This window comes from Pseudogemmobacter sp. W21_MBD1_M6, assembly GCF_052119585.1.
Classification (GTDB): domain Bacteria; phylum Pseudomonadota; class Alphaproteobacteria; order Rhodobacterales; family Rhodobacteraceae; genus JBGQOJ01.
Genome location: NZ_JBGQOJ010000019.1, coordinates 1 through 56,438 on the forward strand (window position 1 = coordinate 1; position 56,438 = coordinate 56,438).

At 60.7% G+C, this 56,438-nt stretch carries 52 protein-coding genes, 1 tRNA gene and 1 pseudogene (1 of these 54 running past the window's edge); 27 read left to right on the forward strand and 27 right to left on the reverse strand.

From position 1 onward, the window contains the following. The first annotated feature begins 222 nt into the window (after window positions 1-222). The 5 genes and pseudogenes from ACEN2R_RS15825 (at window position 223) to ACEN2R_RS15845 (ending at window position 4,313) form a co-directional block, all read left to right on the forward strand. Entirely contained in the window at window positions 223-531 is a 309-nt protein-coding gene (locus tag ACEN2R_RS15825) for an H-NS histone family protein (RefSeq protein WP_442043647.1), read from the forward strand. 258 nt (window positions 532-789) lie between these two features. Continuing rightward, window positions 790-3,111: a Tex family protein gene (locus tag ACEN2R_RS15830; protein WP_442043648.1), complete on the forward strand. Its 2,322-nt coding sequence runs from the start codon at window positions 790-792 to the stop codon at window positions 3,109-3,111. A gap of 182 nt (window positions 3,112-3,293) precedes the next feature. Then, a tRNA-Cys gene (locus tag ACEN2R_RS15835) sits at window positions 3,294-3,367 on the forward strand. Window positions 3,368-3,700: 333 nt separating this feature from the next. Beyond that, a pseudogene (locus ACEN2R_RS15840) lies at window positions 3,701-3,832 on the forward strand (IS5/IS1182 family transposase); the annotation flags it as partial. Between the two features lie 253 nt (window positions 3,833-4,085). Next, window positions 4,086-4,313 (forward strand): hypothetical protein, encoded by a 228-nt coding sequence (locus ACEN2R_RS15845; RefSeq protein ID WP_442043649.1) that lies wholly within the window; start codon window positions 4,086-4,088, stop codon window positions 4,311-4,313. A gap of 63 nt (window positions 4,314-4,376) precedes the next feature. Here ACEN2R_RS15845 and ACEN2R_RS15850 read toward each other — a convergent pair whose 3' ends face one another. The 5 genes from ACEN2R_RS15850 to ACEN2R_RS15870 form a co-directional block, all read right to left on the reverse strand. Further along, entirely contained in the window at window positions 4,377-6,527 is a 2,151-nt protein-coding gene (locus ACEN2R_RS15850; protein ID WP_442043650.1) for an esterase-like activity of phytase family protein, read from the reverse strand. A 145-nt stretch (window positions 6,528-6,672) separates the two neighbouring features. Further along, window positions 6,673-7,068 carry a hypothetical protein gene (locus tag ACEN2R_RS15855; RefSeq protein WP_442043651.1) on the reverse strand — a complete coding sequence of 132 codons (396 nt, stop codon included), beginning with the start codon at window positions 7,066-7,068 and terminating at the stop codon, window positions 6,673-6,675. 300 nt (window positions 7,069-7,368) lie between these two features. Then, window positions 7,369-7,605 carry a hypothetical protein gene (locus tag ACEN2R_RS15860; protein ID WP_442043652.1) on the reverse strand — a complete coding sequence of 79 codons (237 nt, stop codon included), beginning with the start codon at window positions 7,603-7,605 and terminating at the stop codon, window positions 7,369-7,371. A gap of 92 nt (window positions 7,606-7,697) precedes the next feature. Beyond that, window positions 7,698-10,799: an efflux RND transporter permease subunit gene (locus ACEN2R_RS15865; RefSeq protein WP_442043653.1), complete on the reverse strand. Its 3,102-nt coding sequence runs from the start codon at window positions 10,797-10,799 to the stop codon at window positions 7,698-7,700. Window positions 10,800-10,820: 21 nt separating this feature from the next. Further along, on the reverse strand, window positions 10,821-11,978 hold the full coding sequence (locus tag ACEN2R_RS15870) for an efflux RND transporter periplasmic adaptor subunit (RefSeq protein WP_442043654.1): 1,158 nt from the start codon (window positions 11,976-11,978) through the stop codon (window positions 10,821-10,823). 207 nt (window positions 11,979-12,185) lie between these two features. Between ACEN2R_RS15870 and ACEN2R_RS15875 the strand changes: the two genes are divergently transcribed. Continuing rightward, window positions 12,186-12,851, forward strand: coding sequence for a TetR/AcrR family transcriptional regulator (locus ACEN2R_RS15875; RefSeq protein ID WP_442043707.1), 666 nt, complete (start codon window positions 12,186-12,188; stop codon window positions 12,849-12,851). Window positions 12,852-12,944: 93 nt separating this feature from the next. Beyond that, complete coding sequence (locus tag ACEN2R_RS15880) at window positions 12,945-13,208, forward strand: hypothetical protein (protein ID WP_442043655.1); 264 nt, start codon at window positions 12,945-12,947, stop codon at window positions 13,206-13,208. Window positions 13,209-13,710: 502 nt separating this feature from the next. Here the strand turns inward: ACEN2R_RS15880 and ACEN2R_RS15885 are convergent. Beyond that, window positions 13,711-14,238 carry a hypothetical protein gene (locus ACEN2R_RS15885; protein WP_442043656.1) on the reverse strand — a complete coding sequence of 176 codons (528 nt, stop codon included), beginning with the start codon at window positions 14,236-14,238 and terminating at the stop codon, window positions 13,711-13,713. A 151-nt stretch (window positions 14,239-14,389) separates the two neighbouring features. Continuing rightward, the gene (locus tag ACEN2R_RS15890) at window positions 14,390-14,809 is read right to left on the reverse strand and encodes a hypothetical protein (RefSeq protein WP_442043657.1); all 420 of its coding nucleotides are present in this window, start codon (window positions 14,807-14,809) and stop codon (window positions 14,390-14,392) included. A gap of 261 nt (window positions 14,810-15,070) precedes the next feature. On the opposite strand from ACEN2R_RS15890, the gene ACEN2R_RS15895 reads away from it, so the two are divergent. The 5 genes from ACEN2R_RS15895 (at window position 15,071) to ACEN2R_RS15915 (ending at window position 22,944) form a co-directional block, all read left to right on the forward strand. Continuing rightward, window positions 15,071-15,652 carry a hypothetical protein gene (locus ACEN2R_RS15895; protein ID WP_442043658.1) on the forward strand — a complete coding sequence of 194 codons (582 nt, stop codon included), beginning with the start codon at window positions 15,071-15,073 and terminating at the stop codon, window positions 15,650-15,652. A gap of 60 nt (window positions 15,653-15,712) precedes the next feature. Then, window positions 15,713-16,414: a hypothetical protein gene (locus tag ACEN2R_RS15900; RefSeq protein ID WP_442043659.1), complete on the forward strand. Its 702-nt coding sequence runs from the start codon at window positions 15,713-15,715 to the stop codon at window positions 16,412-16,414. Window positions 16,415-16,472: 58 nt separating this feature from the next. Further along, window positions 16,473-16,979 carry a hypothetical protein gene (locus tag ACEN2R_RS15905; RefSeq protein ID WP_442043660.1) on the forward strand — a complete coding sequence of 169 codons (507 nt, stop codon included), beginning with the start codon at window positions 16,473-16,475 and terminating at the stop codon, window positions 16,977-16,979. Next, window positions 16,979-17,326 (forward strand): hypothetical protein, encoded by a 348-nt coding sequence (locus ACEN2R_RS15910; protein WP_442043661.1) that lies wholly within the window; start codon window positions 16,979-16,981, stop codon window positions 17,324-17,326. Before ACEN2R_RS15905 ends, ACEN2R_RS15910 begins: the two co-directional genes overlap by 1 nt. 419 nt (window positions 17,327-17,745) lie before the next feature. After that, window positions 17,746-22,944 (forward strand): VWA domain-containing protein, encoded by a 5,199-nt coding sequence (locus ACEN2R_RS15915; protein ID WP_442043662.1) that lies wholly within the window; start codon window positions 17,746-17,748, stop codon window positions 22,942-22,944. A 66-nt stretch (window positions 22,945-23,010) separates the two neighbouring features. Here the strand turns inward: ACEN2R_RS15915 and ACEN2R_RS15920 are convergent, their stop codons facing one another. Together ACEN2R_RS15920 and ACEN2R_RS15925 are read right to left on the reverse strand one after the other, a co-directional pair. Then, a complete protein-coding gene (locus ACEN2R_RS15920; RefSeq protein ID WP_442043663.1) occupies window positions 23,011-24,120 on the reverse strand; it encodes an acetoin utilization protein AcuC in 1,110 nt (369 codons plus the stop codon). Then, window positions 24,117-24,638, reverse strand: coding sequence for a glutathione peroxidase (locus ACEN2R_RS15925; RefSeq protein WP_442043664.1), 522 nt, complete (start codon window positions 24,636-24,638; stop codon window positions 24,117-24,119). The genes ACEN2R_RS15920 and ACEN2R_RS15925 overlap by 4 nt, the downstream gene beginning before the upstream one ends. Before the next feature lie 161 nt (window positions 24,639-24,799). On the opposite strand from ACEN2R_RS15925, the gene ACEN2R_RS15930 reads away from it, so the two are divergent. From ACEN2R_RS15930 to ptsP, 4 genes are all read left to right on the forward strand, one after another. Then, a complete protein-coding gene (locus ACEN2R_RS15930) occupies window positions 24,800-25,270 on the forward strand; it encodes an NUDIX hydrolase (RefSeq protein WP_442043665.1) in 471 nt (156 codons plus the stop codon). Between the two features lie 59 nt (window positions 25,271-25,329). Continuing rightward, on the forward strand, window positions 25,330-25,761 hold the full coding sequence (locus ACEN2R_RS15935; RefSeq protein ID WP_442043666.1) for a DUF1178 family protein: 432 nt from the start codon (window positions 25,330-25,332) through the stop codon (window positions 25,759-25,761). 148 nt (window positions 25,762-25,909) lie between these two features. Then, window positions 25,910-27,148 (forward strand): aspartate kinase, encoded by a 1,239-nt coding sequence (locus ACEN2R_RS15940; RefSeq protein ID WP_442043667.1) that lies wholly within the window; start codon window positions 25,910-25,912, stop codon window positions 27,146-27,148. A 4-nt stretch (window positions 27,149-27,152) separates the two neighbouring features. After that, on the forward strand, window positions 27,153-29,396 hold the full coding sequence (gene ptsP / locus ACEN2R_RS15945) for a phosphoenolpyruvate--protein phosphotransferase (RefSeq protein WP_442043668.1): 2,244 nt from the start codon (window positions 27,153-27,155) through the stop codon (window positions 29,394-29,396). A 3-nt stretch (window positions 29,397-29,399) separates the two neighbouring features. Here ptsP and ACEN2R_RS15950 read toward each other — a convergent pair whose 3' ends face one another. After that, entirely contained in the window at window positions 29,400-29,885 is a 486-nt protein-coding gene (locus ACEN2R_RS15950) for a GNAT family N-acetyltransferase (protein ID WP_442043669.1), read from the reverse strand. Between the two features lie 94 nt (window positions 29,886-29,979). Here ACEN2R_RS15950 and ACEN2R_RS15955 point away from each other — a divergent pair, with 94 nt between their 5' ends. Further along, the gene (locus tag ACEN2R_RS15955; protein WP_442043670.1) at window positions 29,980-30,582 is read left to right on the forward strand and encodes a flavin reductase family protein; all 603 of its coding nucleotides are present in this window, start codon (window positions 29,980-29,982) and stop codon (window positions 30,580-30,582) included. 5 nt (window positions 30,583-30,587) lie between these two features. On the opposite strand, the gene ACEN2R_RS15960 is transcribed toward ACEN2R_RS15955, so the two are convergent. After that, the gene (locus tag ACEN2R_RS15960; protein ID WP_442043671.1) at window positions 30,588-31,208 is read right to left on the reverse strand and encodes a flavodoxin family protein; all 621 of its coding nucleotides are present in this window, start codon (window positions 31,206-31,208) and stop codon (window positions 30,588-30,590) included. A gap of 30 nt (window positions 31,209-31,238) precedes the next feature. Here ACEN2R_RS15960 and ACEN2R_RS15965 point away from each other — a divergent pair, with 30 nt between their 5' ends. Both ACEN2R_RS15965 and ACEN2R_RS15970 read left to right on the forward strand, forming a co-directional pair. Beyond that, window positions 31,239-32,114 (forward strand): S-methyl-5'-thioadenosine phosphorylase, encoded by an 876-nt coding sequence (locus ACEN2R_RS15965; protein ID WP_442043672.1) that lies wholly within the window; start codon window positions 31,239-31,241, stop codon window positions 32,112-32,114. Window positions 32,115-32,118: 4 nt separating this feature from the next. Beyond that, window positions 32,119-32,649, forward strand: coding sequence for an adenine phosphoribosyltransferase (locus tag ACEN2R_RS15970; protein ID WP_442043673.1), 531 nt, complete (start codon window positions 32,119-32,121; stop codon window positions 32,647-32,649). A gap of 153 nt (window positions 32,650-32,802) precedes the next feature. Here ACEN2R_RS15970 and ACEN2R_RS15975 read toward each other — a convergent pair whose 3' ends face one another. The 9 genes from ACEN2R_RS15975 to ACEN2R_RS16015 form a co-directional block, all read right to left on the reverse strand. Next, window positions 32,803-33,924: an NAD(P)/FAD-dependent oxidoreductase gene (locus ACEN2R_RS15975; RefSeq protein WP_442043674.1), complete on the reverse strand. Its 1,122-nt coding sequence runs from the start codon at window positions 33,922-33,924 to the stop codon at window positions 32,803-32,805. Next, a complete protein-coding gene (locus tag ACEN2R_RS15980) occupies window positions 33,921-34,940 on the reverse strand; it encodes a histone deacetylase family protein (protein ID WP_442043675.1) in 1,020 nt (339 codons plus the stop codon). The genes ACEN2R_RS15975 and ACEN2R_RS15980 overlap by 4 nt, the downstream gene beginning before the upstream one ends. Next, a complete protein-coding gene (locus ACEN2R_RS15985; RefSeq protein WP_442043676.1) occupies window positions 34,937-35,419 on the reverse strand; it encodes a GNAT family N-acetyltransferase in 483 nt (160 codons plus the stop codon). The genes ACEN2R_RS15980 and ACEN2R_RS15985 overlap by 4 nt, the downstream gene beginning before the upstream one ends. Then, window positions 35,420-36,346: a 3-keto-5-aminohexanoate cleavage protein gene (locus ACEN2R_RS15990; protein ID WP_442043677.1), complete on the reverse strand. Its 927-nt coding sequence runs from the start codon at window positions 36,344-36,346 to the stop codon at window positions 35,420-35,422. Window positions 36,347-36,356: 10 nt separating this feature from the next. Further along, the gene (locus ACEN2R_RS15995) at window positions 36,357-37,706 is read right to left on the reverse strand and encodes an aminotransferase family protein (protein ID WP_442043678.1); all 1,350 of its coding nucleotides are present in this window, start codon (window positions 37,704-37,706) and stop codon (window positions 36,357-36,359) included. Continuing rightward, window positions 37,703-38,791, reverse strand: coding sequence for an ABC transporter ATP-binding protein (locus ACEN2R_RS16000; RefSeq protein ID WP_442043679.1), 1,089 nt, complete (start codon window positions 38,789-38,791; stop codon window positions 37,703-37,705). The genes ACEN2R_RS15995 and ACEN2R_RS16000 overlap by 4 nt, the downstream gene beginning before the upstream one ends. Window positions 38,792-38,863: 72 nt before the next feature. After that, window positions 38,864-40,006, reverse strand: coding sequence for an extracellular solute-binding protein (locus tag ACEN2R_RS16005; protein ID WP_442043680.1), 1,143 nt, complete (start codon window positions 40,004-40,006; stop codon window positions 38,864-38,866). A gap of 41 nt (window positions 40,007-40,047) precedes the next feature. Next, window positions 40,048-40,854, reverse strand: coding sequence for an ABC transporter permease (locus ACEN2R_RS16010; RefSeq protein WP_442043681.1), 807 nt, complete (start codon window positions 40,852-40,854; stop codon window positions 40,048-40,050). After that, window positions 40,851-41,717, reverse strand: a complete 867-nt coding sequence (locus tag ACEN2R_RS16015) for an ABC transporter permease (protein WP_442043682.1) — start codon at window positions 41,715-41,717, stop codon at window positions 40,851-40,853. Before ACEN2R_RS16015 ends, ACEN2R_RS16010 begins: the two co-directional genes overlap by 4 nt. A gap of 111 nt (window positions 41,718-41,828) precedes the next feature. Between ACEN2R_RS16015 and ACEN2R_RS16020 the strand changes: the two genes are divergently transcribed. The 6 genes from ACEN2R_RS16020 to ACEN2R_RS16045 all read left to right on the forward strand — a co-directional run bounded on the left by ACEN2R_RS16020 (window position 41,829) and on the right by ACEN2R_RS16045 (window position 48,387). Further along, a complete protein-coding gene (locus tag ACEN2R_RS16020) occupies window positions 41,829-42,788 on the forward strand; it encodes a LysR family transcriptional regulator (protein ID WP_442043683.1) in 960 nt (319 codons plus the stop codon). 271 nt (window positions 42,789-43,059) lie between these two features. Continuing rightward, the gene (locus tag ACEN2R_RS16025) at window positions 43,060-45,537 is read left to right on the forward strand and encodes a TonB-dependent receptor (protein ID WP_442043684.1); all 2,478 of its coding nucleotides are present in this window, start codon (window positions 43,060-43,062) and stop codon (window positions 45,535-45,537) included. Between the two features lie 78 nt (window positions 45,538-45,615). Next, window positions 45,616-46,299, forward strand: coding sequence for a Fe2+-dependent dioxygenase (locus tag ACEN2R_RS16030; protein WP_442043685.1), 684 nt, complete (start codon window positions 45,616-45,618; stop codon window positions 46,297-46,299). A gap of 3 nt (window positions 46,300-46,302) precedes the next feature. Further along, window positions 46,303-47,100 carry a tonB-system energizer ExbB gene (exbB, locus tag ACEN2R_RS16035; protein ID WP_442043686.1) on the forward strand — a complete coding sequence of 266 codons (798 nt, stop codon included), beginning with the start codon at window positions 46,303-46,305 and terminating at the stop codon, window positions 47,098-47,100. Between the two features lie 4 nt (window positions 47,101-47,104). Further along, the gene (exbD, locus tag ACEN2R_RS16040; protein WP_442043687.1) at window positions 47,105-47,554 is read left to right on the forward strand and encodes a TonB system transport protein ExbD; all 450 of its coding nucleotides are present in this window, start codon (window positions 47,105-47,107) and stop codon (window positions 47,552-47,554) included. Beyond that, complete coding sequence (locus ACEN2R_RS16045; RefSeq protein ID WP_442043688.1) at window positions 47,551-48,387, forward strand: energy transducer TonB; 837 nt, start codon at window positions 47,551-47,553, stop codon at window positions 48,385-48,387. Before exbD ends, ACEN2R_RS16045 begins: the two co-directional genes overlap by 4 nt. Here the strand turns inward: ACEN2R_RS16045 and ACEN2R_RS16050 are convergent. Beyond that, a complete protein-coding gene (locus tag ACEN2R_RS16050) occupies window positions 48,372-49,454 on the reverse strand; it encodes an alpha-hydroxy acid oxidase (RefSeq protein ID WP_442043689.1) in 1,083 nt (360 codons plus the stop codon). The genes ACEN2R_RS16045 and ACEN2R_RS16050 overlap by 16 nt on opposite strands. 175 nt (window positions 49,455-49,629) lie before the next feature. Here ACEN2R_RS16050 and ACEN2R_RS16055 point away from each other — a divergent pair, with 175 nt between their 5' ends. Next, window positions 49,630-49,797 (forward strand): hypothetical protein, encoded by a 168-nt coding sequence (locus tag ACEN2R_RS16055; RefSeq protein WP_442043690.1) that lies wholly within the window; start codon window positions 49,630-49,632, stop codon window positions 49,795-49,797. Next, complete coding sequence (gene hemP / locus ACEN2R_RS16060) at window positions 49,794-49,961, forward strand: hemin uptake protein HemP (RefSeq protein ID WP_442043691.1); 168 nt, start codon at window positions 49,794-49,796, stop codon at window positions 49,959-49,961. The genes ACEN2R_RS16055 and hemP overlap by 4 nt, the downstream gene beginning before the upstream one ends. 199 nt (window positions 49,962-50,160) lie before the next feature. Here hemP and ACEN2R_RS16065 read toward each other — a convergent pair whose 3' ends face one another. From ACEN2R_RS16065 to ACEN2R_RS16090, 6 genes are all read right to left on the reverse strand, one after another. Continuing rightward, window positions 50,161-51,573 carry an FAD-binding oxidoreductase gene (locus tag ACEN2R_RS16065; protein WP_442043692.1) on the reverse strand — a complete coding sequence of 471 codons (1,413 nt, stop codon included), beginning with the start codon at window positions 51,571-51,573 and terminating at the stop codon, window positions 50,161-50,163. A 70-nt stretch (window positions 51,574-51,643) separates the two neighbouring features. Continuing rightward, window positions 51,644-52,231: a GNAT family N-acetyltransferase gene (locus tag ACEN2R_RS16070; protein WP_442043693.1), complete on the reverse strand. Its 588-nt coding sequence runs from the start codon at window positions 52,229-52,231 to the stop codon at window positions 51,644-51,646. Beyond that, window positions 52,231-53,490, reverse strand: a complete 1,260-nt coding sequence (locus ACEN2R_RS16075; protein WP_442043694.1) for a M16 family metallopeptidase — start codon at window positions 53,488-53,490, stop codon at window positions 52,231-52,233. The genes ACEN2R_RS16070 and ACEN2R_RS16075 overlap by 1 nt, the downstream gene beginning before the upstream one ends. Then, a complete protein-coding gene (gene thrC / locus ACEN2R_RS16080) occupies window positions 53,487-54,875 on the reverse strand; it encodes a threonine synthase (RefSeq protein ID WP_442043695.1) in 1,389 nt (462 codons plus the stop codon). The genes ACEN2R_RS16075 and thrC overlap by 4 nt, the downstream gene beginning before the upstream one ends. Window positions 54,876-54,886: 11 nt before the next feature. Further along, window positions 54,887-55,558 (reverse strand): SURF1 family protein, encoded by a 672-nt coding sequence (locus ACEN2R_RS16085; RefSeq protein ID WP_442043696.1) that lies wholly within the window; start codon window positions 55,556-55,558, stop codon window positions 54,887-54,889. A gap of 94 nt (window positions 55,559-55,652) precedes the next feature. After that, a protein-coding gene (locus ACEN2R_RS16090; RefSeq protein ID WP_442043697.1) for a cytochrome c oxidase subunit 3 crosses the window boundary here: on the reverse strand, window positions 55,653-56,438 show its 3' portion. 15 nt of this gene lie beyond the right edge of the window; only the last 786 of its 801 coding nucleotides appear in the window; the start codon falls outside the window, past its right edge; it ends in the stop codon at window positions 55,653-55,655.

Genomic DNA, 56,438 nt, shown 5'->3' on the forward strand with positions numbered 1-56,438 from the left:
CGCCGGGTGGAGTGATGCGTTTCTTCTCAGCCTTCTCAATAACTTAGCCAACCCTTAGGTCAAACGCGATTGCCCTGACCACAGGCTGACGCACTTACTTCATAATCGCGAAATAAGTCAAAAATCGAGGTGCCCTTAATATGAATCATGTTGCCAAACATCCGTTAAAGTATAAATAATAAGCTCGGAAAAACAGTGCTCATTCACTTGATCGGAAAAAACGTGAATATAAATATCAAGGACCTTTCACTAAAAGAACTCAAGCAGCTTCGCAAAGACGTGGAAACCGCAATCGAGAATTTCGATGCAAACCTGCGGGCAGAAGCCCTTGTCGAACTTGAAGCAAAGGCAAAGGCCATGGGCTTTACTCTGGCTGAACTGACCGGCGGAAAACCCCGGCGGACAAAGGTTGCACCAAAATACCGCAACCCGCAGAACCCCGATGAAACCTGGACCGGACGCGGTCGCAGACCTAAATGGTTCGAGGCCGCATTGGCCAATGGCGCGAACATCGACGACTTTCTGATTTAATCCTCGGAAAACCTGCATTTATCGCCAGTGACATGTAAAACGGGTCCGGCCGGAAGCCATTCCAGCCGGACCCGTTTTATTTCGGATATCAATGCACGGCTTACAAATACAAAAGCGGGCCGGCGGTTTGGTGCGCGAACCCGCCTGCACCATTCCGTTACGCCTTGGATTCTGTCGCCCGCCACCATAAACAGTCATGCCAAGGCCCGTGCGCCCTGCGCAGGGGCCACCAAGACCCAAACAACCGACAGGCCCGACATGCACCCCAATCAAGACCCGATCCGCCGAATTCCCGCCCTGATCGCCTCCGAGATCAGCGCCCGACCCGATCAGGTCATCGCCGCTATTGGCCTGTTGGACGGCGGTTCTACCGTGCCGTTCATCTCTCGCTATCGCAAAGAGGCGACAGGCGGGTTGGACGACACGCAACTGCGGACGCTGGCGGACCGTTTGGGATATCTGCGCGATCTGGAAGCGCGCCGCGCGACGATCCTTGGGTCGATCCGCGAGCAGGGCAAGCTGACGGATATCCTGGAAACCCGCATTGCCGCTGTTGTGACCAAGGCCGAACTGGAAGACATCTATCTGCCGTTCAAGCCAAAGCGGCGCACACGCGCCATGATCGCCCGTGAAAACGGGCTGGATCCTTTGGCACAGGCCATTCTGGCAGACCGCAGCGCCGTTCCGGCAGACCTTGCCACCGGCTATCTGTCAGACACTGTTGCCGATGCCAAAGCCGCCCTTGAAGGCGCCCGCGACATCATTGCCGAAGGGCTGGCTGAAAATGCCGATCTGTTATCGCGCCTTCGGACCTACCTGCGCGACAACGCCCGCGTCAATGCGCGGGTGATCGAGGGGCAAGAGGCGGCAGGGGCCAAGTATTCCGATTATTTCGCCCAGTCAGAGGCATGGGCAAAACTGCCCGGCCACCGTGCACTTGCCATGTTCCGCGGTGCCCGCGAGGGGTTTCTGTCCGTCGATCTGGAGGCAGAGGCAGACCCAGCCGAGGCGATGGTGCGCGCGGTCATCGGGGTGAACAGCCGCGCGGCGGGTGATCTGTGGCTGGCGGATGCCTGCGGCTGGACATGGCGGGTCAAACTGCGCACCACGCTGACAATCGACCTGTTGTCGGACCTGCGCAAGCGGTCCGAGGAAGAGGCGATTCAGGTCTTTGCGCGCAACCTCAAGGACCTATTGCTTGCGGCACCTGCGGGTAGCCGCACAACCATCGGGCTGGACCCGGGTATCCGCACCGGCGTCAAGGTGGCGGTGGTGGATGGCACCGGCAAACTTGTCGAAACGGCGACCGTCTATCCGTTCCAGCCAAAGAACGACCTGCGCGGGGCACAGGCGGTTCTGGCCGCGCTGATCGTCAGGCACAAGGCAGAGCTGATCGCGATCGGCAATGGCACCGCCAGCCGTGAAACCGAACGCCTTGTGGCGGATGTGCTGTCCTCGCTTGATGGCAACAAGCCCACCAAGGTGATCGTGTCCGAGGCGGGCGCATCGGTCTATTCGGCCTCGGCGCTTGCCGCTGCGGAATTTCCCGACCTTGACGTTTCGTTGCGCGGTGCCGCCTCTATCGCGCGGCGATTGCAAGACCCGCTGGCCGAACTGGTCAAGATCGAACCGAAATCCATCGGTGTCGGCCAGTATCAGCATGACGTCGACCAATCGCGCCTGAACCGGTCGCTGGATGCCGTGGTAGAGGATGCGGTGAACGCAGTGGGGGTGGACCTGAACACCGCCTCTGCGCCCCTTCTGGCGCGCGTGGCGGGCATCGGCGATACGCTGGCCGAGGCCATCGTCACCCACCGCGATGAAAACGGTGCCTTCAAGGCCCGAAAGGATCTGTTGAAGGTCGCCCGCCTTGGCCCCCGCGCCTTCGAACAATGCGCAGGTTTCCTGCGGATCGCCGGCGGGACAGAGCCGCTGGATGCGTCCAGTGTCCACCCCGAGGCCTACGCCGTTGCCCGCCGCATTATCGCCGCCTGCGGCACCGATCTGCGCAGCCTGATGGCTGATCCGGCCCGGCTTCAGGGGCTTGATGCCGCCGACTTTGTCGATGGCCAGTTCGGCCTGCCCACCGTGCGCGATATCCTGTCAGAGCTGGAAAAACCCGGCCGCGACCCGCGCCCCGGCTTTCAGACGGCCACCTTCACCGACGGGGTTGAAACCATCACCGATCTGCGCGCCGGTATGCTGCTGGAAGGCACCGTCACCAATGTCGCGGCCTTTGGCGCCTTTGTGGATATCGGCGTGCATCAGGACGGCCTGGTGCATGTCAGCCAGCTTGCCGACCGGTTCGTCAAAGACCCGCACGAGGTGGTCAAGGCGGGCGATGTCGTGAAGGTGCGTGTGGTCGAGGTGGATGTGCCACGCAAACGCATCGGTCTGACGATGCGCAAGGACGGCGGGGCCGATGCGCCGAAAGCAGAAAAAGCGGCGCCGGCAAAGCCTGCCCGGTCCGGTCAGCGCAAAGGCCCTGATACGCCATCCAAACCGGCCCCGAAACCGTCACCCCCGACCGAACCCGGCGGGCTTGGCGCCGCACTGCTGGAGGCGATGAAGCGCAAATAGCCCCCTATCCCGTTTGTCCGCGCGGCCCGTTCCGCAGCCACCGCGAAGTCGGCAAAGCCGCGGTGGCTGCGGAACGCTTTCATCACGGCGGGACTGGAGACCGATAAAAACGGAACTGCGGATATAGTGACCTCTTGCGCGCCCCCCCGGCGTCCTCTATGTCACGTTTACCGCAAGACAATGGCGAGTTGGCGGAGTGGTTACGCAGCGGATTGCAAATCCGTGCACATGAGTTCGATTCTCATACTCGCCTCCAATACCTTCAATGGCGTATTGAATGTTCTGTGGATGTACAAATGTCCATTTTACAGGGCATTTTACAACGACGCTCTTGCGGCGTTCTTCTCGGCCTTCGCAACCAACCCAAAAATATTGTCGATTTTGTCGCCCCCAACCACCGCGTAAATCTCATCCATTTGCGTTGCGTACCGCAAATTCCACCCGAATACGGTTGCAAGTTGCACGGCGTCTGGTCCTGCGTTCAAGAGACTTGCGGTCGCTGTTCCGCGGCAGTCGTGCATGTGCAGGCTTTGGCCCAGCGCCTGTTCAGTAAGACCCGCCTTGGTCTTCCAATGGCTCAGGCGCTGCGAGGAGTGAGGTGGTCAAATATGACATGCGCCGCTACATAAGTCGCAACAGGATCGAGATCATCTTCGGGCGACTGAAGGACTGGCGCAGGATCGCCACGCGCTATGACAGATGCCAAAAGGTCTTCCTCTGAGCCGTCGCCCGCGCAGCCACAGTGATGTTCTGGCTTTCATGAACAATGAGTCTGAAGCCTGAGAACTTCGTCACAATGCACGCCATCGGCTATCGCTACCGCCGGTTTGTCCTTCGACACATCAATCCCGACGTAGATCGTTGGTTGTTCGATGTCATGCCTTTCTCCATCGCAATAGCGCGGCACCTACCGTCATGCGATCAGATTACATGCTGATCAAGGTCGGGCCGCTAAAAGAAAGACATTCGATCTTATGGTTTTCGGCGGGAAGCAGCCAACCTTCGCCTCGCATAATAACCCGTGGGCAACACCCGATGACACGGTTCAGGCCAAGAACCACGACGTCAATCAGGAACAAAGCATCGACACACCCGGCGAGGACGAGATGCTGGGGGACATGATCCAGAACGCCACTCGAGGCCCGAGCAACAGCAGTAAAGGCGGTGGCGAAACGGGTGGCGGACATGGCGGCGGGGGCTGATGCATCCAGCGGCCGATGACGATGCGCGGCCCTGACCGCGCACCCTCTTGCTTGTCTTGCTTGTCAAAAACTGCCGAGCGACCAAAAGAATGTCTCGCCAGAGCTGTCATCGACACCGTCATTGTCGGTGCTTGCCCATGCGGACCCATCGGCAAATATCGCGAGGCCTTCGACCTTGTCCACGACATAGCCGCCATTGGCGCGCAGATCGGGTATCAGGTCGCGGACTTCTTCTTTCGTCACCACAGGCAGTGGGCCGCCCAAGGGTGCGGGCACCAATTGATCGGCCGGGATGCGGAACACTTTCTTGACTTTGGCAGCGGCGCCAATCTGGTTGTCACGCTCGACAACATAGACGCTGTCACCATGCGCAACGATCTCTGACAGGCCGGTCCAGCCGGTGTCTGCGGCAGCCTTGGGGTAGTGAACGGCACCCCATTCTTCGGTGTCGATGTTATAGGATACAAGCTTGACGTGATCTTTTGGATCATCGCCCCACTCGCGCTGCACCGCCATCCAAAGGGTGTTGCCGATCAACGTGATCCCCTCAAATCCGAACCGCGCTTCCACCGCCAGTAATGCAGCGGGCAGGGCAATCTCCTGGCGGATCTGGCCCTTTGCGTTCACGTGGTAGATCGCGTGCGGCACAAGGCGGTCTGTGCGCCCTTCGGACGCAAGCCAAAAGCCGCCCTCGCCATCACGAACGATACCTTCAATATCCAGTTTCTGGGCAGGATAGCCCGCGCGGGTCACGGGCAGGGCATCGACGATCTGCGCCGGTGTCACCTTGGTGTCGATCGTGAAAATTGTGGGCTGGTAGCCGTAGAAGCTGTCATTGACCGCGTAAATCATGCCATTTTCGCCAGCGACCATTCCAGAAATCGCGCCCCAGCCGATCAGGCTGTCCGCCCCTGCAGAGGTCAGTTGCGGATAGGCGGCAGGCGCAGTCTGATACTCGTAAATCATCACGTGACTGCGTGCGCCGCCGTCTTCGATCAGATCCGCCTCATTGGCGGTGACGAACAGGTTGCGAGACGGGATCGCCACGGCCCCCTCTGGTGCAATCCCCGATGGCAGCATTTGCTTAAGGACAGGGGCTGTCGGGTTGCTGACGTCATACACACCCACGACAGAGGCGCGTTCGGCAAGGATAAAGGCATAGGGCGTACCGTCGAAAGTGGCGAACTCCATACCTTCGGGCTCTGCGCCTTTCGCGTCGGACCGTTTGTCCGGATAGTGACCGACCTGAACTATCGCGTGCTCGAAACTGCTGCCCGCCTCGAAGACCACTGTGCCGTCCTTCTTGAAAATCGACCAACCGCGCGCGCCGCCGTCCATGTCGCCTTCGTTGGCGATGGCAAAATGGGTCTCGTCAAGCCATTGAACCCCGTCCGGTTCGCGCAAGCGACCTGTCTGGCTTTCGGTAAACAGAAGCGCCCCGCGTTCATCGACGGTATCGATCCGGTCAAGGTCAACAGCGCCTGCCGAGAAGTGGTGCAGGATCGTCCCTGACTTTGACATGACGACGATGTGGTTGTTTTCCTGCATGGTCACCACAATTTCGTTGGCCGTATTCACGTCGACAAACTCTGGCTCCGGATCTTCGGGCGACACTTCTGCCAATCCGGTCATGTCGATCTTGACCATGCTGTCGCACACAGGTGCGCCGTTCAGGATGTCGAATGTAACGACATAGCCGCCCGGCAATTGCCCGGTGCGTCCGTCACCGGCATTCTCGTCGCGCTCGTTTTCTACTGCAATGACGACAAAGCTGCCATCCGGGGCAATCGCCGTACTATCGGGCTGGCCACCCAGATCACAGGATGCCAGCTCGTCCATCGTGTTGATGTCGAAGACTTTCAATCGGCCAGAGGGGGCGGCGTAACTTTCCGACGTGTTCACGCCGACCATTACGCTGGTGCCGACAATCGAAACGGCTGTCGGCTCTCCGCCGACGTCGATATTGCCTTTGGCAAGCGGCGCGGTGGGATCAGTTATGTCGATCAGGCCGACGACACCAAGGGGGCTGTCGGAATATGCCAATGTCATCCCGTCGCCCGATGCGCTGATGATCTCTGCCGAAGACTCAGCTGTCGGATCAGTATTGTTCGCATGTGTGGCAAAGCTGCTGACACGGTTGAAATTCATGTCTGCCGCCGCCGAGGTTGCCATCAGCGCGATTGTGGATGTCATACTAAGAAGTCTGAACGACATAAGCGTAGTTCCCCAAATGTTTATTATTTGGGAACTCTATGCCGCAGATGATAATCAGATCATGACAGTTTGGAAACAGTTCGATGACAGTCTGTGACCGACCCAGTGCGGCCCGTCACCGAATGCGGACGACGCGGTGCGGGGCTTAGGGTCGACCCCCATGGCAAAGCCATCGGTCGCCATCATGGAGACGAGCGCGGCGGTCGATACGTTGCCCTTCGCCCCCGGTGCGTAAGGGCACCCCGACTGCGCTGTCAAATGTGCATGGCCCCAACGCCAGGGCGGCCCTGGGGTTGTTCCTCGCGGCCCCTGTCGTGTCGTGAATGTGACCGGAAAGGTGCGCGGCGGGAAGGTTGCCGATCGTGCGTTTCGGGGCAGGCTTGGTTGCCGTCTTGTCACCTGTTTTGGCAGCCAGATGTTCCTTCTGCACCTCGACCTCGGAAAGTGCGATGGACAAGTCCTCGAACGCCAGTTGCCGCTCGTCCTCGGACAGCTTTTCCGACCGCTTGCCATGCCCCCCGTGCCAATAAGCGTGAGACAATTGATTGGCTAAAGTTTGCATTTGAGGGCGTAGGAGAACGAACCGATGGTTATGCATCCACAGCCACCACTTTCGCCGGATGCCGGATCTGACGCTGCTTCGCCCACGACATCGCCCGCCCGGCGCGAACGGAACACAAATACGGTGCCCCTTTCGGTGAATGCGATGCATTCACCTGTCGGCAATGGGGGAACGGAACCTTGCGCAGCACCGATGACACCAGCGCCGCCGGGCCATCGTGCCCCTTCCTGAAGTCCACAGGCCGGGGAGACCAGAACCCGAACGCGGTCGATGGAAACATCATGTCGTGGCCGCCAAGGCACACACGATCCCGGCAATGCGCAGGGCTGGAGTGGTCGGGGGCAAGCGCAGGGTGATTTGACCGACACCAAACTCAATGCGTGCATCGGATGAGGTAACAGGCGGTTGCTTGGACTGAACAATATCCGGCACGGTCATCGGCACAAAGTTAAAACCGTCATTCTCGGCTGGCAAAACCAGCCGCCATCGCGACACTCCTTCACAAACGTCAGCCATCGCTGACATCGCAGGTCATGAAAAAGCCTGGAAGGTGGTGGGCGCAATAGAGCAGTGACATCAGCCGCTTGAATGGCCCTTGCGGGTGGCGGTCATTCCGGCTGTCGGCGTCGCAGGGCCTTGCGCACCAGAACGAAGAACAAGGGTACGAAGACAATACCAAGAATTGTCCCCGTGGCTGTCCCGCCCAGCACAGCGGCCCCGACAGCGCGACGCCCCCCCGAGCCGGCACCGGAGGAAAGTACCAGCGGCACAACCCCGAGTGTGAAGGCCAGAGATGTCATGATGATCGGGCGAAAGCGCTGCCGTGCCGCGGCCAGAACGGCGTCGTAAATGTCTTTTCCGTCCTCAACCTGCTCTCGCGCAAATTCCACGATCAGAATGGCGTTTTTGCCCGTCAAACCGATGACGGTCAGCAGACCCACCTGAAAGAACACCCCGTTCTGAAAGCCGAAGTTCCAGGCCGTAAAGAGTGTGCCCAATATCCCGACGGGCATGGCCAGCATGACCGAAAACGGGATTGCCCAGCTTTCATAAAGGGCCGCAAGACAGAAGAAAATCGCTGCGAGCGACAGCGCATAAAGCAACGGGGCCTGAGACCCGGACTCGCGTTCCTCGAGCGACAAACCAGTCCACGCAACGGCGAAACCGGGCATCTGGTCAACAAAACCCTCGATTTCCGCCATGGCTTCGCCTGTGGTCACACCGGCAGCCGGAGCCCCTTGAATCTGCATCGCGGGCATGCCGTTATAGCGGGTGAGGCCTTGTGGGCCATAGACCCAACGTTCGCTGGAAAAGTTGGAAAACGGCACCAGATCACCTGATGCGTTCCGGACACGCCATCTTTGCAGATCCGAGGGCGTCGCACGGGAATTGGCCGCGCCTTGGACATAGACGCGTTTGGTGCGCCCATTGTCGTTGAAGTCGTTCACGTAAGTCCCGGCCATTGCAATGGCAAGTGTGTTGCCCACAGCAGAGGGCGACACACCCATCGCGCCAGCGGCACGCCAATCAATGTCCAGTTTGAACTGGGTCGCATCCTCGAGACCGGAGGGGCGCACGGAAGCGATCAGCGGGCTTTGCGTTGCCATGCCCAGAACCATGTTGCGGGCTTCGAGTAGCTGTTCGTGTGACTGGCCGCTTTGGGCTTGCAGGTAGAAGTCAAAGCCGGAAACGTTGCCAAGTTCGGTCACCGCAGGCGGCACGATCGGAAAGGCCATGGCCTCCTTTATGCCCATCATTGCGGGAAATGCGCGACCGGCAAGGGCCTGAACGGATTGCGCCGGGCTGGGACGGTCTTTCCAGTCCTTCAGTCGGATAAAGGCCAGTCCATTGTTCTGGCCGGCGCCGCTAAAGGAAAATCCCGCAACTGAAAACACAGAGTCAACACTGTCGCTTTCGGTGTTGAGAAAGTGATCCTGAATCTGTTGGGTTGCTTTGAGCGTATTCTCAACGGTGGTGCCAGACGGTCCCTGCACAAGCGCCAGCATGATCCCCTGATCCTCATCAGGCAAAAAGCCCGTGGGCGTTTGCATGAAAAGCCAGACAATGCCGGCACCCATCATCGCATAGACCAACAGCATCCGCAGCGGGCGACGGATCACATAGTTCACGGTCCAGCCGTAACCGCCGGCAAGTTTTTCGAACGCACTGTTGAACAGACCAAAAGGCCCGCGTTTGGTGTGATGGGCATCCTTGCCTTTCAACAACGTCGCACAAAGCGCGGGCGTAAGCGTAAGAGCCACCAGAACGGATAGCATCATGGCAGAGATGATCGTCACCGAGAACTGGCGATAGATCACGCCGGTGGAGCCGCCGAAAAAGGCCATGGGAATAAACACCGCAGACAGCACGAGGGCGATGCCGACCAGCGCGCTGGTGATCTGGTCCATGGATTTGCGGGTCGCTTCGCGTGGCGACAGCCCCTCTTCTTCCATGATCCGCTCGACGTTTTCCACCACAACGATCGCGTCATCGACCAGCAGGCCGATGGCAAGCACCATCGCCAGCATGGTCAACACGTTGATGGTATATCCGAAGGCTCCGAGCACAGCGAATGTCCCAAGAATGACCACGGGCACGGCAAGCGTCGGGATAAGCGTGGCGCGCAGGTTTTGCAGGAACAAAAGCATCACGAAGAACACCAGAACGATCGCCTCGATCAGGGTTTTCTGCACCTCGTTGATAGAGATTTCGATGAACGGCGTGGTGTCATACGGGATAACATAGGTCATGCCCGTTGGAAAAAATTCGGCATAGTCCGCGATCATTTCGCGCACACGCCTTGACGTGTCCAGCGCGTTGGCACCTGGCGCAAGCTGGATCGCCATACCCGAGGCGGGATTACCGTTGAATTTCGCAACGGTCGCATAGTTTTCCGCACCGATCTCTACGCGGGCGACGTCCTCCAGAAGCACCAGACCGCCACCGGTTTCAGATCGCAGGATGATATTGCGGAAATCCTCTGGCGTCTCCAATAGGGATTGCGCCGTGATCGTCGCGGTGAACGCCTGCCCCTCGGGAGAAGGAAGCGAGCCAAAGGAACCTGCCGAGATCTGCGCATTCTGCGCGGCGACGGCTGACACGACGTCAGACGGCGTCATATCGAATGCAGCAAGCTTTGACGGATCAAGCCAGATCCGCATCGCATATTTCGCACCGAACACCTGCGTGCCGCCCACACCTTCGATCCGGCTGAAAGCATCCACGAGGTTGGAGCTGAGATAATCCGACAGGTCGGCCTGATCCATGCTGCCATCTTCGGAGATCACGCCGATGACCATCAGGAAACCCGCCGATGCCTTTTGCACCGTCACACCCTGACGCTGCACTGCCTCGGGCAAAAGCGCGGTCGCCTGTGACAGTTTGTTCTGCACCTGCACCTGTGCGATGTCTGGATCAGTGCCCGTTTCGAACGTCAGTGTGATCGTGGCTGATCCAGACGCGGTCGAGGACGACGACACATAGCGCATTCCGTCCAGACCGGTCATCTGTTGCTCGATGATCTGGGTGACCGTATTGGCCACCGTATCGGCGGACGCGCCCGGATAGGTCGCGCGGATCGCCACGGACGGCGGGGCGATCTGTGGGTATTGCGCCACCGGAAGCGAGTAGATCGACAACAGGCCAATGCCCATGATGAGGATCGAAATCACCCAGGCGAAAACCGGGCGGTCAATAAAAAAGCGGGCCATGGGGTCCTCTCGGAGCTATGCTCAGTTGTTCTCTGCCGAGGCCTTTGCGGCCTCTTGTTCCTGCGGGGTCACTGTCGCACCGGGAGCAGTTTTTTGCAGACCGGCGACAATGACGCGATCCCCGGCGGCGACACCGGCGGTCACGACCCAGTCCGTGCCATGATCGCGCAGGACTGTCAGGGGCCGCTGCTCGACGATATTTGCGGCAGTGACGACCAGCGCCATAGGTTCCCCCCGGCGGTCATGGGTCACGGCCTGTTGTGGCACCAGAATTGCGTTTTCCACAACGCCTTGCGGCATGTCGACTTGAACATACATGCCGGGCAAGAGGAACCCGTCCGGATTGGGAAAGGACAGCCGTAGCACAATGGTGCCCGTATCTTCCTTCACATATGGTTCTGCGGCGGAAAGTTCCCCCTGATATTCATAGATCGTCCCATCGGCGAGCTTGAGTTCAACGATCTGGCCGCGCTTCTCGGCAAAATCGGCGCCCCTGCCAGCCCTGCGCCAGCGCAGCATGTCCGCGGCCGCTTGCGTCACATCAACATGGACCGGGTCCAGCGCACGGATCGTGGTCAATGCGGTGGCCTGCCCCGAGGTCACCAGCGCCCCCTGACTGACGTCGCTCAACCCGGTGACCCCTGCAATCGGCGCACGGATCGTGGTGCGGTCCAGATCAATCTCGGTCGCCAACAATTGGGCTTCTGCAACTTTTACAGTGGCAATCGCAGTGTCCCGGGCAGAGATGGCGTTATCGAAGTTTTGTTGCGACACAACGTTGCGGGCTTTCAATTCCTGTTGCCGGTCGTATTCCCGCTGTGCAGAATTGAGCGCGGCATTCGCCTGCGCAAGCTGCGCCTGTGCCGCTGCTTTTTGCGCCTCGTACGAGGCGGCATCGATCTGGTAAAGGGGATCACCCTTGGCAACCGGACGGCCTTCGGCAAAAAGGCGTTCGCGGATGATGCCGTTCACCTGCGGGCGGACCTCTGCCTCGGACGAGGCAGCAACACGGCCGGGAAGCGGGGCGGTCAACGTGACATCGGCAGCCTTGAGGGTCACAACCGTGACGGCCACGGGCGGGCGGGCATCCTGAGCCGCAGCAGTCAGCGGCGTCAGGCTTGCAGCAAGGACAAGGACGGCTGACAGCCGCGTCAGGGGCGCGAAAAAATAACGGGGCATCGAGGATTGCTCCAATAGATGGGCCGACCCTGCGGATCGGTGGTGAAAAAGTGGGAACTGAGCGATTTTCCGTCCATACAGGAGGCGTACCAAGTATTCTATTGATCCATGATTAAGGAAACAGGATAGTTTTGTAAAGTGCGATTGGCTTGCAAAACATGATGCCCACCGTCAAAAATGGTGGCAGGAGACGATGTTGTGAAAAATATGGAAAACCCCGAGGAAGAGAAGGCGGATTGCTGTGGGAAAGCGCGGCGCGGGCGCCCGCAGCAAATGGACCCGTCTGCCCGAGAGGCTGCAATTCTCGAGGTGGCGGCTCAACTGCTTATGGAGGTGCCGTTCGACGATGTGACCATGGTTGCGATCGCGTGCCGTGCGGGCATGTCGAAACGCACGGTTTATGAACATTTCAAAAGCCGGGAGGAGCTGCTGGTGCGGTCCATCGTGGACATCTCACGCACTATTTTCCTGCCCCTCAACAGCGAGGATACGCAGCGTTCCTTGCGTGACAGGCTGTCACTATTGCTACGGATCAACGCTCCGCCGGGGTGCGAGGCGCATAAGCTGGAGTTTTTGCGGTCGATCATCGCCAAGGCACAGGCCTATCCGGTTCTGGCGCAGCAACTACATGCGAACGGGCGCGGGGTCTTGATTGGCTTCGTCCGCACCGAAATCGAACGGGCAATGGAAAGCGGGGAAATTGTTCTGGCCCCGGCAAACCTGGAAATGGCGGCGGAAATGCTTTTGGACATGGCTTTCGAAAACACACTGACGCGCCTGCTGCACCCCGGATTCCAGCGGCAAGACGATGCCGAAGTCGAACGTCGCCGCGAGTTTGCCATTACCGTATTCCTGCGGGGGTGTGCGCCTTGATGTGGCAGCTTTTCGGGATAGTCTCCGGTACCGCTCAATGATCGTCTCTCTGTTGTCGTGCGAACGGCACCGCGGGGCTTTTGCGCAAGCATTGTGCTTGTTCTGACCTACAGCACCTATAGCAGCGAAAACGACACCGACGACGAGGCAGACCGGCCTGCGTTTGTCGATCTGTTCGAGGACGCAGATTTTCGTGTGCTCGGGGCGCAGGACCTTTCCACAGGTGCATTGCGCGAGGCCCCTGTCACGCTTAAGGACGCGGTCAAAGGCGGCGAGGTCGATCGTGTTGTAATCGTTTTGTCGGGGTATTTCATGGCTGATGCGCGCGATAGCCGGCTATTGGGGCGCGATGCATAGGGCCTGTCGGCCATCACCACAGGGGCCGCTGGGCTTTCGGGCGCATATCCCGGACAGGCGTTTTAGTTCTCATACCCGCCAGCAGCGACGACTTGGCTGCCGGTTACGGGCTGACGCCAGGGATCGGTGCGTTCGAAATACCATGGGGGGTCACTGTTGCGCACCCACAGACAAACGCCTGCCGCATCTGCGGTGCGCCGAAGTACTTCGTAACCCCATTCAGGGTGGGCAGGTTTGTATAGGACAGGGTATCCTCGCATTTTCAGGACATCGGCGAACCGCCAAAAATGCGCACTTTGCCCCTGCTATACGATAAAAAGTGTCCGCATTTAAACCGTCGGCATCGGGTTCGGGCCCACATCCCAGGGTCAGTGCCACGGTGGGCGTTTGATCATGAAAATGGGCACACGCCAATCACCGCCAGAAGGAACGATCCGCATTCCAACACGCTGTCCGGTTTTGGCCGATCACCTCTATTCCGTCAGGTGCAGGGTGGGGCGTTCTATCTGGCGGGGTAAAAGATCGAAAAGTGACCGGTCATCGTCCGGATCTCCTCCGGTTCTTTCGGGGTTTTGTAAAGTGTCACCCTATAATCCGTGGTGCCCGAAAACGTGCCTTCGACCAGCATGCCCGCATCGGACTTTTCATAGGTGGTCAGGGTGATGACCGGGGCTTCTTCGCGGCCATCCGCCATCCAACCGCCTTCGGTGCCACGCTCTGTCAACATTATGCCCGTATCGGTGATCAACTGCTGGCCATTGATGGCCAACACTCCGAAACTGACATCGACCCTCATGTCGATCGCATTATCTTTCAACAAAAACCCGGTGACGTTAAGCTGGTCGAAACCTTTGGCGCCGCTATCTCCACGCCATTCCGACTTTGCCCGGTCATAGGTCGCTGACACAGGAAGCACAATTTCGGCACCATCAATGGTGATTGACATTGTGTCGGTTGCAGTCTGGGCGGCACACCCTGTGGCGATCAGAATGGCCAGCGCGGCGACGGATGCAGAAAATTCAAACGACATTGAAAGCCTCTCAATAAAACTGATTTTTCCTGACGGCGGGGCATTTTGGCAAATACTTGTCGCAGAAAACTATCCCGCAATGGGTTTTGGCGCGTTGTTTTCGTGTATTCGTCTGCGCCCGCCATCGGGCAACGGAATCCTTGTATTAAAGCTAGGTCTTGTTGCATTCCCTGACGGACATGGCGTTGGCATCTTCCGGCGCCATTCCGCCCATCAAGTTGAATGTCATCTCGATTCTCATCGGCAGCATATCGCGGCGCGGAACAGTCTCATAGGCGGGGTCGGCCTCGATCACAGCCTGCACAGCCTCCAATGTCTCGCCGTTTTTCTTGCGGGTTACGATGTCCTGCACCATTTCGCCCAGAAGGGTGCAGCCAGCCAAACGTTCTTCTTTTCTCTTTTGCGCGGCAGACGGTGCTGCCGCCTCCTCTGCTGCTGTGGCCGCAATATCTGCGTTGATTGCGTCAATGACAGTTTGCGCGTTTACCTTTGGTTCGGTGGAGACATCTTGCGCCGCTGCAATTTCGGCGACCGGAAACAGGAAAAATGCGGCCATAAGAATGCGCTTCATCGAAAGGTCTCCAATGTGAAGTCAAATTATCAATATGCAATATTTACCGGGCAAAGCCCTGATCTGGCCAAAGTGTAGTAGGCCGAACCGCAGCTTGGCAACCATTTCTTTGCGCAGGAACCAAGGGAGGGCCACCGGGAACCGGGGCGGCGGACTGGGGCCGTGTCCCTGCCAATCGTTAAACGATAGGGGAAAGTTTCAATTTCATGCTATGCCAACCCTATATTGATTCCGTTTTCCCCGACAAAAAGGGCTTTTTTGATGATTGCATTCCTTAAACCGCGTCTGGTTTTATTGATGGTTCTGATGTCGGCGACACCCGCTTTTTCCGCGCCGGACGCTGCGTGCAGATATGGCACACCCGAGGCATGGGCGCAGGTGGACGCGACGTTCGTCGGCCCCTGGAAAATCGCGCATCATTCCGGATTTGTCATCGCGGGCCCGATGACCATGCCATTTCCCGCGAGTGCCGGGGTCGAAACAATGGCGATCGAGATGCTACCGACAGGTCAGCTGATCGGCACCCACCCAGAGGCACAAGAACCCATTCCCTTTGTTTGGGCGGATGAGCCGCCGTGGAAATTCGAGGCAGATGCCACCAAGGACGGCGCACCGGCGCCACTTTTGTCTTCGTCGGATGTCGAAATGCTGATGGGATGCGGGGTGGAAAATCTTGCCCGCCTCATCGGTCATACCAAGGCCACGGTCGATGGCATTGCCATGGACATGACATTGCGTCTGATGGTCGTCGGACCAGAGCAAATGTACGGGGTTTTCCACACCTCGGCTGTCGTCAATGGCACTCCGGTAAAAAGCTGGCGCACAGTGACGTTGACCCGTTGACCCGTTGACCACAGCTTACCCGCTGATCCAGCTCAACCGATTGATACAAAGGAATTTTTTATGGCTTTTGCAAAGCGCTCCGCTATGGGTTACTTCATGCTCCGGCAGGGCTGGGTTTTCGCGCTGCTTGTCGCTGTCGGTCTTGGCCTCGGGGCCTACGAGATATCGGCACACCAGACGGTCTCACGCTTTGCCTCCGAAGGTGTCGATGCCGTGGGCCAGGTGACACAAAAATCGGACTACTCCGGCCGCAAAGGCTCGAACAGGACCTATAGGCTGTCCTATTCATTTCCCACGCCCGCAGACCCTTATACCCATGGCCTTCAATCTGTCAGCGAAGCGTTCTATGACGCTCAGTCCGAAGGCGCCGATATTGTGGTGCGTTACCTGCCGTCCGACCCGGCAATCAGCGCCGTCGAACCCGACAAGATCGCAAAGGGGTTTTGGCTGGGTATGGCGGCCTCGATCGGGCTGGTGTTGGGCGGCATTGGAGGCGGCGCATACGCCATGTCGCGTGCACGCGCCTGTGTCACTTTGCGCGAGACGGGCGAGGTTCGCAGCGCCACCGTGACGGGCCACCAAACCGAGGGCAAAAAGAAAGCAAAGGGTCACATGTTGTGGAGTGACGCCTCTGGAACCGTTGGCCGAACCTTGACCGCGCCGCTGTCCGATCTGCTGCCGATTGGTGCGTCCATCACCATTTTCGCCGATCCTGAACGTCGCCTGAAGGGGGTCTGGGAGGGGGATATCGGAAGCCGCTAGCGACGCCTTTGAACATACGTCGCCCAAGATATTTCAATCCCGTGCAGGAGATTTACATATGACAGGTTCCATTCCAAAATCATGGGGAAAGCTTTGCCTTGCCTTGTTCATTGCCGTCGTGTCGCCCGCGATTGCGCAGGACCAGACAACGCCGATGTCCGAGGCGGACATGCGGTCGATGTTGCCCTTTGGTACTGACGACACCCTGAAATACGCAGTGTGCGAAACGAAATCATACCCCACCTGCACCTATGTTTGGGGGGTTGCCGACAGCTATGACGCGGTCCTGATAAAGGCCGGAAGCAAGCCGGACGGTAACCGGCTGACGACCGTCTTTGCAAAAGCCAGTACCCTGCAAGACTTTGACCGGGTGCTTGCCACATATACCGATGCAGAGCCGCTTGCGGATCTGGGCGTCAAGGCGGTCTGGTCAGAAAAGCGTCACCAGTTGTCGTTGCTGACATCGGACTATCTGGTCGTTCATGTGAATGTCGACGCGCAAGGGGTGGACGACCGCAAGGCAACCGCAGCCCGGATCGCAACCTTTTTGTTGGGCGCAAAGTGATGCAGAAATTTGCGCTTTTGCTGCTTTGCCTCACCTGTTTACCGGTGGTGGCCAAGGCCCAGCCCAAGGGCCTGAACGACGGGACTTATGATGCCTATGATTGCAAGGTCCCTGTCAGCGACCAGCGGATCGTGCTGAAAGGCAATCACATCTCGTTCTACGAATCCGCCTGCCAGATGTCCAATCCACAAACCTTGCGCGGTCTGGATGGCCCGATCTTGTTCGATGCCGCCTGCAAGGGCGAGGGAGAGACCTGGGCGACCCGCTTCATCTTTGTGCAAAGCTTCGATGGCGGACTTGTGATGATGGGCGAAAACTGGGGCGACCGTTACCAACGATGCAATTGAAGGATTTCGCCGTGTTCTTGCGCCTGCGATCTACCTTTTCCCGTTGCCAGGATCAGCCATGATGCGGGCACACTATGTGGCCCTTTTGCTGTGCGAATATTGATATGTGGGTCAAACCTATGAAAGGGGCAGATCCCGCGACGGCAGCAGTCAACCCTGCCACAGCGTCGATCGGACAGAGTGCCTGACCGGAAAGCAGACTGGCCATTACCTGGCCGACAAGAAGTTGAAACCGCCCTAGACATGGTTGCCCGTCCGAAAGAGGGCGGTTGTTTTTGCCCTGTTTGGTTTCGATGTCACCTATCGAAAGCCGGGAGGCTATTATGACTATCCGATTTCCAAAGCTATTTCTGATACTTGTTTTAGTCCAATTATCCCACGTCAGGCATGCTGCCGCAGACATCCAATCCAATTTGACGATGGAGGATATTCCTTCGATTTCATCCGGTGCAGCGGACATCGTCGGGGATCTGTCGGATGGGGCGCAGGATCTTTGGCTGTTCACGGTTCTGGAAAACGAGACTCCGACGCTCTATTCGGCCCGGATCGAGGGGCTTGGGGATACAGGTGGCGCGGTTACATTCATCCGCCTCGAAAGGAACGATAAACGCGAAGTAACGCGTCGGGAAGACATCACAACCCGCGGTCTTTTCCCCTCCAGCCGCCCTGGCGGCAGCGTGGCGCAGATCGGTCCGCTTATGCTTACTCCGGGCGAGTATGTTCTTGGCGTCGCCCCCCTGATCGCGGGAAACGGGGCCTACCGGCTGCGCTTTTCGCCAGAGGCTACAACACCGCTTTCCGTCGGTGCAGGCGATCTGCCCATAGGCCGGTGGTCGGCCAAGGGTCCAGACATTGAACGATGCCTGGCGTTGCCACAAACCCGTATCGACCTTGCGGTTTTCACACCGCCAAAAAGCGATATCACCGTCTGGCTGCTTGACAAGAACAGCAAACAGCATTTGCGCAGCGGGGTGGCCCCGGTCTGGCGCGTCAACAATCTGGATGGAACGGGCCAGCAGCTTTGCATGACCAGCCGCGCGGCAATGCCCTGGTCGGCACTTCTTCGCCTCGCCGATACGCAACGCCTTGCCCCCGAAACCGAGCCGAACGACGTTTCGGACAGTGCCGTGCCTGTACAGGCCGGATCAATGGTGTCCGGCATTCTGGATGCACGCGGCACGGACAGCGACAAGGACGCGTTCGTCCTCGAGGGCAGCGCAAGCGCCCGTATCGTGCAGATCACGTCGCCCGAGCAAGGCGGTTTGCGCTATAATCTGACGACAACAGGGGGGCAATCGGTCAAAAGCGGCGCGGGAAACGGCACCATCACCATTTCACCCTATGTCCCGGAACCAGATATGATCCTGATCGTGTCCGGTGATCCGGGAACGTCGTATCAACTGTCATACCTGCCATTTCCCACCCCCGAAAGCGGCGAGGACGCAGAGCCTAACGAGACGATCGCAACCGCCACCCTCTGGCCAATCGGGCAACCGGCGCGCGGTGTGCTTCAGGACGATGACACAGATTTTTTCGCCATCGATCTGGCCGCCGATCCATCTACCCGGGCACAGCTTTGGCGGTTGCAGGCTGATGGCGACAACGTGACCCGGCTTGAGGTTTTCGACGCGGCAGGTGAGCGCGTTATCCAACGCCGCTTCGACGCGGGCGGGCTTTTGCGAATATCCAACCTTTATCTGATTCCCGGGCGTTACAGTGTCGGCGTGCAGGGGAAAGGGGACTATGTGCTGCGTCTGGTGCCGCAGGGACCACGGCGTGACGATGTCGAATTCGAACCGAACGAAGACGGCGAGGAACTGGCGGTCGGCCAGACGTTGCGCGGTCAGTTGGATACCGGAGACCGCGACAGGTTCCGCTTCACCGTTCGCGCGCCCGAATGGCTGACATTGCAGATCGCACCACCCTTAGGAGAGACGATTTCGGTCTATCTGTATTCCGGTGGCGGCGAGGTTTTTCGCCATGTCCTGACCGGTGGTCAATCGGTTCTCGACTATACCCGCGCATTTTGGGCGGGCGACTACGAGATCGAGATAATCAATGCCAAAGGACTGTCCGGCCTTGATGATTACGCCATTGCCCTGTTGCCTGCACAACAGCCTTTTGGCCCGGTGCAGGACCGCGAGCCGAACGATTATGCCCATTCCGCCGAACGCTGGCCCGACAACGAGCGGTTGATGGGACAGGTCGGCGTTGTTCAACAAGACAAGGATGCCTATCTGCTCGACGGGGTAAGCGCGGGTGCCGATCTGCGGTTCTGCGCGGTGCCCGGGGCGGTTTCGATCATCGTGAACGGCCCCGATGGCAAAACCCTGCGCCGCACCATCGAAAAGACTGCATCTGGCCCCTGCGAAACCTATGCGGACCTGTCCAATGGGGATCACGTCGTCTTTGTCGAACAAAGCAGCACAGGCGCGCGGACCGGACTGCCAACGGATTATGACCTTGTGCCAACAGGCTCTGCGGTGGGCGCACGTGGTTTGGCGCTTGCGTTGGTCCCGATCGGGGTCGCCTTGGTTTCAACGCCTGAGGTGCCGAAATCTTTCCTTGCCGGTTTTGCGCAGCACGTGCCTTTACGGCTTTCGGTCAAGGGGATGGACAGGGCAGGCAGCATCAATCTGACACTTGCGGCGTCTGAACCCGGCTGGTCTCTGGGCGCGGTCAATATCTTGTCGCAAGAGGGCACGCAGACGGTCCTTGAAACCCTGCTGACGATGCCCCCCGACCTGAGCGAACGCGAAATCCGGCTGCACCTGCGGCTGCGCAGCGGGCTGACACAAGGCGAGGTCTCTTTCAGCGTGACCCCAGCAGCGCATGCGTCCCCGCTGTCACCCGAACGCACCTTTGCGGTTCCCGACGCGATGCTTGGCGGGCTGGATATGGCGGCGCAACATTTCGGGGGAAGCATCACGGCGCTGGACGGCACCGGTATTGACGGGCGCGACCCGTCCGGTGTCATCCGCGCGGATGCGTTGATCGACGCGCTTGCGACGGCAAGCAACGAGTTTTCCTTCAAAGACGCAGGCAGCGGTGCCCGTTTCAATCTTGTCCTTGGCGGTGACGCACCGGTGCCTCTGGCCGGCCTGCTGCTAACGCCACGCGCCGCACCGGGGGCAAGTAAAACCCTGCGCGGGTTCCGCGTCGAAGCCTCGGAGGATGGCAAGACCTTCAAACAGGTTCTGCGGGCAACTCTGGGTGCCGAGCCTATCGAGCAGGCCTTTGCCTTTGATCACATCATTTCGGCCCGCGCTTTGCGCCTGATCCCCGAGACCAACTGGACACTGGACCATAACACTGCGACGCCGGTCAGGCTGGGCGAATTCAAGGCGGTCGCAGCACCGGGTTGGACCCCTGCGGGCAGCGATGGCTTCAATATTGCCGACCCCAATCTGGGGGGGCATGTGGTCTGGGCGATGCCATCGGGCCAGCTTTCTCTCGAATGGGACCGCGACCTTCTGCTCGGGAACGACACAAAGCCAAGCCTTGTGCGCGACACGGATCGCATGAGTGTCGTGCTGGGGTTTCACAATGCCCGCGCCGCGCGGATCGCGGCAATCGACTGGACGATGGCCACCGAAACCCTTTTGTCGAAAAATGCCATGCCCGTCACGGATGTTGTCATCTCGTCAAGCCTGACAGGCCCGCTTGGCCCATGGACAGAGGTTGCACGCTGGGCACCGCCAGCCTCTGCCTTGCCGGATAAACCGGCCCGCTTCGATCTGCCTGCCCCGATCTGGGCCAGGTATCTGCGCCTTGACCTCGTGGCCAGAGGAAAAGCCGAATACCTGCGTCTGCCGGAACAATTGCGCGTCTGGGAGACGTCGGGCACCGCCGTTCTGCCGTCAATTCTGGGCGAGTGGGGCGAGTTTTCGGAAGCATCGGCATTCGAGAACAGCACCACCCGGCAACCGGACGTCATCGCGCGTGCCTCTGGTGGCGCGGCCCGAAATCAGGCGGTGCCGCTTTTGCCCGATCATTGGGTGTCCTCGTCGGTCGAACGCGGCGCACACGAGGATTGGTGGTCGATCACCTCGCCTCATACCACGGCTGAACTGCGTGTCTCGCTTGACACCGGACAGGCAGGCGGCGCGCAGCCTGCTCTTTTCGATGCGAACGGGACGCCTGTCGGCCTGAGACGGGCAACCAAGGCCGAGGCGGTGGATCGCGGTCTGGAGATGCCGCTTTATCTGGCGCGCCTCGACACCTCGGGGCCTTTTGCGTTGCGTATCGCGGAACCGCTTCGACCGATCATGGTCGTTTGGGACACAAGCGGATCGACCGCCCCCTACAAGGCGGCAATGCAACGCGCAATTCAGGACATCGCGCAACGGGCCGACCCGCAACGTGATCTGATAGGCTTCCTGCCCTTTGGCAGCGGCATACTTGGAGAGCAACTGCTGGGCGATCCCGAATTGCTCATTCGAAGATTGGGAAATCACGCAGGCGGGGGCAATTCCAGCAACGCCGAAAATGCATTGAGAGTGGCGGCGTTGTCGCTGTTGGATCAGGACGGTGTGCGCGGCGTTATTCTGATTACCGACGGGGCGACGGGGCGTGACCTCGCATTATGGGACACACTGGCCAGGGTCCGCCCGCGTGTTGGCGCACTGGCATTGCCCTCGACGGGTGCGTTCGGAAAAAACCCCACCCGCGAACGTGATTTGATGGAAAGCTGGGGGCGGGCCAATGGCGGCTTCTACCAGTATGTCTCGACTCAGGCGGATTTCACCGAAGGTTTCATGCGCGCGGTCGATCGCATGCGGGGGCCAAAGCCCTATCGCGCCCGTATCGGCTTTGGCCCGGCGGTGGCCCAGCCCGACGGCAGTCTGCGCGTGCGTGCCGGCCAAACCCCGCCCGGCCCCGTTCCGCAAGGGAGCGAAAGCCTCATCGTCCTGTTTGACACATCCGGATCAATGCTCAAACGTCTTGGCTCGACGCCGCGCTACAGGATCGCAAAAGAAGCGCTTGCGGCGCTGGCAACCACGGCTGATGCACAGGGCATCGCGATAGGTTTGCGCCGGTTCGGCATTCAGCCCGACGCATGCGATACAGAATTGCTTGCCCCGGTCCGTCCCGCAGGTGGTGCCGAACTGCGCCGGGTCATTGACGGCATAATTCCCCAAAACAACGCCCGAACGCCAATCGCGCTGGCATTGGCCGCCGCCCGCAAGGATCTGGACCAACGCAATGGCACGGGGCGCATCATTATCCTTACGGATGGCGAGGAAACCTGTGACGGCGACCCCAGAGCCGAAATCAAAGCGCTGAGCGATCTGGGTATTTCCAGCCGCATCGACATTGTCGGTTTCGCAATCGACGACGACGCATTGTCGGGAACCTTCGATGAATGGGCCCGTCTTGGTCAGGGCAGCTATATCAACGCCCAAGATGCCGACCAGCTAGTCAAAGCGCTGCTCGGCGTCGCGCAACCGCGGTTTTACGTCAGCCTCGCGGATGGAACGATGTTCGAAGGGGTCGTTGGGGGGCCGTCGCTCCCGCTTGCTCCGGGGCAATATAGTCTGGTGATCGAAGGACGGCCCGAGGCATTGACGCTGGAAATAACCCCCGGCGATGAAAGCGTGATCGAGGTCAGCCCGTAAAACCCGATGTATGGGGCAGTCTTTGTATCAAACCCGCGGACGAAAGGTGCCCCGGACGCGCGCCCGTCACCGCGCGGCCAGCACCGCGAGCCTGTCGCGCAGGCTGTCGCTGATCGCCCCCTCTCTCGGGGGATCGCGCAATGTGGTGAACCAATGCGCAGGCGGGTTGCGCCCGCGACTGTGCCCGACCCATTCCAGCCCGCGCAACACCGCCTCTGCCTGCGGCGGCAATCGTTCAGGTATTTCGGCACCGGTCAGTGTCGCCCAGACGCCGGTCCAAAGCCGCCCCACCGACCAGGGGTTATACCCGCCGCCGCCAAGAACCAGATAGCGTGGCGCGAGGGGGCGCAGGGCCGCGACAACCGCCCAATGGGCGTTGTTGGACAGGCAAAGCCGCGACAGCGGGTCTTCTTCGACCGCATCGGCCCCGCATTGCAGCACAATCGCATCCGCACGAAACGCCCGCACGCGCGGCAAGATCAACCGATCCAGCACATCGCGCATTTCGGTGTCATTGAACCCTTTGGGCACCGGCAGGTTGAACACCTGCCCCGCGCCCATGTCCGACAAGGCACCGGTGAACGGCCAGCGCTTTTCCTCGTGGACAGAGATCATCAGGACATCGGGATCATCGGCAAACGCGACCTCGACCCCGTCAGGGTGATGCGCGTCTATATCGACATAAGCCACCCTTTGCGCCCCTGCCCGCCGCAAGGACAGGATCGCAAGGACCGGATCGTTGAGATAGCAAAACCCGTTGGCGCGATCCGGCAGGCCGTGGTGCGTGCCGCCAGCGGGACTGTAGATCACCCCACCATCGCGTAGCAGCTCGCCCGCCAAAAGCGACCCACCCGCAGCGGTCGCGGGTCTGCGGAACATTTCGGGGAAAACCGGATTGGACGGGGTTCCAAGGCCATACCGCGCTTTGGTATCGGCACCGACCTGTTGGCTGGCCTCTGCCGCCTGCAAGGCCGCGATATAGGCGGGGGTGTGCCAGATATGCAGCGCTTGCGCCTTGGCTTTTGGGCTGGTGATGTAGTTGCCCGCGTCCAGCCATCCCAGCGACCGCGACAGATCCATCACCGTCGACACACGGGGAACCCGCAAGGGGTGCCAGGCCCCATAGGTGGACCCGCGATAGATTTCCGATCCGATAAAGCGCGGCGCAAGCGTCACTGTGTCAGCATCGCCTCGATCGGTCCGGTGATCTTGGCGGACGTCGGTTTGACCACCGATCCAAAGGTTGCAACCACGGCCCCGTCCGCATCAATCAGGATCTTGTTGAAATTCCAGGCCGGAACAAACCCTGTCTGCTCTTTCACCCACACATAGAACGGATGCGCCTCGCGCCCTTTGACATGCGTGATCTCTGTCATCGGCAGGGTCAGACCGAAATTCACCGCGCAGAAATCCTTGACGTCGGCCTCGGTCGCAAGTTCCTGATTGAAGTCGTCCGATGGCACGGCAAGCACAACCAGCCCGCGGTCCTTGTAGGTGTCATAAAGCACCTGAAGGTCGTCATATTGCGGAGTAAATCCGCATTGCGACGCGGTATTCGCGATCAGAACCGGATGCCCCTTCCATGCGTCCAGCGATAGTTCGCCGCCGTCGATAGAGGCGAACGAAAACGGCGCGGCGGCCAGTGCGGGCAGCGCGGCGACTGACAAGACTGCAAAAATCGAAGCACGGCGCATGGCGAAATCCTTTTCTATAACGTTCTACACATATTGCGGCGCGACGGGGCGTCAAGGCGGCGCAATCGGCAATTCGATGACAAATGGCATTGTGCCGCCGGGAATCACCGCTAGTCTGGAACTTGGGTCATTGCACAAAATCCAGATTGACATAGATGATTATGAACCAGATGCCACAACGTCCGATCCCACTGAAACCCGCGCAAAAAAGCAGCGTGCGGACGCAGTTTGCCGCGCTGTGCTACCGGATCGTCAATGGCAAAACGCAAATCCTGCTGATCACCAGTCGCGCATCAAAGCGCTGGATCATCCCCAAAGGCTGGCCCATCGGCGGCATGACCCCCGCCCAGACAGCAGAGCGCGAGGCCTATGAGGAGGCAGGCGTGACGGGGCGTGCCGACAACATCTGTGTCGGGCTTTACTGTTACTCCAAATGCCTGGAGGACGCGGCGGCAGTGCCTGTGATCGCGGCGGTTTTCCCTGTCAAAGTAAAGACGATCCTGGATCGATTTCCCGAACAGGGGGAACGCAGGCGCAAATGGTTCAGCGTCAAGAAAGCCGCCAAAAAGGTGCAGGAGCCGGAACTGGCCGCGATCATCGCAAGGTTCGAGCCCTCGTCACTAAGACGTTAAGCCCATTGTATTGCACTGAAATACAACTATTTTAATGCAATCTCAGACAGGGTTGCACGATGATCCGATATGCCTTGAAATGCTCGAATGATCACGGCTTTGACAGCTGGTTCAAATCGGCCGACGCCTTTGACAAATTGTGCCTTGCCGGCATGGTTGCCTGTCCCGAATGCAATTCGACCAAGGTGCAAAAGGCGATCATGGCACCCCGCGTCGTGGCCCCCCGCCCGCAAGAATCCGCCCCGCCGCCCAGACTGAACGCCCCTTTGAACGAGATGGAAAAGGCGCTTGCCGCGCTCAAAGCCAAGGTAGAGGCCACATCGGAATACGTCGGCACCGATTTCGCGACAGAGGCCCGCGCCATCCACGATGGAACCGCGCCTGAACGCGCGATCTACGGCGAGGCAAAGCCCGCCGAGGCCCGCGCATTGATAGAGGACGGCGTGCCCGTCGCGGCCCTACCTTTCATGCTAAGTCGCAAAACCAACTGAAGCACCGTGATATGACCCCGCCTGCCATTGGTGCGCCCCCGCTGGATGGCGGCGCAGGGGGCAAGACCACCCCTTCTAACCCCTTGCCCTTGGGGCATCCGGCGCATAGAAAGCCAGCGATTTTATCTAGCCGGAAAAAGGCGCCGCAATGCCAACATTGGTCATGAAATTCGGGGGCACTTCGGTTGCCGATCTTGCCCGAATCAAGAACGCTGCGATGAAGGTCCAGCGCGAGGTCGACAACGGCTATGACGTGATCGTCATCGTCTCTGCCATGTCGGGCAAGACGAACGAGCTGGTCGGTTGGGTCAACGAGACCTCGCCGCTGTATGACGCCCGCGAATACGACGCGATTGTCTCCTCGGGCGAGAACGTCACAGCGGGCCTGATGGCCCTGACGCTGGACGAAATGGGGGTGCCCGCGCGCAGCTGGCAGGGCTGGCAGGTGCCGATCCAGACCACATCCGCCCATGGGGCCGCACGTTTTCTGGACATCCCGCGCAAGAACATCGACGCTAAATTCGCCGAAGGCATGAAGGTTGCCGTGGTCGCCGGATTTCAGGGCGTCAGCCCCGAAGGCCGCATCACCACGCTGGGGCGCGGCGGGTCCGATACCACCGCCGTCGCCTTTGCCGCGGCATTCGACGCGGAACGCTGCGATATCTACACCGATGTTGACGGGGTCTATACCACCGATCCGCGCATCACATCCAAGGCGCGCAAGCTGGACAAGATCGCCTACGAGGAGATGCTGGAATTGGCCTCCCTTGGGGCGAAGGTGCTGCAAACCCGCTCGGTCGAACTTGCGATGCGATTCAAGGTGCGCCTGCGCGTGCTGTCCAGTTTCGAAGACGTTACCGACACATCCGGCACACTTGTGTGCGGCGAGGAGGAAATCATGGAATCCAATGTTGTAGCAGGCGTCGCCTATTCCCGCGACGAAGCGAAAATGACGCTGATCTCGGTCGCTGACCGCCCCGGAATCGCCGCCGCGATCTTTGGCCCGCTGTCAGAGGCGGGTGTGAACGTCGATATGATCGTTCAGAACATCTCGGAAGAGGGTCGCACAGACATGACCTTTTCGTGCCCTGTCGATCAGGTGTTGCGCGCCGAAAAGGCGATGCAGGAGGCCCAGGCGAAGGGAAGCATCAATTTCCACGATCTGGTTGCCGACAAAGACGCCGCCAAAATATCGGTTGTTGGCATCGGAATGCGCAGTCACGCCGGTGTTGCAGCCAAAATGTTCGCCGCCCTCGCCAAAGAGGGGATCAACATCAAGGTCATCACAACCTCAGAGATAAAGATTTCCGTGCTGATCGACCGGAAATATATGGAACTCGCCGTGCAAGCGCTTCATGATGCCTTTGAACTGGAGAAGGCAGCATAGGGCCATGCCCGAACGCACGGAAAGTGAAAGCCGCAAACTCCTTGGACGTTTGCGCGACACATTGGCAGAGGATAGCGCGGGTCAGACCCGGCTGGACCGGATCACGCATATCATAGCGGATTCGATGCAAACCGAGGTGTGCTCGATCTATCTGTTCCGCGACGCTGACACGCTGGAACTTTGCGCCACCGAGGGCCTGAAGGCGGAGGCCGTGCACCAGACCCGCATGCGCCTTGGCGAGGGTCTGGTGGGCCGCGTTGCCAAAACCGCCCGTGCCATCAACACCGCCAATGCCCCACAGGAAAAGGGCTTTCGCTTTATGCCGGAAACCGGCGAAGAGATTTACTCTTCGTTTCTGGGTGTCCCGATCCAGCGCCTTGGGGAACGTCTGGGCGTTCTGGTGGTGCAGTCGAAAGTCGCCCGCAGTTATTCCGAGGACGAGATTTACGCGCTTGAAGTGGTCGCGATGGTTCTGGCAGAGATGACCGAACTGGGCGCTTTCGTTGGCGAAGGGGCCGCGCTTTCGGCGCTGCACAAGCAGCCGCAAATGTTTCGCGGCTCTGTCGGCCAGGAGGGCGCCGCCGAGGGGAATGTCTACTTGCACGAACCCCGCGTCGTTGTCACCAACCCGATCGCCGATGACCCCCATGCGGAATTGCGTCGGCTGGACGACGCCGTGCAGAAATTGCGCGGCGTGGTCGATCACATGGTGTCGCACGTCAAGAATGGCGACCGTGAACAGGACGAGGTGCTGGAAACCTACCGCATGTTCGCCAATTCCCGCAGTTGGATGCGGCGCATGCAAGAGGACATAAGCCGTGGCCTGTCCGCCGAGGCCGCCGTTGAAAAGGAACAGTCCAGCGCCCGTGCCCGCATGGAAGAAGTCGCCGACGCCTATCTGCGGGAACGCCTGCACGACCTTGACGACCTATCGAACCGCCTTCTGCGGATTCTGACCGGTCAGGGTGCCGACACCGGTGCCGAAATGCCAGAGAACCCGATTCTTTTGGCCCGCAACATCGGTCCCGGCGAATTGCTGGAATACGGGCGCAAGCTGAAAGGGATCGTGCTGGAGGAAGGCTCTGTCGGCAGCCACGCGGCCATCGTTGCCCGCGCGCTGGCCATTCCGCTGGTCATTCAGGCCCCCAAAATCCTGACAGAGGCGCTGAACGGCGACCATATTCTGGTCGACGGGGAACAGGGCATCGTGCACCTTCGCCCCGAGGAAACTGTGGTTCGCGCCTTCCGCGAAAAGATCGCGATGCTGGAACAGGCGCAGGAGCGCTATGTCGGCATTCGCGAAAAACCTGCCGAAACGCTGGATGGCAAGGTCGTGGCGCTGACGATGAATGCGGGTCTCATGGCCGACCTGCCCTCGCTTGAGGGGTCAGGTGCCGAAGGCGTTGGCCTGTTCCGGACAGAGCTACAGTTCCTTGTCCGCTCGACCGTGCCCAAGCGCGGAGAGTTGGCCGCGCTCTATTCCCGCGTTCTGGATGCGGCCCAGACCAAGCGCGTGGTGTTCCGCACGCTTGATATCGGGTCGGACAAGGTGCTGCCCTATATGAAGCGCCCCGAAGAGCCGAACCCGGCGCTTGGCTGGCGTGCGATCCGCGTCGGTCTGGACAAACCGGGGGTCATGCGGATGCAGTTGCAGGCCCTTGTCCGCGCCGCGAACGGTCGCCCGCTTAGCGTCATGTTCCCCTTTGTCGCCCAGTTCGAGGAATTCAAAGACGCGCGTCGACTGATGCTGGACACGCTGGAGCACGAAGACAAGCTGGGCCATGTGATGCCCGAAAGTTATGAGATCGGCGCGATGCTGGAAACCCCCAGCCTGGCCTTTGCGCCGCAGCAGTTCTTTGAAATGGCTGACTTTATTTCCATTGGCGGCAATGACCTGAAACAGTTTTTCTTTGCCGCCGACCGCGAGAACGAGCTGGTGCGAAAGCGCTATGACACGCTTAACGTCAGCTATCTGGGCTTTCTGGAGATGATCGTGGGGCGGTGCAACGACACCCACACGCCCCTGTCGTTCTGTGGCGAGGATGCCGGTCGCCCGCTCGAGGCACTGTGTTTTGCCGCCATAGGAATGCGCGCGCTGTCGATGCGCCCCGCCTCGATCGGTCCGGTCAAGCATCTGTTGCGGCGGTCGAATCTGGATGACGCCAAGGCGGTGATTGACCTGGCGCGCAAGGATGGTGCGCAATCGGTGCGCCCCGCGATGATGGATTTCCTGCAAAACAGCCTTTGACGGCTAGACCGCCCGCGTCACCTCGCCGCGCACCCCGTCCCATGTCCCGTCGCGGGTTTCATAGGCCAGAACGCGGTCGGGGTTGGTGGGCGGCGGCATGATAACGCCGTCGATCCTATGGAAATCGAACCGCTTGTAATAGGGTTCATCCCCCACCAGCAAAACCCGTTCCCACCCCAGATTGGCCGCCCGTTCCAGACTGACCTGTATCAGCATCGCGCCAAGCCCTTCGCCCTGACGGGTCGGGTGAACGGCAACCGGCCCCAGCAGCAGAACCAGGCGGCCACCGACGCGCACCGGCCAATAGCGGATCACACCGGCCAGAATACCGTCGGCATCGCGGGCCACTGTGCACAGCTCTGCAATCTTGGGAACGCCGTCGCGCAGGCGATACGACGACAACGCCTCTCGGCCCGGCGCAAAGCACAGGTCATACAGGGCCTCGACCTCCCAGAAATCGCCTTCGGTTTCTTCGGTGAATGTATACACCCGCCGTCTTTCCCTTTTTCCTGCCCAAGCCAGTTTTGGCTGGAACCGCCTTGCAATGGGCGCTACCCCTAAGCGGAACCTGAAGGAAAACGCAATGTTTTACAAACCGGAAGACGGCCACGGCCTGCCACATAATCCATTCAACGCCATCGTCACCCCGCGCCCCATCGGCTGGATTTCGACCCGCAGTGCGGATGGCACGGAAAATCTGGCCCCCTATTCGTTTTTCAACGCGGTCGCTTATTTTCCGCCGCAGGTGATGTTTTCCTCGACCAGCGCCAAGGATGACAGAGACGGCACCAAAGACAGCGTTGGCAACATCCGCGAGACCGGTGTGTTCTGTGTGAATATCGTGGAATACGCGATGCGCGACGCGATGAACCTGACATCGGGCAGCTATGGCCGCGACGTGGACGAATTCGCGCTGGCGGGACTGCACCGTGAAGAGTGCCAGACGATTGCCTGTAGCCGCGTCAAGGGCACGCCAGCCGCGCTTGAATGCAAACTGACCCAGATCGTGCAATTGCCCGGAGAGGCGAATTTTGCCGTCTTCGGCGAGGTCACAGGCGTGCATATGCGCGACGACTGCATGGTGGACGGAATGTTTGACGTGACCACATATCAACCGCTGGCCCGCATGGGGTATATGGACTACGCCCGGGTCACGGACGTGTTCAGTCTGAAACGGCCCGACTGACCGGCCTACCCCGCCAGATCCCGCAGGAACGACGATTCCTGCGTTCGGCTTTCACCGCTTTTCACGCTTTTGTCTGTCGCGACAAGATGCGCAACCCAGCCGTTCGGCAATGCGTCGCGCAGGATCGCATCCGCCGTGCCGTGCGGCCCCGGGCCACCGGATGTCAGGAATACCCCCACCCGTTCCGGCAGATCGGGGCGGGTCGCCAGATAGGCACGTATCGGCGGGGCCGGACGCCCCACCCAGATCGGGGCACCCAGCAGCACCAGATCATAGCCCTGCGCAGATGGCGCGGCACCGATATCCGGCAAGTGCCCCCGCAGGCTGTCAAAGGCCGCCATAAGATACCCAAAAACCCCGCGCGAATACCGTTTGCAGGTCAGCTCTGTCAGGTCCGCATCCAGTGCGGTCGCCAGCCGCCGGGCAAGGGTGCGCGTCGTGCCTGTCAGCGAATAGTAGATGATCAGCGTCTTCATATCCTTGCCCTTCTGTGCCCCGTGCAACCGCGTGTCGCACCAACATCCCTCATTTCGACGTGCACAGCCTTGACGCCCGTCAAGCAGGTCAAACCCCGCCCCGCCCCGAAATCCGGCCTTTTCCCCATGCGTCAGGTTGAATAGGGTCATATCGAAATACCATCAGGGATTGTGTGGAACATGGATACGGTAATCGGGGTGATCGGCGGGTCGGGCGTATACGAAATCGACGGCCTGAAGGACGCCCGCTGGCAGACCGTCAGCAGCCCTTGGGGGGCACCATCGGATGACATTCTGACCGGCACGCTGGACGGGGTCAAAATGGCGTTTCTGCCCCGCCACGGTCGCGGCCATGTGCATTCGCCCAGCACCGTGCCCTACCGCGCGAATATCGATGCGTTGAAACGGCTTGGCGTGACGGATGTGATTTCCGTCTCGGCCTGCGGCTCGTTCCGCGAAGACATGGCGCCGGGTGATTTCGTCATCATCGATCAGTTCATCGACCGCACCTTTGCCCGCGAAAAGTCCTTTTTTGGCACGGGCTGCGTTGCCCATGTCAGTGTCGCGCATCCCACATGCCCGCGTCTGGGTGCCGCCTGTCTGGCCGCCGCGCAGGCGCAGGGGGTGACCGTGCACAGCGGCGGCACCTATCTGGCGATGGAAGGTCCGCAGTTCAGCACAATTGCGGAATCCAGACTGTACCGCGATGTCTGGGGCGCGGATGTGATCGGCATGACCAATATGCCAGAGGCGAAACTCGCCCGCGAGGCAGAGCTTTGCTATGCCAGTGTCGCCATGATCACCGACTATGACAGCTGGCACGACGATCATGGCGCGGTCGATATCGCACAGATCATCGCCACGCTGACCGGAAACGCGGGCCATGCGCGGGGGCTGGTGGCCCGGCTTCCGGCGCTGTTGGGCGGCACGCGCGCGCCCTGCCCGCATGGCTGCGATCGCGCGCTGGACCACGCGTTGATGACCGCCCCCGCCAAACGCGACCCCGCCCTGATGCAAAAACTTGACGCGGTCGCTGGCCGCATGATCGGACACTAAACCTATGAAAACCGTAAAAGACTATATCCGCACGATCCCCGACTTTCCGCATGAGGGGATCATGTTCCGCGATGTGACCACGCTGTTCGCCGATCCGCGCGGGTTCCGGATTACCGTCGACCAGATGCTGCATCCCTACGCCGGATTGCGCATCGACAAGGTCGTCGGGCTAGAGGCGCGCGGCTTTATCCTTGGCGGGGCGATTGCGCATCAGTTGTCCGTGGGGTTCGTGCCGATCCGCAAAAAGGGCAAACTGCCCGGTGCCGTGATTTCCGAAGACTATACGCTGGAATATGGCCAGGCCACCGTCGAGGTGCATGACGACGCGCTGCAAGCCGGTGAAAAGGTTCTTATGGTGGATGACCTGCTTGCGACAGGCGGAACAGCCGAGGCGGGGATCAAGCTGTGCGAACGTCTGGGAGCCGAGGTTATCGCCTGTTCCTTTGTCATCGATCTGCCCGATCTGGGCGGGCGCAAACGTCTGGAACGCCTTGGCATGAAAGTGCACGCGCTTTGCGCGTTTGAAGGCGCGTAAATCATTTGGCAATGGAATCGCTCTAGACAGATCACACCCGCTGATCACGGGCGTCTGCTTGCATAGACGAATGTCTGAGCGCCCTGCCTTCCCCCGGCAGGGCGTTTCGTTTTGGCAGGTCCGGGCCACGCGGTTCACATCGCGTTCAGTGTCTCAGCCCTTCGAATGGGTCAGTGACGGTCTGGATGCGGCAAGGGCGTCAACCACATCGCGGTTCAGGGACGGGGTGCGCCCCAAACACAGATCAGCCACCAGTTGCGACAGCGCAGGCGCTGTCTGCACGCCATAACCGCCCTGCCCCGCCAGCCATAGAAACCCGTCGGCATCCGGGGAAAATCCGGCAACTGGCGTCCGGTCCGCCACAAAACTGCGCATACCCGCCCATGAATGTTCGACGCGGGTCACGGGCACTGTGACCGCTTGTTCATACCGGTGAAGACCTTCGGCAAGGACCATGTCATCGGCCCAGACATCGTGCGGCTCGACCTCGTCCTCGTCTGCGGGAGAGATCATCAGCTTGCCGGCCTCTGGCTTTGCGTACCACTGCTCGGATGCGCTGGCGAACAGCGGCCAGCGGCTGATGTCATGCCCGTCCGGCGCAGGAATTAACGCAGCCGACCGGCGCAGGGCGCGAATGCCAACAGGCACCACACCTGCCAGCGCCGCAATCCGGTCGGCCCAACCACCCGCCGCATTGATCAAGACCGGTGCAAAGTAATCCTGCGTGTCGGTCTTGACGCGCCAGCCACCATCCTGTCGCGTGATGGATGTCACCCGCGCGCCCGTCACGATCTGCCCGCCCTTGGACCGCAGGTGTCTGGCAAAACCCTGAAGCATCCTGTCAACGTCGATATCCTGCGCATCCCATTCAATGACCGCACCCGCGATCGCGTCTTTGCGCAGGATCGGAACAATTTCGACCGCTTCGGCGGCGGTCAAGCGCTCCAGCCCCTCGCCGCCTTCAATATAGGCCTCGAGATCGCCAAGCTCTTCCTCGGTTGCGACCAGCATCTCGCCGCGCGGCGATAGCAGACTGCTGTCCGCGATGCCGTCGGGCTGCATCAGAAACCTGACAGAGGCCGCATTCAGCGCCCGCAAGGTTGCATTGCCGTAGTTGCGGATAAAAATCGCGGCGGACCTGCCGGTGGAATGGTGGCCGATCACCGGCTCGCCCTCCAGCACGGTCACTGTCGCATCCGCAGCGATCCGCGCGGCAACGCTGATGCCGGCAATGCCGCCACCGATGACCAGAACATCGCGGATCACCGTCGTCATGTCCGATACCCCGACAAAAAGCTGGTCAGGTTGGCACCAAGATCGTCGGAAAGATAGCCGCCCTCCTGCACAATAACCGATGGCAGCCCCGTCGCCGCAATCGCCTGCGCGATGCGGGCAAATCCGGGCGTCGTGACCTTGAACCCCTGAAACGGATCGTTTTCATGGGCGTCCAACCCAAGTGCAACCACCAGAACATCGGCCCCGAACATCTCGATCCGCGCCAATGCGGTTGTCAGAACCTCGAGGAATTGCGCGTCCGTGGTGCCACGCGGCATTGGCAGGTTCAGGTTGTATCCCAGCCCCTCGCCCGCGCCGCGCTCGTCGGCATGGCCCCAGAAAAACGGATAGAACCGGATCGGGTCGGCATGGATAGACACCGTCAAAACATCCCGGCGGTGATAGAAAATGCCCTGTGTGCCATTGCCGTGATGCACGTCGATATCCAGAATCGCCGGTCTGCGTCCGGCCTTCGACAAGGTCTCTGCCGCGATGGCAGAGTTGTTGAGAAAGCAGAACCCGCCCGCAAGATCGCCAAAGGCATGATGTCCGGGCGGGCGGCACAGCGCATAGGCCGCACGTTCGCCACCAAGAACCGCATCAACGCCACCAAGGGCCGTCTGCGCCGACCAGTAGGCCGCCTCCCATGTTCCGGCGGCAATCGGGCAGGCGGTATCGGCCTGATGGAACCCCGCCTGCCCCGCCGCCGATCGTGGATAGCTTGCCGTGCGCCTGTCCGGGTGGATGTTGGGGATCACCTCGTCCGAGGCCCCCTCGATCCTGCTCCACCTTGCGTGAATGGTGGACAGAAATGTCAGGTATTCCGGCGAATGGATCGCGGCAATCGGTCCCGTCCCATGATCGCGCGGCGCCTCGAATGCGCAACCCGCGGCGCGGGCGCCGTCCGATAACACCTCGATCCGGCGGGGTTGTTCGGGGTTTGGCAGGGGCTGCCCGTTCGCCATGAAATTCCTGGGGTCGTGGGCCCGCTGGCGGTCGTCGAATATTGCTTTCATAGGTCTCCTCCGACGGCGCTAAGCGCCGTACCTTCAAGGGTCATATAGATGTCACCCGGCAGTGTTGAAAAGCCGAGCCTCGTGTAAAACGCCACCGCGCGGGGGTTGTCCGCATAGACCGCCAGCCGCAGGAATCCCGCCGACCATTCCGCCTTTGCGCGGTCCCGCACCGCCCCCAACACTCGCGCACCAAGCCCTTGGCCGCGCAGCGCATCCTCCACCCAAAGATCCGACACATAGGCACCGGCCATGCCGCGGATGGTGGAATAAAGCGGCGAATAGACCGCCACACCGACCAAAGCGCCACCCATTTCCGCCAGTTCGGCGTAAAACGCGGGCACCGCGCCGAAGGCGGCCTGTGCCAGATCCGCGTCGCTTGTCCGGTGGGTGTCGCCCATTGTCGCCGACAGGTTTCGCAAGGCGGCATTCAATCGGGCAATATCCGCCGGCTGTGCCTGTCTGAAGACAACCTGCGCCACCTAGAACGCCACCGCAGCCAGCCCCTTCAGGCCAAGCATCGCGCGGGCCTCAGGGGGGGTCGCCACCTCGCGACCCAGGGCCTCGACGATGGAGCGGATCTTTTCCACCTGTTGCGCGTTCGATACCGCAAGCTGCCCGCGCGAGATATACAGGTTGTCCTCCAACCCGACGCGCACATGCCCCCCCATACCCGCCGCCATCGCCGCCATCGCCATTTGCTGGCGCCCCGCCGCAAGAACAGAGAATGTGTAGGTCGCACCGAACAGGGTATCGGCGGTTTTCTTCAGGTGGGTCAGGTGTTCGGGTTCTGCGGCAATCCCGCCCAGAACCCCCATGACGAACTGGATAAAGATCGGCGCGTCGATCAGGCCGCGATCGACGAAATGGCGCAGCATGTAAAGATGCCCGACATCATAGCATTCGAATTCGAACCGCGCGCCACGCTCTTGCCCCATCAGTCGCAGAACATTGGCTATATCGCGCGGGGTGTTCTTGAACACCAGATCGTCAGACGCCCGCAGGAACGGCTCTTCCCAGTCGTGCAGCCAGTCGGTGCGCTTGCCCAGCATCGGGTAAAGCGCAAAGTTCATTGTTCCCATGTTCAGCGAACACATTTCCGGTTCGGCCATCAGCGGCCCCGCCAGACGCTGTTCGATCGTCATGGTGGCGCTGCCGCCCGTCGTCAGGTTCACGATTGCATCGGTGCCCGCCTTTACCACGGGCAAAAACCCCATGAAATCGCGTGCCTCGGACGAAGGTTTTCCGGTTTGCGGATCGCGGGCATGCAGATGCAGAATAGCGGCCCCCGCCTCTGCCGCGTCAATCGCCTGTTCGGCAATCTGTGGCCCCGTGACCGGCAGGTGCGGCGACATCGACGGCGTGTGGATGGACCCGGTAATAGCGCAGGAAATGATAATCTTGGACATGGTCGTTCCCTTACCCGCACCGCGCAAGGACAAGTCCGGCTTTGGCCGCGAACTGGTCCAGTGCGATGGTCAGCTTCCCGATGATCTCCTCGACATGGTCTTCGGTCGCGATCATCGGCGGGCAGACAAGGAAATGATCGCCATCTATCCCGCCGCGCGTGCGGCGCGAGTAGATGATCAGCCCCTGCGCATAGGCGAGTTCGACCAATTCCACATAGGCCGACAATTCTTTCGGCAAAGGTGCCATCGTCCGCCGATCAGACACCAGCTCGAACGCAAGCAGCAACCCTTCGCCGCGCACATCCCCGATAAACGGGAACCGCTGCATCAGATCCCGCAGCCGGGATTTCAGCAGCCCGCCGATTGTTGCGGCGTTCTGCATCAGCCCGTCCGTCTCGATCACATCCAGCACGGCAAGACCGGCGGCACAGGCCAGCGGATTGCCCGCATAGGTATGGCCGTGCATGAACCCGCCCGCATCCAGAACCGGATTTACAAAACGCTCGTGGGCGATCATCGCCCCCAAAGGCGCATATCCCGCGCCGAACCCCTTGGAAATCGCGATTATGTCGGGTGCCACGCCCCAATGTTCGGCCCCCATAAACCGCCCCGTGCGCCCGCCGCCCGACATGACCTCGTCGTGGATCAGGATTACGCCATGCCGGTCGCAAATCTCGCGCACCGCCTGCATATAGCCCGCAGGCGGCACCAGCGCGCCGGTCGACGCGCCGCCGATGGGTTCCTGAATAAAGGCCAGAACGCTATCCGCGCCTTCCTCCAGAATTTTCGCCTCCAGCATGGCGGCATAATGCAGGCCGGTCGCGGGGTCATCCATATCCAGCCCATCAAGATAGGCGCGGGGGGCGGGGATTTTCGGCATCGCCTGCATCATCGGCTGGAACGGGTCGCAAAGGGGCGCATAGCCGGTCAGCGCCAGCGCACCCAAGGTTGATCCATGATAGCTGGGACTGCGCGAGATCACCTTCCAGCGCGACGCCTGACCGACCGTCACCGCATATTGGCGCGCCAGTTTGATGGCACTTTCAACGGCTTCGGACCCACCCGACACGAAAAACACTTTCTCCATGCCCTCGGGGGACAGGCCGGCCACCTTTTCGGCCAGATGCTCTCCGGGTTCGGATTCGAAATGCAGCCGGTAGCCGAAGGTTGATTTCTCCATTTGGCGGCGCATTGCCTCGATCACACGCGGGTCGGAATGGCCGATGTTGCTGACCATCGCCCCGGACGATCCATCCAGATAGCGGTTGCCGTCGACATCCCACATATAGACACCCTTGGCCTCGGCCAGCATCGGGCGGCGCGCGCGGGTCTGGTAGAACAAATGGCTTTTGCGGGTCATGTCGATTGCCTAACCGGAAGGGCGGAACAGTCTTTTGCCCTGAACCGCAACAAGACGTCTGCCCCCAGGGAAAACGGACGGTCCTCGATCATGTTGATCGCCTGCATCGTATGGTCGGCCACGCGCAGGAAATAACGGGCGGATTGCCCCTGATAATCCACGTTCTCGACGGTGGCCATGACCGAGAGGCGGCCATCGTCGGGCGCATCCGCAGGCAAAAGATGCAGCTTTTCCGCGCGGATCACCAATTTCGCCGGCCCCGCGCCCGCGATCTGCGGCGCACGGCTTCGGGGGATGGCCAATGGCGGAAAGCCTGCGATGTCCAGACCGATCTCGTCGCCCTGAAGGCCAAGACAAACGCCCGAAAGGATGTTCGACGCCCCCAGAAACTGCGCGATGAATTCCGACGCAGGGTTATTGTAGACCTCCTCGGGAGAGCCGACCTGTTCAACCCGCCCCTTTGACATCACGATGATCTGGTCCGACATTGCAAGGGCTTCGGTCTGGTCATGGGTCACGAACACAGTCGTTACGCCGATCCGTTGCTGGATGCGTTTCAGTTCTACCCGCATATCCTCGCGCAGGTTGGCATCCAGCGCGGACAGCGGTTCATCCAGCAACAAAACATCCGGCTCAATGACAATGGCGCGGGCAAGGGCGATGCGCTGCTGCTGCCCGCCCGACAGTTCTTTGGGATAGCGCGCGCCCAGATCGGGCAGTTGCACAAGGTCCAGCGCCTCTCTGACCTTGCGCTGCGTCTCGTCCTTGGAGATGTTCCTGTAGTTCAGGCCAAAGGCGATGTTTTCGGCCACGGTCTTGTGCGGAAACAGGGCGTAGTTCTGGAATACCAGCCCCAGATTGCGCTTGTGGATCGGCACATCGTTCATCCGGCGACCATTGATCGCAATCTCGCCTTCGGTCGGGTCCAGCAGACCCGCGATCATCCGCAGCGTCGTGGTCTTGCCGCAACCGGACGGCCCCAGAAGGGTCACAAAGCTGCCCTCGGCAATGTCCAGCGACATGCGGTGAACGGCGGTGAATGAACCGAACTTCTTGACGATATTGGTTAGGGATACTGCGCTCACGGCGGCCTGTCTCCGATAATGGAACGGGTGTCCCGACCCTGCACAACCGGCAGGATCGGGTGGTTTCAACGATCAGTATCCGCGCTGGACGCGGCTGAAGGTTTCCGACCATTCGGCCTCGTTGCCGTTCCAATAGCCGGGATTGGCAAAGGTCAGGCCGGACAGCGTGCCGGTCGGATCAAAGGCGGGTAGCTTTGGAATGGTGCTGCCCAGATCGACCTTGGTCGGGTCAAGCGCGGGGGGATAACCCTGCCCCTCGGCCACCGCGATAGAGGTGGCGGGATCAAGCATAAAGTTCAGAAGTTCCTCGCAGGCGGCCATCGGGCTGCCCTTCAGGACGAACAGACATTCCTGCCAGCCGAAACCGTTCGGCGGATCGTAGTAGCCGATGTCATGGCCCTGCTCCTGCAAGGCATAGATGCGGCCCGACCAGCCTTCGGTCACATAGATCTCCTCCTCTGCCAGAAGGCTCATCAGCTCGGCACCCGACGCCCAGTATTTCAGCGCCAGATCCCGGTGCGCGCGCACTGCATTCCAGACCGCCTCGATGTCGGTGATGTTGTTCGGGTCCTGATCGGTTTGCAGCGCGCCATACCAGATACGGGTCCGCCAATCGCTCCACCCGCCGATCTTGCCCTTGTAGGCCGCGTCGATCAGGATCTTCGCGCCCTTCTCTTTCATTTCCTCGTCCGAAATGTATTTGCGGTTATAGGCAAGGCCCGTGGTGCCGTAATCATAGGGAACCGCGCTAAGGCTGTCGGGGGTGACGGCGGCAAAGGCGTTGGTCAACGCGGGCATCACCAGTTTCATATTCGGGATATTGTCGAGGTTCAGTGCGCTGGCCAAGCCAAAGCTGTAATAGCGGGCATAGTCGAACACGCCCGACAGATGGGCAATGTTGTATTCCCCCTCTTTGCTGGCGCGGACCAGCGCAAGATATTCGTCGCCGCCCGGAAATGTGCCGTCGACAACGGTGATGCCGGTCTTTGCGGTGTAGGGATCAAAGGCATGCTTGCGGAACGCCTCGGACACGGTGCCGCCCCAGCCATCGAACCGCACCTGCGACACGGTCTGTGCGTTGGCGTATTTGGCAAAGGGTGTCTGCACACCATAGGCCACACCGGCAGCCCCGATCAGGCCAAGAAATTTTCGGCGGTCGATATCGCCGTTCTGAAAACGGTCGCGCAGGCGTTCATATCGTGTTGTATCATCCATGTTGCAGTCTCCATGTTGGTTGTGTTGGTGGTTCGGGCGGTTCATCCGCCGCTCGTTTTGTTCATGCGCCTGACAATCGACAGACCCAGCAAAGGCAACCCGACCGTCAACATGATAATGACTGTCCCCAAGGCGTTGATTTCGGGCGAGATCGAGTTGCGCAGCATCGAGAAAATCTGGGTCGGGACGGTTTCGATGCCGCCCGGTTTCCAGAACAATGTGCCGGTGATGTCGTCAAAGCTGATGGTAAAGGCAAACAACCCGCCCGCCGCAACCGCCGGCATCAACAAAGGCAGGGTGATCGTCAGAAACGTCTGGCGCGGCGATGCGCCAAGGCTAAGGGCGGCCTCTTCGACATCGCGCTTTATGCTGACCAGCCGCGCCTGCACCACAAGAATGACGAAGGGCAACGTGAAAATCACATGACCCATCAGCAGCAGGGTAAAGCTTTTGCCGATCTGAAGGAAATTCAGGAACAACAGCAAAGCGACCGCCAGAACGACCTCTGGCACAAGGATCGGCGCGATCAAAAGCGTGGTGATCAGATTGCGGCCCGGCACCTTGTATCTGACCAGCGCCAGACTGGCGAGAACCCCCAGTGTGGTCGAGATAATCGCCGTCATCAGGCCCAGCACGATAGAGGTGCGGAAGGCCCGCATGATCGTCTCGTTCTGCCACAGGGCCTCGAACCAGCGCGTTGACAGCCCGGTCATCGGAAAGCTGCCGAACTGGTTCGCATTGAAGGACAACAGCACGACAACCGCGATCGGCAGGAACATGAAGACATAGACAAGAACGGTGTAGATGCGGATCAAACCCCATCCGAAATTCGCGCGGCCCCCCATCATCCCAGCCCCTTTGCAAGCTGGGCCATGCCCAGATACCGGTTGTAGATCAGCACCAGAACACCCAGCACCATCAGCAACATCAGCGACAGGGCAGACCCCAGCGGCCAGTTCAGCTGCCGGATGATCGCCTCGAACACCAGATTGGCGAACATCGCGTCGCGCGGGCCACCCAGAACGATGGGCGTGATGTAGGTGCCCGCGCCCAGCACGAAACACAGCAGGCCACCGGCGGCCAGTCCCGGCAGCGACAGCGGCAGCGTGACTTGCAGGAATGCCTGCCAGCGCGTTGCCCCCAAAGACGCTGCCGCATCCTCCAGACTGGTGTCGATGCCATCAAGGCTGACGAAAATATTAAGCACCATGAAGGGCAGCAAGAAATGCGTCAGGCCCAGAATGACGGTGGTTTCATTGTAAAGCATCTGAATCGGGTCCGAGATGACACCGACCCAAAGCAGGGCAGAGTTCAGCGCACCAGATACCCCCAGAATGTTGATCCAGCTCATCGTGCGGATGATGTAGCTGATCCAGAACGGCAGCATCAGCATGATCAACAGGATCATCTTGTTGCCCCTCGATCGGGATATGAAATAGGCCGCCGGATACCCCAGCAGGGCACAGGCGATCGTCGTAATTGCCGAAATCTTCAGCGTGTTCAGCAAGATGTCGCGGTAAAAGCGGTCGGTCAGCGCCGCTTTCCAGTTGTCCAGAAAGAACCCCGGCGTATCGGCGCCCACGGCACTGCGCAGCCAGAACGAATAGACCACGATAAACAGCAGCGGCACGATCAACAGCAGGAACACGGCCGTCAAAGCCGGTGCCAACAGGATCCATGGCTGGCGTGCCTCGCGGGCTTCGATGCTCATAGGTGCAGACCTCTTCAAGACAGACAGCTTTGCATCGACCAGCATGGGGCGAGTCTTGATATTGATCCAATAGATAATTGATATTGTGGATATAGATGGTATCAATAGCCTATGAATCAGGAAACATCCGCCGAACGGCTGGCCCGCGAACTGGACTGGAATCTTTTGCGCACCTTTCTGGTGATTGCCACGTCACGGTCTATCACCGACGCCGCCGACCGCCTCACCCTGAAACAGCCCACGGTTTCAAGTGCGCTGAAACGGCTGGAAGATCGTCTGGGAAAGCAGTTGGTAGAGCGTAAACCGGGGCGGTTTGCCCTGACCGATGCCGGTAAACTGCTGTATGACGAGACGATAGACATTCACGGCGCGATCCTGCGGCTTGGAACGGTCATGCGGAATGTCGAGAACGAGGTTCAGGGGCTTGTCCGCATCGCCACAGCCAGCCACGTCGTCTGCCCGCTTCTTGACGCTGCCCTGTCGGACTTTCACGCCCGTCACCCCCGCGCCACCCTGTCGATCGAGGCGATGGCCAGCAAGGACGCCTTGGCCGCAGTCACCGCGCGCCGTGTGTCTTTTGCGGTCTGTCTGGTCAAGGATCTAAGCCCGCGCTTGGAATACCGGCGCCTGTTTCGCGAATACTTCGGCCTGTTCTGCGGCCCGACACACGCCTTGTTCGGCAAAACGGGGGTGACGATGGCGGATCTGGCGGGTCAGTCCTCGGTCAGTTTCATCACCGACCAGATGAATGACGCGCTGCGGGCTGTCACGCTGATGCGAACAGAGGCGCAGCTGGATGCACGGATCGTCGGAACCTCTCCCAATCTGGAGGAAGTGCGCCGGATGATCGTGGCGGGGCTTGGCATCGGGCCACTGCCCATCCATGTGGTGCGCGAAGATGTCGAGATGGGGCGATTGTGGCGCCTGCCACCGTTCGACGCCCCGCCCCATGTCGATGTGCATGTCGTCTGGAACCCCAACGCCCGCACGAATCGCGCCGAGGCGACGTTGCTTGCCGACCTTCTGGACAAGATCGAAACCACCCCGATGGAACAGCGCATCTATGCCTGACACGGGGCGTTTTTCCTGATGCAGCCAGTCGCCTGACCGCGCCCCCCGGTGTAAATGCCCATCTTCCACGCGCGACAGAAATCCGGGTTCGCGCAGGTGATATGTGAAGGCCGCACGCATTTTCGACCTTTACATGACAAAAACTGTCAAGTATCCGACCCTTGCTTTACGAACGCCAGCCACGGGGCATGATCCGCCCTCTTCAAGCCAGCCAGAGCGTCCGCAACCACCAATGGTCCGGACTGGAAAAACTTGAACGAGGGATAACGACATGCGCTCTTTTCGCAATACGACTGCCGTTTCGCGGCGCACCAATTCGGGCCTTTTGGGGGCCACTCTGACTGCGGCCTGCCTTGCGGGCGCAGCCTCGGCCCAGACAGCCAGCGACGATGTTTTTGTCCTGCCGACCGTCGACGTCGAAACCACAGAGGTCGCACCCACCCCGGTCCGCGCACCGCAAACCCTGCGCCGTGCCGCAAGCCCGCGTTCCACACCCGCCGCACCGCAGCTTTGCACCCCTGATTTCGCAGGCACCCCCGTATGCGCAGCCGAAGACGCGGCGGCCAGCGAGGCCGCAGCGGCAGAGGCCAGGACCGCAGCGGCAAAGGCACGCGCCGGAAACGACCGGTATGCCGATCCGAATGCAGCACTGAAGGCCGACACCCTGTCGATCGGCAAGCTTCCCGGCAAGGTGCGCGATATGCCCCGCACCGTCACCGCCGTGACCAAGGAGGCGCTGGAAACCACCGGCACGACCTCTGTGCGCGAACTGGCCCGAACCACGCCCGGCATCTCTCTTGGCTTCGGCGAGGGCGGCAATGCCTTTGGCGACAACCTGTATATCCGTGGCTTCAAGGCCAACAACGACGTTTATGTCGACGGCGTCCGCGATCCGGGCATCGGCGTGCGGGAAACCTTCAACACCGAACAAGTCGAAGTGCTGAAAGGTCCTGCCGGCACCATCGGCGGGCGCGGCACCACGGGTGGTGCGCTGAACATCGCGACGAAAAAGCCGCAGGACTTGGATTTCACGCAGTTCGGCACCATGCTGACAGACGCCGGAACCAAGCGCACGACCTTTGACGTCAACCGCGTCATGGACGACCGGTTTGCGGTCCGCCTTAACGGCCTGTTGCAGGATGGCGAAGTTGCTGGCCGCGAGTCTGTGCAGGACGACCGCGAAGGCCTGGCCGCCGCCGCGCGTTACAAGCTGACAGACACCGTCACACTGGAAGGCGACCTTACTTATACCAAAGTCGAGCAGACGCCGGATTGGGGTGTGCCCTTTATCGCGCCCGTCGACGAGGCAAACGCCTTGGGCCTGCCGACCGGGCCGGTCACCGAATTCGGCGTCGATCGGGACATCTTTTACGGCGTCAAAGGGCGCGATTTCCAGGATGCCAGCAGCACGGTCGCCACGGGCCGGCTGATCTGGGAAATCGACAACGGCATGACCCTGAGCAACACCCTGCGCGCATCATCGGCGATCAACGACTATATCCTGACAGCGCCCAGTTCCGTCGATGACAACGGCTCGACCAACCCTGCCGACTGGACCACAAGCCTTAGTTTCAAAAGCCGGTATCAGGAAACAGAGGTGTTGGCCAATGAACTGGAGCTGACCGGAAAATCCACACTGGGCGGCGTCGATCACAGCTATGTTCTGGGTCTGCATCTTAGCGAAGAGCGCGTCGCGACCTATGGATACGACAATTTGACAAGCGAGGATTACCTGCCCCCCGCAGGCGCGCGCGGTTGCGTGGTCAGCGTTATCGACCCCGATCCAATTGCGGCTGGTTGCTGGTCCGGTGAAAGCGCGTCTCTGGCCGCTGGTCACACCGATACCCGCGTGCGGACCGCCTCGATTTATGCACTGGATACCGTTCAACTGTCTGAAAAATGGGCCGTGAACGGCGGTGTCAGGGTCGATCATTACGACGTGAAACGCGACAGCGACAACGGTGCCGGCACCGTGACCTCTTATGGCCGCAAGGACACAATGTGGAACTGGAACGCGGGCGTCACCTACAAGCCGCAAGTGGCGTTGACCTTCTATGGTGCGGTTGCGACGTCGACCAACCCGATGGGGCAAGAGATTGCATCGGGCGGCGGTTTCTATGGCGGTCTGGACGAGAACGGACAGGCGCTTGCGCCGGAAAAGAACACGTCGCTTGAGGTGGGGGTAAAGTATGAATACGCCAGAAACCTGTTGCTGACCGCCGCCCTTTTCCGCACCACCAAGGACAACGCACGCGAAGATATCGGCGGTCGGGGCAATTCGGTCACCTATGATACACTAAGGTATCAGGTGCAGGGCCTTGAACTGGGCGTCGCAGGCAAGGTGCATGACCGTCTTGGCCTTTATGGCGGGCTGGTCCTGATGGACAGCGAAATCCTTGAAAGCCAGGACCCGAACGCGCTGGGGAAAAAAGTGCCCAACATCGCCGGGGCGCAGTTGAACCTGTTGGCAACCTATGACGTGACCAAGGATCTGATGCTGGGCCTGCAAACCAACTATGTGGGCGATCGCGCATTGGGCGGCACCTATGCCAATGGCAAAACGCTGCCCGAACATTGGACCTTCGACATCGTCGGGTCCTACCATCTGGCGGATACAACCGAAATCCGGTTTGGCGTGACCAATGCGACCAACCAGACGGTCTATGACGCGGCCTATCGTTCAGGCGAGCCATTCACCTATGTCGCACCGGGCCGCGAAATCTGGGCGGCGGTCAATTTCACGTTCTAGTTCCACCTTCACCACCCGCGCGGGCGGTTCCCGAATTGCCCGCGCGACGTCATTTCCCACCAAGACAGGCAGGCCGACATGTTGATCACGATCCCTCAGGTTCTGGACAAGGCCGCAGTGCGCGCGCTGCGCGACAGGCTGGACACCGCCCAATGGCAGGACGGGCGTCAGACCGCAGGCGTGCAATCCCGAAGCGTGAAGCGCAACCAGCAGCTGCCCGTTGACGGCACAGAGGCACGCGAACTGGGCGCACAGGTGCTGCGCGCGCTGACCGCGCATCCACTGTTCCTGTCTGCCGCCCTGCCGCTGCGCATCCTGCCGCCGATGTTCAACCGATACGAGACCGGACAGACCTTCGGTGTCCACGTCGACAACGCCATTCGCGTTTCACCACTGACGCAGGAACGCCTGCGCGCCGATCTGTCGATGACGTTGTTCCTGTCAGAGCCGGACGACTACGACGGCGGCGAACTGGTGATCGAGGACCACTACGGCACGCAGGCGGTCAAACTGGCGGCGGGGGATATGGTGCTTTATCCCTCTACGTCGTTGCACGAAGTCCTGCCCGTCACCCGCGGCGCGCGGGTGTCGTCGTTCTTCTGGCTGCAAAGCATGGTGCGGTCGAACGAACAGCGCACGATGCTGTTCGATCTGGACCAGACGATTCAGGCGCTGGCCGAACGTCTGGGCAGCGACGACGCCGAGGTCGTGCGCCTGACCGGCCTTTATCACAACATGATCCGTCTCTGGTCCGAGGTTTGAACCATGCGCCATATCCCCATCGCCCTTGTCCCCCTGATACTGACCGCCGGTCGCGCCCGCGCACAGGGCACCACCGACCACTGGACGACATTCAACACCTGGCTGGCCACCGCAGGGCAGGACCACATGTCGCCCGTCGGCATGTTCCTGGCCGCTGATATCGTCGTGCAATCCGTGATGGTGGCTCTGGCGTTTGCCTCGGTTGCGACATGGGCGATCTTTGTCGCCAAGCTGCTGACGCTGGCCGTGGCCCGCCTGCGGCTGGGGCGCAGCTATCGCAGGCTGGACGGGCTGGGGACGATTGCAGGCAATGCCCCCCGCGGCCGTGGCCCCTTGTCCGCCATGATCGCCGCCGCGGTGACCGAACGTGATCGCGCCAGTGCGGATATGCCCCGCGCCGGGATCAAGGATCGCGCGGACTCCGCTCTCTCCCGGGTCGAGGCCGGCGCCGCCCGGCGCATGGCCGCCGGCACCGGTGTTCTGGCCAATGTCGGGTCCGTTGCGCCCTTCGTGGGCTTGTTCGGCACGGTCTGGGGTATCATGAACAGCTTCGTCTCGATTGCGGAAACCAACACCACCAACCTTGCCGTTGTCGCCCCCGGCATTGCAGAGGCGCTGCTGGCGACTGCGCTGGGTCTGGTCGCGGCTATTCCGGCGGTAATCTTTTACAACGTGTTGTCGCGCGCCATCACCGGCTACCGCGTCATGCTGACCGATGCGGCGACGCTGGTGCAACGCACGCTGTCGCGCGACCTTGACCGCGCGGCCCTGGCCCCGCCCCTTATGCAAGCGGCGGAGTGATACCATGGGCGCGAAAATCGGTGGAACAGATGACGATCTGGCGGAACAAAGCGACATCAACATCACCCCCTTCATCGACGTGATGCTGGTGCTGCTGATCATCTTCATGGTCGCGGCCCCGCTCTCGACTGTCGATATTCCGGTGGAATTGCCCGTCGCCGTGGCTGATGCCCCGCAGCGCCCGTCAGACCCCGTGTTCATCACCATCGCAGAGGATCTGTCGCTCTCGGTCGGGGAACGCCCCGTTGCCGGGGACGCCTTGACGATGGAGATCGGTATCGCCACACGCCTGGACCGGGACGCGCGGCTGTATCTGCGTGCCGACACCTCTGTCCCCTACGGAGAGCTGATCGCGGTGATGAACCAGCTACGCGCGGCAGGCTACCTGAAGGTCGGCCTTGTCGGTCTTGACGCGGCCACTGTCGACGCCGACGCAAGGGAGCGGGTTGAATGAGCCTGGTTTATGCCCAAGGGAACAGCGGCGCGGTTATCTGGGCGATGGCCCTGGCGGGCAGCATCGGTGTGCACGCGGCCCTGTCGGCGCAATTACTGAAAACCCCGCCGCCTGTCGTGCCTGCCGATGCGGGGGTGACGGGCGCGATCCTGTTCGATTTGTCAGACATCATCACCGCCCCGTCAGAGATCGGCGTGGCAAACATCGCCGTTGCCGAAGCGCAGGACGCGCCGACGGTCACCGAAAGCCCCGAAGCGGTCGAGGCGGCAAAGGCGGACGACCAGCCCATGCTGGCCCAGATCCCCTATGAGGTGGAAGACGACAGCCTGAAATTCGGCGTCGCCAGCCCGGAGCCACCAACTGACACCGAAGTGCGCGCCACAGAAATCGCAAGCGCCTTTGACGAGGAGCAGATTCTGGAACCCAGCGCCGTCGGGGCCGTCGCCGCCGAGGCGCAGATGGCAGCGACCGACGGATCGGACGCCGCACAGCAGGGCGACACAGCGCAGGCCAGCACCGAAGGGCTAACCGCCAGGGACATGGCCCAGATTGCCGATTGGCAAAAGTCGATCGTCGTGCGGATTGCGGCGGCCAAGACCTATCCGGGGCTGGCCCGCGACAAAAAGATCGAGGGCGAGGTGCGCGTCCGGTTTACCATCGACCGATACGGTGCCGTTGTGTCGCGCGTTGTGGAAACCTCCTCGGGGTGGCCGGTGCTGGATCAGGCGGCGCTGGCGGTGCTGGATGGCATCGACAAGCTGCCGACGCCACCGCAGCAGCTTGGTCGCGACCGGATCACGATGATCGTGCCGATCAACTATCGGTTCAGATAGACACAGTCCGGCGTTATGTCGGCAATCGTCCGGCACCCGGCCAGCACCATCGTGACCTCCAGTTCGTCCCGCAACATCCGCAACACATGGCTTGCCCCCTGTGCGCCGCCCGCCGCCAGCCCCCACATCACCGGTCGCCCAACCAGAACGGCGACAGCCCCCAGTGCCAGCGCCTTGAAAATATCCGCGCCGCGCCGGATACCGCTGTCCATAAGCACCGGCACGTCCCCTTTCACCTCTGCCACGACGCCGGGCAGAACCGAAATTGCCGAAGGCACCCCGTCCAGCACGCGCCCCCCGTGGTTCGAGACCACAATCCCGGCGGCCCCCGACGCCACAGCCAATGCGGCGTCCGCAGGTGACAGGATGCCCTTCAGGACGACCGGCAAAGTCGCGTTGCGGCACAACCACGCGACATCGTCCCAGTTGGGCAAAATATGGGCGACACGGTCGAACAACATGGATTCATCGGGACGCAAGGGGGCAAATCCGGGCCACGCGGCATCGCAGAGATTGACCGCCGCGACATCGCCGGGCAGCCGGAAACCCGCCGCGATTTCGCGGTCGCGGACACCGTTCACCGGCGCATCGACGGTCAGCACCAGCGCCGCGAACCCGGCGCGCCTTGCCCGATCTGCCAGCGCCAGTGTCGACGTGCGTCCGGCCTGCCAGTAAAGCTGGAACCAGGCGCAATTGCCCTCGCCCGCACTTTGGACGTCTTCCATCGCCGTCGCGGACTGCGCGCTCAGGATCATGCCGACCCCCTGTGCCGCTGCGGCCTGTGCAGTGGCACATTCCCCCCGTGGCGACAGAAGCGTCTGATAGGCGACAGGCGCGACCAGCACAGGGCAGGACAGGCGAGAGCCAAGAACCCGGACCGCCGTTCCACCACCGCGCACATCCCGCAGCACGCGGGGTAAAATGGCGATCCGGTTGAAATCCCGCCGATTGGCGGCCAGCGTCAGCTCGTCCCCCGCGCCACCATCGAAATAGGCGCGGTGGGCTGGGTCAAGGCGGTCGTGCGCCGCGATGCGGTATGCGTCGATTGTCGAAGGTGTCTTGGGCATATTTTCCCTCGCTGGCAGGGACTTGGCCTGCATCTGTCCTGAGGGAACGGGATGCCACACTTATTTCTGACAGAAAAGATCGGAATTGACAAATCTGATTCTTTTTGTCAGGTAACAGGTGCTGATCCGACACCACGGGATTAGCCGTCTGGACAATATTTTTATGGAAATGCCGATGAGACCCGAGACATCCGACCATGATCCGGAAAGCCGGCGTGCGCCCCCCTTTGCCATGAAAACCGCAGCCGGCGCGGGGTGCGCCGTCACATCGTCATCCCAACCGGGTGGATCATCGCTGCGCGGGGCAAAGGCCGGACAGCGCAGGACAGAGCGCCCGACATGATAGACAGCCCCCCCAAAGACCTTTGCGGCGCTGGCTCGGTGCTGCTGCCGACATATCAAGCCCGCCGACTGACGAAAGACGGCGATCAGGCCTATATTGTGCTTGATGGTCAGGTCTATACGCTGCGCATCACGCGCGCCGGAAAGCTGATCCTGACGAAATGATCCGTGGTTGCGGTGAACCAAAAGCCGGGTGGCGGGTGGCTTTGTGATCCAGGCAAATGCCTTATGACCGGGATGCAATGCCCCCGCGACCCGACATCCGAACACGGCGACCCGATCACGCGCACCCCGCCTCGGGAGCGTGTAGTTTCAGCTGTTGCGCAGCCTGCGGCGCGGATATTTTCAGAACAAAGACAAGGGGCTAGTCGCGCAGAACGGCGCCGGGGTTCATGATGCCATTCGGGTCAAGTGCCGTCTTGATCGCCCGCATCGTGGCGAGTTTTGCCGGATCGCCGTATTTTTCCAGATCGGCGACCTTCAACCTGCCGATGCCGTGTTCCGCACTGACAGAGCCGTCCATCGCGTCGACAAGATCATGCAGAACCTCTTTGACCTTTGGCCGGATCGCATCGTAGTCGCTGCGGTGTTTGCCCTTCACGGGGAAGACATTGTAATGCAGGTTGCCATCCCCCAGATGCCCGAAGCAATTGATCCGGAAGGTGCCGATCTGCGCCAGGGCCTGACCCGCGCGGATGATGAATTCCGCGATCCGGCCCATCGGCAGCGCGATGTCCTGCGACGAGACAGACCCGATCCGGCGGTTTGCCTCGGGGATGCTTTCGCGGACCTGCCAAAAGCTTTGGCGTTGCGCCCCTGACTGGGAAATCACGCCATCGCTGACCAGACCGCGCGCGTGGGCCTCTATGAAGAGCTGCTCCAGCGCATCGCTGACCTCCAGCCCCATGGGAAGGCCGACGTCGATCAGCACCGTCCATTCGGGCGGGGTCTGGAACGGAAGGCGGACCTCTGGCATCACCTCTGCCAGAAACTCCATGCTTTGGCGGTGGATGATTTCAAATGCGGATACGCTATCGCCCATGCGGTCACGCGCCAGCGCCAGCAGCTCTAGCGCCGCCTCGGGGTCGGGAACGATCAACATTGCGGCACCGGTTCCGACGGGCTGCGGGAACAGTTTCAGCGAGGCCGCCGTGATGATCCCCAACGTCCCTTCGGCCCCGATCATCAGATGGCGCAAATCATAGCCCGTGTTGTTCTTGCGCAGCCGCGACAGGCCGTTCCAGATTTGGCCGTCAGGCAGCACCACCTCCAACCCGAGGCACAGATCGCGGGTGTTCCCGTAGCGCAGAACGTTCACACCGCCGGCGTTCGTCGCAAGATTTCCACCGATCCGGCAGGACCCTTCGGACGCCAGCGACAGCGGGAACAGCCGGTCAACGCCGATCGCGGCGGATTGAATGTCTTGCAGGATCGCGCCCGCCTCGGCCACCAGCACGTTTTCATTGGGATAGATGTCGCGGATCGCGGTCATGCGTTCCACCGTCAGGATCACAGGCGTCGGCCCACCGGGAAAGATCTGGCCACCGACCAGCCCGGTTCCGCCCGCATAGGGCACGATCCCTACCCGCGCGTCGTTGCAGGCCCGCACAACCGTGGCAACGTCCTGCGCATTGGCGGGCGCCACCAGAAGTGCCGTGGTCCCGGCATACCGGCCACGCGGCTCCTCGAGGTATTTCGGAGTGACCTCGCGGAAGGCGTCGGCGGGCAGAAGACTGCGCAGATGGGTCTCGAACGCCGGAGTAACGGGGTTTAGCATGGCGGCTCCTTTAGCGTCAGGATGAGGCTTGGCTGCAGCTGGCGCGTCAACCAAGGGAATGCGGTAGGGGTCAGGTGCCCGCGTCGGTGCGCCCGCGCCTGTCGTTGCGGATATTGGCGTAGAGAACATGGGTGCGCCACCGTCCGTTGATCTGCAAATAGCTTTGCGCGACGCCCTCGTATTTGAAGCCGGATTTTTCCAGAACCCCGCGCGATGCGATGTTTTCGGGCAGACAGGCCGCCTCGATCCGGCTGAGGTCCATCGTGTGAAACGCGTAATGGGTCACCGCCTCGATGGCTTCGCGCATGAATCCCTGCCGCGCAAAACCCGCACCGATCCAATAGCCCAGCGTTCCGGCCTGCGCGGGACCGCGGCGGATATTGTCAAGCGTGATCGCCCCCAGAACCGCATCGTCGCCCCGGCGCGTTACGAACAAAGGCATGGCGGACCCGTTGGAAATGGACCGCTGCGCCCAGTAAACGCGGTTGGTAAAGGCCTTGCGGCTTAGGTGATCTGCCGCCCAGCCCGGTTCCCATGGGATCAGGAAATCGGCGCTGTCACGACGGACATCTGCCCAGTCGCGATAGTCGGAATGCTGTGGCGGGCGCAGGCTAAGCCGGTCCGTTTCGATCCTGACCTTGCGCCGCCGCGTTAGCATCAGGCAGCAAGCCGCCCGCGCAATTGTTCCAGTGTCGGGGCCTGATCGACAGGGCCATAAAGCGCAAGCGCCGCCGCCCCGCCCACCATCTGCCCCGCGAAATCCTTGACATCGCGGGTTGTGACGGCGTCGATCCGTTCGATGGTTTCGGCCAAATCGGGGACGCGCCCCCAGATGGCAATCATCCGCGCCAGACGCTCCGCCCGACTGGACGGGCTTTCCAGCCCCATCAGCAGACCGGCCTTCATCTGGGCGCGGGCGCGGGCGACCTCGGCATCGGACATATCGTCGGCAGAGCGTTTCAGCTCGTCCATGGTCAGATCCGCCAACTCGCCGATCTGGTCGGCGCTGGTGCCCGCATAGATCGTCGTGCAGCCCGTGTCCTCGTAGGCACCGGCCTGGGCGAAGATCGTATAGCACAGGCCGCGCTTTTCGCGGACCTCCTGAAACAGACGCGACGACATGCCGCCGCCGAACGCGGTCGAGAAAATCTGGCTCGTGTAGATGCCGGTGTCGCGATAGCTTGGCCCCTCAAAGGCCAGTGCGAAATGCACCTGCTCCAGCGATTTGACCTCGCGGCGCTCTCCGGTTCGGAACTTGGCCGATGTGACCTGAAGGCTGGTCGAGGACGGCAGATGGCCGAACAGTTTTTCCGCCTCGCGCACCAGCGTGTCGTGATCCACGGCACCGGCGGCGGACAGGATCATCTGACCTGCGCCATAGCGTTCGCCCACAAAACCCGACAGATCCTGGCGGCTGAAGCTGCTGACGCGCTCTGCCGGGCCCAGAATGGTGCGGCCGATCGGTTGCTCGGGGTAGGATACCTCTTGCAGCCAGTCAAAGATGATGTCGTCGGGCGTATCCAGCGCCTGACCGATTTCCTGCAAGATCACGCCACGCTCGACCTCGATCTCTTTCGGGTCGAACACGGGGTTCAGCACGATATCGGCGATGACATCCAGCGCCAGCGGCACATCGTTTTCCAACACGCGGGCATAATAGGCGGTCATCTCGCGGCTGGTGTAGGCGTTGATATAGCCGCCCACATCCTCGATCGCCTCGGCGATTTCCAGCGAGGTCCGCCGCGCCGTACCCTTGAACGCCATATGTTCCAGAAAATGGGCGATGCCATTCTGCTCGATGCGTTCATGGCGGCCACCCGCCTGCACCCAGATACCGATAGAGGCGGATTGCAGGCCGGGCATATGTTCGGTCACAACGCGGAATCCGTTGGACAATGTGTGTAATTGCACGCTCACGAGGCGATGCGCTCCTTGATCAGGGTTTCGAGTTCGCTCAGGTCGTTGCCGACCCGCGTCACACGTTCGGCACGCTCATATAAGTCCGCCATGCGCGATGGCAAGGGCGGGCGCTGTCCGCAGGCCGCCTCGACCGCGTCGGGAAACTTGGCGGGATGTGCTGTTGCCAGCGTAATCATCGGCACGGCACTTGTGCCGATGTCTTCGGCCACCTTCACCCCTGTGGCTGTATGCGGGCAGAGGATTTCGCCGGTCTGCGCAAAGATGCGTGCGATCGTCGCCTTGGTGTCTTCCTCTGACGAGCGTCCGCTGGCAAATGTGTCTTGCAGCATTTCCAGCGCACCTTGTGACACGGTAAACCCGCCGGTTTTCAATTCCGACATCAGCTGTGCCACGGCAGATCCGTCCCGCCCGTAAGCGTCGAACAACGCGCGTTCAAAATTGGACGAGACCTGAATATCCATCGACGGGCTGATCGTGGGCGTCACACCTTCGGTCTTGTAGGCGCCCGTCGTCAGACAGCGATGCAGAATGTCGTTTCGGTTGGTCGCGACCACCAGCTTTTCAATCGGCAGGCCCATCTTTCTGGCAATGTAGCCCGCAAAGATGTCGCCGAAATTGCCGGTCGGCACAGTGAAACTGACGGGGCGCAGGGGGCTGCCCAGCGACACGGCGGACGAAAAGTAATACACGACCTGCGCCAGAACCCGCGCCCAGTTGATAGAGTTGACGCCGGCAAGGCGCACGCCGTCGCGGAATTCGAAATCGTTGAACATATCCTTCACACGGGCCTGACAATCGTCGAAATCCCCGTCCACGGCCAAGGCATGAACGTTCGCCTCCGACGGTGTGGTCATCTGGCGGCGCTGCACCTCTGACACGCGGCCATGCGGATACAGGATGAACACATCCACCGCATCAAGACCGCGAAACGCCTCGATCGCGGCGCTGCCCGTATCGCCAGAGGTCGCACCCACAATCGTCACCCGCTCGCCAGAGCGGTTCAGCGCAAACTGGAACATCTGGCCTATCAGCTGCATCGCGAAGTCTTTGAACGCCAGCGTCGGACCGTGGAACAGTTCCAGCAGGAAATGGTTCGGGCCAAGCTGCACCAAAGGCGCGCGGGCGACGTGGCCGAAACCGGCATAGGTGCGCGCCAGAATGCCGGTAAATTCGGCGTCGGTGAACGTGTCGCCGATGAACGGCTTCATCACGCGGAACGCGATCTGCTCGTAGGTCATCCCAGCCATCTCTGCGATCTCTGACCGCGACAGCGTGGGAATGGTTTCCGGCACATAAAGCCCGCCGTCGCGGGCAAGCCCCGTCAGCATCGCCTGTTCGAATGTCAAAACCGGCGCCGTGCCCCGTGTCGAGATATACCGCATGAATCCTGCCCTTAAACCGCTTGCCGCCTGATACGCCACAGAAGGAACCCTGTCATCCCCAACCAGACCACCGCCAAGGAATACCATGTGATTGCGTAGTTCAAGTGGTCGTTAGGAATACCCGCGCCATCAATCGGCAGCGGTGTAATCACGCCACCATCCGGCCCCTGACGCGCCACGATCAGCACCGGCTCCGTATCCAGCGCCGCAGCCATCGCGGGCAGATCACGGGCGAACCAGATGTTTTTGCCAAGGTCGGGCGCAGGGGTATAGCCGTCCACCTCGACCGGCCACAACAGGTTGCCGGTAAAGGTCACCGGACCGGTTGGCAGCGCTGGCAATTGGTCCTCGACCAGCATGAACCCGCGATCCACCAGAATGCGGCGGTCACCGACCGTCAGCGGCGATATAATGCGGTAGCCCGCCCCGATCTGCTTCTGGCTGACCAGAACGCGGATGTAGGCGGGATCAAGAACGCCTGTCACGGCGACCGGCAGATACTGATCTGCCGTTGCATCCGGCGCGTCGGGCAAGGCGACAGGGGCCGCCACCATCCGCGCGTCGATCTCTGCCAGAAGGCTTTGCTTCCACGCCAGGCGCTGCATCTGCCATGTGCCCAGCCAGACCAGAATGGCCGCGCCAATCAGCCCGAACAGCAGGGGAACAATCATACGCGTGGTCATTTGCGGCACCTTTCAAATGGAAAAGCGCGCGCCCTCGGGCCCGCGCTTTGTGTTTTATTTGGGCATCTGCCGGTCTGGCATATGCGCCCCGGTATCAGGCGCCCCAGATGTAGACGGCCCCGAACAGGAACAACCAGACAACATCCACAAAATGCCAGTACCAGGCCGCAGCCTCGAAGCCGACGTGGCGTTCTGGCGTAAAGTGCCCTTTCAACGCACGCATCAGGCACACGAACAAGAAGATCGTGCCGATGATGACGTGGAACCCGTGAAAGCCGGTCGCCATGAAGAAGTTCGCGCCATAGATGTTGCCCGAGAACCCGAAGGTCGCGTGGCTGTATTCGTAGGCTTGGAACACCGTGAACACCGCACCCAGAACAATCGACAGAATCAGGCCGTTCACCAGATCCTTGCGGTTGTTTTCGTGGACCAGCGCGTGGTGCGCCCAAGTGGCCGCCGCGCCAGAGCATAGCAGGATCAGCGTGTTTATCAGCGGCAGGTGGAACGGGTCGAAGGTTTCGATCCCTGCTGGCGGCCAAACACCATCAACCGCAGGAGAGTTCGGGCCCATCGGATACATGGCGTGCTTGAAAAAACTCCAGAACCATGCCGAAAAGAACATCACTTCGGACATGATGAAGAAGATGAAGCCATAGCGCAGACCGATGCGGACAACCGGTGTGTGGTCGCCCTGCTCGCCTTCGGTGACCATTTCCGACCACCAGCCGAACATGACGTAGGCCACCATGGCAAAGCCGATCAGCAAGACCCAAGGGCCGCTGTCGTGAAAGAACAACACCGCGCCGAACAGCATGATGAAGCCCCCCAGCGCACCCAGAAGCGGCCAGAGTGAGGGAGTTAGAATGTGGTAGTCGTGGTT

What these genes read in the sequence shown, in the direction of transcription:
- ACEN2R_RS15830 (WP_442043648.1), top strand. Translation starts at nt 790, where the DNA reads ATGCACCCCAATCAAGACCCGATCCGCCGAATTCCCGCCCTGATCGCC.
- ACEN2R_RS15845 (WP_442043649.1), top strand. Translation starts at nt 4,086, where the DNA reads ATGGTTTTCGGCGGGAAGCAGCCAACCTTCGCCTCGCATAATAACCCG.
- ACEN2R_RS15850 (WP_442043650.1), bottom strand. Translation starts at nt 6,527, where the DNA reads ATGTCGTTCAGACTTCTTAGTATGACATCCACAATCGCGCTGATGGCA.
- ACEN2R_RS15860 (WP_442043652.1), bottom strand. Translation starts at nt 7,605, where the DNA reads ATGGCTGACGTTTGTGAAGGAGTGTCGCGATGGCGGCTGGTTTTGCCA.
- ACEN2R_RS15865 (WP_442043653.1), bottom strand. Translation starts at nt 10,799, where the DNA reads ATGGCCCGCTTTTTTATTGACCGCCCGGTTTTCGCCTGGGTGATTTCG.
- ACEN2R_RS15870 (WP_442043654.1), bottom strand. Translation starts at nt 11,978, where the DNA reads ATGCCCCGTTATTTTTTCGCGCCCCTGACGCGGCTGTCAGCCGTCCTT.
- ACEN2R_RS15875 (WP_442043707.1), top strand. Translation starts at nt 12,186, where the DNA reads ATGGAAAACCCCGAGGAAGAGAAGGCGGATTGCTGTGGGAAAGCGCGG.
- ACEN2R_RS15885 (WP_442043656.1), bottom strand. Translation starts at nt 14,238, where the DNA reads ATGTCGTTTGAATTTTCTGCATCCGTCGCCGCGCTGGCCATTCTGATC.
- ACEN2R_RS15890 (WP_442043657.1), bottom strand. Translation starts at nt 14,809, where the DNA reads ATGAAGCGCATTCTTATGGCCGCATTTTTCCTGTTTCCGGTCGCCGAA.
- ACEN2R_RS15895 (WP_442043658.1), top strand. Translation starts at nt 15,071, where the DNA reads ATGATTGCATTCCTTAAACCGCGTCTGGTTTTATTGATGGTTCTGATG.
- ACEN2R_RS15900 (WP_442043659.1), top strand. Translation starts at nt 15,713, where the DNA reads ATGGCTTTTGCAAAGCGCTCCGCTATGGGTTACTTCATGCTCCGGCAG.
- ACEN2R_RS15905 (WP_442043660.1), top strand. Translation starts at nt 16,473, where the DNA reads ATGACAGGTTCCATTCCAAAATCATGGGGAAAGCTTTGCCTTGCCTTG.
- ACEN2R_RS15910 (WP_442043661.1), top strand. Translation starts at nt 16,979, where the DNA reads ATGCAGAAATTTGCGCTTTTGCTGCTTTGCCTCACCTGTTTACCGGTG.
- ACEN2R_RS15915 (WP_442043662.1), top strand. Translation starts at nt 17,746, where the DNA reads ATGGAGGATATTCCTTCGATTTCATCCGGTGCAGCGGACATCGTCGGG.
- ACEN2R_RS15925 (WP_442043664.1), bottom strand. Translation starts at nt 24,638, where the DNA reads ATGCGCCGTGCTTCGATTTTTGCAGTCTTGTCAGTCGCCGCGCTGCCC.
- ACEN2R_RS15930 (WP_442043665.1), top strand. Translation starts at nt 24,800, where the DNA reads ATGAACCAGATGCCACAACGTCCGATCCCACTGAAACCCGCGCAAAAA.
- ACEN2R_RS15935 (WP_442043666.1), top strand. Translation starts at nt 25,330, where the DNA reads ATGATCCGATATGCCTTGAAATGCTCGAATGATCACGGCTTTGACAGC.
- ACEN2R_RS15940 (WP_442043667.1), top strand. Translation starts at nt 25,910, where the DNA reads ATGCCAACATTGGTCATGAAATTCGGGGGCACTTCGGTTGCCGATCTT.
- ptsP (WP_442043668.1), top strand. Translation starts at nt 27,153, where the DNA reads ATGCCCGAACGCACGGAAAGTGAAAGCCGCAAACTCCTTGGACGTTTG.
- ACEN2R_RS15955 (WP_442043670.1), top strand. Translation starts at nt 29,980, where the DNA reads ATGTTTTACAAACCGGAAGACGGCCACGGCCTGCCACATAATCCATTC.
- ACEN2R_RS15960 (WP_442043671.1), bottom strand. Translation starts at nt 31,208, where the DNA reads ATGACCCTATTCAACCTGACGCATGGGGAAAAGGCCGGATTTCGGGGC.
- ACEN2R_RS15965 (WP_442043672.1), top strand. Translation starts at nt 31,239, where the DNA reads ATGGATACGGTAATCGGGGTGATCGGCGGGTCGGGCGTATACGAAATC.
- ACEN2R_RS15970 (WP_442043673.1), top strand. Translation starts at nt 32,119, where the DNA reads ATGAAAACCGTAAAAGACTATATCCGCACGATCCCCGACTTTCCGCAT.
- ACEN2R_RS15975 (WP_442043674.1), bottom strand. Translation starts at nt 33,924, where the DNA reads ATGACGACGGTGATCCGCGATGTTCTGGTCATCGGTGGCGGCATTGCC.
- ACEN2R_RS15980 (WP_442043675.1), bottom strand. Translation starts at nt 34,940, where the DNA reads ATGAAAGCAATATTCGACGACCGCCAGCGGGCCCACGACCCCAGGAAT.
- ACEN2R_RS15990 (WP_442043677.1), bottom strand. Translation starts at nt 36,346, where the DNA reads ATGTCCAAGATTATCATTTCCTGCGCTATTACCGGGTCCATCCACACG.
- ACEN2R_RS15995 (WP_442043678.1), bottom strand. Translation starts at nt 37,706, where the DNA reads ATGACCCGCAAAAGCCATTTGTTCTACCAGACCCGCGCGCGCCGCCCG.
- ACEN2R_RS16005 (WP_442043680.1), bottom strand. Translation starts at nt 40,006, where the DNA reads ATGGATGATACAACACGATATGAACGCCTGCGCGACCGTTTTCAGAAC.
- ACEN2R_RS16010 (WP_442043681.1), bottom strand. Translation starts at nt 40,854, where the DNA reads ATGATGGGGGGCCGCGCGAATTTCGGATGGGGTTTGATCCGCATCTAC.
- ACEN2R_RS16015 (WP_442043682.1), bottom strand. Translation starts at nt 41,717, where the DNA reads ATGAGCATCGAAGCCCGCGAGGCACGCCAGCCATGGATCCTGTTGGCA.
- ACEN2R_RS16020 (WP_442043683.1), top strand. Translation starts at nt 41,829, where the DNA reads ATGAATCAGGAAACATCCGCCGAACGGCTGGCCCGCGAACTGGACTGG.
- ACEN2R_RS16025 (WP_442043684.1), top strand. Translation starts at nt 43,060, where the DNA reads ATGCGCTCTTTTCGCAATACGACTGCCGTTTCGCGGCGCACCAATTCG.
- ACEN2R_RS16030 (WP_442043685.1), top strand. Translation starts at nt 45,616, where the DNA reads ATGTTGATCACGATCCCTCAGGTTCTGGACAAGGCCGCAGTGCGCGCG.
- exbB (WP_442043686.1), top strand. Translation starts at nt 46,303, where the DNA reads ATGCGCCATATCCCCATCGCCCTTGTCCCCCTGATACTGACCGCCGGT.
- exbD (WP_442043687.1), top strand. Translation starts at nt 47,105, where the DNA reads ATGGGCGCGAAAATCGGTGGAACAGATGACGATCTGGCGGAACAAAGC.
- ACEN2R_RS16045 (WP_442043688.1), top strand. Translation starts at nt 47,551, where the DNA reads ATGAGCCTGGTTTATGCCCAAGGGAACAGCGGCGCGGTTATCTGGGCG.
- ACEN2R_RS16050 (WP_442043689.1), bottom strand. Translation starts at nt 49,454, where the DNA reads ATGCCCAAGACACCTTCGACAATCGACGCATACCGCATCGCGGCGCAC.
- ACEN2R_RS16055 (WP_442043690.1), top strand. Translation starts at nt 49,630, where the DNA reads ATGAGACCCGAGACATCCGACCATGATCCGGAAAGCCGGCGTGCGCCC.
- hemP (WP_442043691.1), top strand. Translation starts at nt 49,794, where the DNA reads ATGATAGACAGCCCCCCCAAAGACCTTTGCGGCGCTGGCTCGGTGCTG.
- ACEN2R_RS16065 (WP_442043692.1), bottom strand. Translation starts at nt 51,573, where the DNA reads ATGCTAAACCCCGTTACTCCGGCGTTCGAGACCCATCTGCGCAGTCTT.
- ACEN2R_RS16070 (WP_442043693.1), bottom strand. Translation starts at nt 52,231, where the DNA reads ATGCTAACGCGGCGGCGCAAGGTCAGGATCGAAACGGACCGGCTTAGC.
- thrC (WP_442043695.1), bottom strand. Translation starts at nt 54,875, where the DNA reads ATGCGGTATATCTCGACACGGGGCACGGCGCCGGTTTTGACATTCGAA.
- ACEN2R_RS16085 (WP_442043696.1), bottom strand. Translation starts at nt 55,558, where the DNA reads ATGACCACGCGTATGATTGTTCCCCTGCTGTTCGGGCTGATTGGCGCG.